This is a genomic window from Citrobacter portucalensis (assembly GCF_002042885.1).
In the GTDB taxonomy this organism is placed as follows: Bacteria; Pseudomonadota; Gammaproteobacteria; order Enterobacterales; family Enterobacteriaceae; genus Citrobacter; species Citrobacter portucalensis.
Window position 1 is genome coordinate 52,718 of record NZ_MVFY01000007.1, and the last position, 57,671, is coordinate 110,388.

At 51.4% G+C, this 57,671-nt stretch carries 57 protein-coding genes and 1 pseudogene (2 of these 58 running past the window's edge); 42 read left to right on the top strand and 16 right to left on the bottom strand.

Going from position 1 to position 57,671, the window contains the following annotated elements; genetic code table 11:
- The 5 genes in view from BZK40_RS12155 to BZK40_RS12175 are tightly spaced (at most 9 nt apart) and all read left to right on the top strand, a layout consistent with a single transcriptional unit that may run on beyond the window.
- Positions 1–460, top strand: partial view of a hypothetical protein gene (locus BZK40_RS12155; RefSeq protein ID WP_048217931.1) — the 3' portion only. It extends 125 nt beyond the left edge of the window; the window shows 460 of its 585 coding nt (coding positions 126–585); its start codon lies off the left edge, out of view; its stop codon occupies positions 458–460.
- 6 nt (positions 461–466) lie between these two features.
- Positions 467–865, top strand: coding sequence for a DUF6950 family protein (locus tag BZK40_RS12160; RefSeq protein WP_079934717.1), 399 nt, complete (start codon positions 467–469; stop codon positions 863–865).
- Entirely contained in the window at positions 865–3,579 is a 2,715-nt protein-coding gene (locus BZK40_RS12165; protein WP_079934718.1) for a phage tail tip protein J-related protein, read from the top strand. Before BZK40_RS12160 ends, BZK40_RS12165 begins: the two co-directional genes overlap by 1 nt.
- On the top strand, positions 3,579–4,523 hold the full coding sequence (locus BZK40_RS12170) for a DUF6453 family protein (RefSeq protein ID WP_079934719.1): 945 nt from the start codon (positions 3,579–3,581) through the stop codon (positions 4,521–4,523). The genes BZK40_RS12165 and BZK40_RS12170 overlap by 1 nt, the downstream gene beginning before the upstream one ends.
- A 9-nt stretch (positions 4,524–4,532) precedes the next feature.
- Positions 4,533–5,936 carry a phage tail fiber protein gene (locus tag BZK40_RS12175; protein WP_079934720.1) on the top strand — a complete coding sequence of 468 codons (1,404 nt, stop codon included), beginning with the start codon at positions 4,533–4,535 and terminating at the stop codon, positions 5,934–5,936.
- 138 nt (positions 5,937–6,074) lie between these two features.
- On the opposite strand, the gene BZK40_RS12180 is transcribed toward BZK40_RS12175, so the two are convergent.
- Together BZK40_RS12180 and BZK40_RS24800 are read right to left on the bottom strand one after the other, a co-directional pair.
- Positions 6,075–6,317 carry a DinI family protein gene (locus tag BZK40_RS12180; RefSeq protein ID WP_079934721.1) on the bottom strand — a complete coding sequence of 81 codons (243 nt, stop codon included), beginning with the start codon at positions 6,315–6,317 and terminating at the stop codon, positions 6,075–6,077.
- Between the two features lie 93 nt (positions 6,318–6,410).
- Positions 6,411–6,530, bottom strand: a pseudogene (locus BZK40_RS24800) (hypothetical protein); the annotation flags it as partial.
- Positions 6,531–6,637: 107 nt separating this feature from the next.
- Between BZK40_RS24800 and BZK40_RS12190 the strand changes: the two are divergent.
- The 9 genes from BZK40_RS12190 to BZK40_RS12230 all read left to right on the top strand — a co-directional run bounded on the left by BZK40_RS12190 (position 6,638) and on the right by BZK40_RS12230 (position 13,017).
- The gene (locus BZK40_RS12190) at positions 6,638–7,027 is read left to right on the top strand and encodes a HumD family translesion DNA polymerase (protein WP_047357985.1); all 390 of its coding nucleotides are present in this window, start codon (positions 6,638–6,640) and stop codon (positions 7,025–7,027) included.
- A gap of 348 nt (positions 7,028–7,375) precedes the next feature.
- Positions 7,376–8,023 carry a hypothetical protein gene (locus BZK40_RS12195; RefSeq protein ID WP_079934722.1) on the top strand — a complete coding sequence of 216 codons (648 nt, stop codon included), beginning with the start codon at positions 7,376–7,378 and terminating at the stop codon, positions 8,021–8,023.
- Positions 8,024–8,537: 514 nt separating this feature from the next.
- Positions 8,538–8,723: a hypothetical protein gene (locus BZK40_RS25025; protein WP_172111163.1), complete on the top strand. Its 186-nt coding sequence runs from the start codon at positions 8,538–8,540 to the stop codon at positions 8,721–8,723.
- 282 nt (positions 8,724–9,005) lie between these two features.
- Positions 9,006–9,695, top strand: a complete 690-nt coding sequence (locus BZK40_RS12205; protein ID WP_079934724.1) for a LolA family protein — start codon at positions 9,006–9,008, stop codon at positions 9,693–9,695.
- A 13-nt stretch (positions 9,696–9,708) separates the two neighbouring features.
- A complete protein-coding gene (locus BZK40_RS12210; RefSeq protein WP_003833916.1) occupies positions 9,709–10,179 on the top strand; it encodes an SRPBCC family protein in 471 nt (156 codons plus the stop codon).
- A 208-nt stretch (positions 10,180–10,387) separates the two neighbouring features.
- Positions 10,388–11,530 carry a transglutaminase-like domain-containing protein gene (locus BZK40_RS12215; RefSeq protein WP_008785086.1) on the top strand — a complete coding sequence of 381 codons (1,143 nt, stop codon included), beginning with the start codon at positions 10,388–10,390 and terminating at the stop codon, positions 11,528–11,530.
- Positions 11,508–11,864: a mercuric transporter MerT family protein gene (locus BZK40_RS12220; protein ID WP_003833912.1), complete on the top strand. Its 357-nt coding sequence runs from the start codon at positions 11,508–11,510 to the stop codon at positions 11,862–11,864. The genes BZK40_RS12215 and BZK40_RS12220 overlap by 23 nt, the downstream gene beginning before the upstream one ends.
- Positions 11,861–12,142, top strand: a complete 282-nt coding sequence (locus BZK40_RS12225) for a heavy-metal-associated domain-containing protein (RefSeq protein ID WP_079934725.1) — start codon at positions 11,861–11,863, stop codon at positions 12,140–12,142. The genes BZK40_RS12220 and BZK40_RS12225 overlap by 4 nt, the downstream gene beginning before the upstream one ends.
- Positions 12,143–12,351: 209 nt before the next feature.
- Entirely contained in the window at positions 12,352–13,017 is a 666-nt protein-coding gene (locus BZK40_RS12230; RefSeq protein WP_003034581.1) for a YecA/YgfB family protein, read from the top strand.
- Positions 13,018–13,043: 26 nt separating this feature from the next.
- Here the strand turns inward: BZK40_RS12230 and tyrP are convergent, their stop codons facing one another.
- The gene (gene tyrP, locus BZK40_RS12235) at positions 13,044–14,255 is read right to left on the bottom strand and encodes a tyrosine transporter TyrP (RefSeq protein WP_079934726.1); all 1,212 of its coding nucleotides are present in this window, start codon (positions 14,253–14,255) and stop codon (positions 13,044–13,046) included.
- Positions 14,256–14,480: 225 nt separating this feature from the next.
- On the opposite strand from tyrP, the gene BZK40_RS12240 reads away from it, so the two are divergent.
- Positions 14,481–14,720, top strand: coding sequence for a YecH family metal-binding protein (locus tag BZK40_RS12240; RefSeq protein WP_003034586.1), 240 nt, complete (start codon positions 14,481–14,483; stop codon positions 14,718–14,720).
- Positions 14,721–14,765: 45 nt separating this feature from the next.
- On the opposite strand, the gene ftnA is transcribed toward BZK40_RS12240, so the two are convergent.
- Together ftnA and yecR are read right to left on the bottom strand one after the other, a co-directional pair.
- Positions 14,766–15,263, bottom strand: a complete 498-nt coding sequence (ftnA, locus tag BZK40_RS12245; RefSeq protein ID WP_003034588.1) for a non-heme ferritin — start codon at positions 15,261–15,263, stop codon at positions 14,766–14,768.
- A 194-nt stretch (positions 15,264–15,457) separates the two neighbouring features.
- Complete coding sequence (gene yecR, locus BZK40_RS12250) at positions 15,458–15,793, bottom strand: YecR family lipoprotein (RefSeq protein WP_008785081.1); 336 nt, start codon at positions 15,791–15,793, stop codon at positions 15,458–15,460.
- A gap of 267 nt (positions 15,794–16,060) precedes the next feature.
- On the opposite strand from yecR, the gene BZK40_RS12255 reads away from it, so the two are divergent.
- Entirely contained in the window at positions 16,061–16,699 is a 639-nt protein-coding gene (locus tag BZK40_RS12255; RefSeq protein WP_003034591.1) for an RpiB/LacA/LacB family sugar-phosphate isomerase, read from the top strand.
- A 33-nt stretch (positions 16,700–16,732) separates the two neighbouring features.
- On the opposite strand, the gene BZK40_RS12260 is transcribed toward BZK40_RS12255, so the two are convergent.
- Complete coding sequence (locus BZK40_RS12260) at positions 16,733–18,154, bottom strand: MFS transporter (protein ID WP_079934727.1); 1,422 nt, start codon at positions 18,152–18,154, stop codon at positions 16,733–16,735.
- A 129-nt stretch (positions 18,155–18,283) separates the two neighbouring features.
- Between BZK40_RS12260 and BZK40_RS12265 the strand changes: the two genes are divergently transcribed.
- Positions 18,284–18,535: a DUF2766 family protein gene (locus BZK40_RS12265; protein ID WP_003034595.1), complete on the top strand. Its 252-nt coding sequence runs from the start codon at positions 18,284–18,286 to the stop codon at positions 18,533–18,535.
- Positions 18,536–18,674: 139 nt separating this feature from the next.
- Here the strand turns inward: BZK40_RS12265 and BZK40_RS12270 are convergent, their stop codons facing one another.
- Positions 18,675–19,178 (bottom strand): non-heme ferritin-like protein, encoded by a 504-nt coding sequence (locus BZK40_RS12270; RefSeq protein WP_003034597.1) that lies wholly within the window; start codon positions 19,176–19,178, stop codon positions 18,675–18,677.
- A 554-nt stretch (positions 19,179–19,732) separates the two neighbouring features.
- Between BZK40_RS12270 and BZK40_RS12275 the strand changes: the two genes are divergently transcribed.
- The 6 genes from BZK40_RS12275 to otsA all read left to right on the top strand — a co-directional run bounded on the left by BZK40_RS12275 (position 19,733) and on the right by otsA (position 26,621).
- The gene (locus BZK40_RS12275; RefSeq protein ID WP_079934728.1) at positions 19,733–20,290 is read left to right on the top strand and encodes a DJ-1/PfpI family protein; all 558 of its coding nucleotides are present in this window, start codon (positions 19,733–19,735) and stop codon (positions 20,288–20,290) included.
- A gap of 318 nt (positions 20,291–20,608) precedes the next feature.
- Positions 20,609–21,598: an arabinose ABC transporter substrate-binding protein gene (locus BZK40_RS12285; protein ID WP_003833897.1), complete on the top strand. Its 990-nt coding sequence runs from the start codon at positions 20,609–20,611 to the stop codon at positions 21,596–21,598.
- A 132-nt stretch (positions 21,599–21,730) separates the two neighbouring features.
- Complete coding sequence (gene araG / locus BZK40_RS12290) at positions 21,731–23,245, top strand: arabinose ABC transporter ATP-binding protein AraG (RefSeq protein WP_003839135.1); 1,515 nt, start codon at positions 21,731–21,733, stop codon at positions 23,243–23,245.
- Between the two features lie 14 nt (positions 23,246–23,259).
- Positions 23,260–24,246 (top strand): L-arabinose ABC transporter permease AraH, encoded by a 987-nt coding sequence (gene araH / locus BZK40_RS12295; protein WP_008785075.1) that lies wholly within the window; start codon positions 23,260–23,262, stop codon positions 24,244–24,246.
- Between the two features lie 127 nt (positions 24,247–24,373).
- Complete coding sequence (otsB, locus tag BZK40_RS12300) at positions 24,374–25,225, top strand: trehalose-phosphatase (protein WP_196239027.1); 852 nt, start codon at positions 24,374–24,376, stop codon at positions 25,223–25,225.
- Entirely contained in the window at positions 25,200–26,621 is a 1,422-nt protein-coding gene (gene otsA, locus BZK40_RS12305; RefSeq protein ID WP_008785073.1) for an alpha,alpha-trehalose-phosphate synthase, read from the top strand. Before otsB ends, otsA begins: the two co-directional genes overlap by 26 nt.
- A gap of 17 nt (positions 26,622–26,638) precedes the next feature.
- Here the strand turns inward: otsA and uspC are convergent, their stop codons facing one another.
- Positions 26,639–27,067 carry a universal stress protein UspC gene (gene uspC, locus BZK40_RS12310; protein ID WP_032943802.1) on the bottom strand — a complete coding sequence of 143 codons (429 nt, stop codon included), beginning with the start codon at positions 27,065–27,067 and terminating at the stop codon, positions 26,639–26,641.
- A gap of 793 nt (positions 27,068–27,860) precedes the next feature.
- Between uspC and flhD the strand changes: the two genes are divergently transcribed.
- The 6 genes from flhD (at position 27,861) to cheW (ending at position 33,286) form a co-directional block, all read left to right on the top strand.
- Positions 27,861–28,202 carry a flagellar transcriptional regulator FlhD gene (gene flhD, locus BZK40_RS12320; protein ID WP_003034622.1) on the top strand — a complete coding sequence of 114 codons (342 nt, stop codon included), beginning with the start codon at positions 27,861–27,863 and terminating at the stop codon, positions 28,200–28,202.
- Positions 28,199–28,783 (top strand): flagellar transcriptional regulator FlhC, encoded by a 585-nt coding sequence (gene flhC, locus BZK40_RS12325; protein WP_008785071.1) that lies wholly within the window; start codon positions 28,199–28,201, stop codon positions 28,781–28,783. Before flhD ends, flhC begins: the two co-directional genes overlap by 4 nt.
- A 124-nt stretch (positions 28,784–28,907) precedes the next feature.
- Positions 28,908–29,795 (top strand): flagellar motor stator protein MotA, encoded by an 888-nt coding sequence (motA, locus tag BZK40_RS12330; RefSeq protein WP_003034628.1) that lies wholly within the window; start codon positions 28,908–28,910, stop codon positions 29,793–29,795.
- Positions 29,792–30,721: a flagellar motor protein MotB gene (gene motB, locus BZK40_RS12335; RefSeq protein ID WP_003034631.1), complete on the top strand. Its 930-nt coding sequence runs from the start codon at positions 29,792–29,794 to the stop codon at positions 30,719–30,721. The genes motA and motB overlap by 4 nt, the downstream gene beginning before the upstream one ends.
- A 4-nt stretch (positions 30,722–30,725) precedes the next feature.
- Complete coding sequence (cheA, locus tag BZK40_RS12340) at positions 30,726–32,762, top strand: chemotaxis protein CheA (protein ID WP_057068897.1); 2,037 nt, start codon at positions 30,726–30,728, stop codon at positions 32,760–32,762.
- Between the two features lie 20 nt (positions 32,763–32,782).
- Complete coding sequence (gene cheW, locus BZK40_RS12345) at positions 32,783–33,286, top strand: chemotaxis protein CheW (protein WP_003034638.1); 504 nt, start codon at positions 32,783–32,785, stop codon at positions 33,284–33,286.
- Positions 33,287–33,362: 76 nt separating this feature from the next.
- Here the strand turns inward: cheW and BZK40_RS12350 are convergent, their stop codons facing one another.
- Positions 33,363–34,622, bottom strand: a complete 1,260-nt coding sequence (locus BZK40_RS12350; RefSeq protein ID WP_003833882.1) for a dicarboxylate/amino acid:cation symporter — start codon at positions 34,620–34,622, stop codon at positions 33,363–33,365.
- Positions 34,623–35,028: 406 nt separating this feature from the next.
- Here BZK40_RS12350 and tar point away from each other — a divergent pair, with 406 nt between their 5' ends.
- From tar to bglB, 10 genes are all read left to right on the top strand, one after another.
- Positions 35,029–36,684: a methyl-accepting chemotaxis protein II gene (gene tar, locus BZK40_RS12355; RefSeq protein ID WP_079934729.1), complete on the top strand. Its 1,656-nt coding sequence runs from the start codon at positions 35,029–35,031 to the stop codon at positions 36,682–36,684.
- 43 nt (positions 36,685–36,727) lie between these two features.
- Positions 36,728–38,329, top strand: coding sequence for a methyl-accepting chemotaxis protein IV (gene tap, locus BZK40_RS12360; RefSeq protein ID WP_079934730.1), 1,602 nt, complete (start codon positions 36,728–36,730; stop codon positions 38,327–38,329).
- A gap of 19 nt (positions 38,330–38,348) precedes the next feature.
- Positions 38,349–39,221 carry a protein-glutamate O-methyltransferase CheR gene (gene cheR / locus BZK40_RS12365; RefSeq protein ID WP_032943796.1) on the top strand — a complete coding sequence of 291 codons (873 nt, stop codon included), beginning with the start codon at positions 38,349–38,351 and terminating at the stop codon, positions 39,219–39,221.
- Positions 39,218–40,267, top strand: a complete 1,050-nt coding sequence (locus tag BZK40_RS12370) for a protein-glutamate methylesterase/protein-glutamine glutaminase (RefSeq protein ID WP_003833872.1) — start codon at positions 39,218–39,220, stop codon at positions 40,265–40,267. The genes cheR and BZK40_RS12370 overlap by 4 nt, the downstream gene beginning before the upstream one ends.
- Positions 40,268–40,284: 17 nt before the next feature.
- Positions 40,285–40,674 (top strand): chemotaxis response regulator CheY, encoded by a 390-nt coding sequence (gene cheY, locus BZK40_RS12375; RefSeq protein ID WP_003034656.1) that lies wholly within the window; start codon positions 40,285–40,287, stop codon positions 40,672–40,674.
- 10 nt (positions 40,675–40,684) lie between these two features.
- Positions 40,685–41,329: a protein phosphatase CheZ gene (cheZ, locus tag BZK40_RS12380; protein WP_003034659.1), complete on the top strand. Its 645-nt coding sequence runs from the start codon at positions 40,685–40,687 to the stop codon at positions 41,327–41,329.
- 158 nt (positions 41,330–41,487) lie between these two features.
- A complete protein-coding gene (flhB, locus tag BZK40_RS12385) occupies positions 41,488–42,639 on the top strand; it encodes a flagellar biosynthesis protein FlhB (protein WP_003833866.1) in 1,152 nt (383 codons plus the stop codon).
- Positions 42,632–44,710 carry a flagellar biosynthesis protein FlhA gene (gene flhA, locus BZK40_RS12390; protein WP_003833865.1) on the top strand — a complete coding sequence of 693 codons (2,079 nt, stop codon included), beginning with the start codon at positions 42,632–42,634 and terminating at the stop codon, positions 44,708–44,710. The genes flhB and flhA overlap by 8 nt, the downstream gene beginning before the upstream one ends.
- Positions 44,710–45,102 carry a flagellar protein FlhE gene (gene flhE / locus BZK40_RS12395; protein WP_003833862.1) on the top strand — a complete coding sequence of 131 codons (393 nt, stop codon included), beginning with the start codon at positions 44,710–44,712 and terminating at the stop codon, positions 45,100–45,102. Before flhA ends, flhE begins: the two co-directional genes overlap by 1 nt.
- Before the next feature lie 308 nt (positions 45,103–45,410).
- On the top strand, positions 45,411–46,550 hold the full coding sequence (gene bglB / locus BZK40_RS12400) for a beta-galactosidase BglB (RefSeq protein ID WP_008785063.1): 1,140 nt from the start codon (positions 45,411–45,413) through the stop codon (positions 46,548–46,550).
- Here the strand turns inward: bglB and mrdA are convergent.
- Entirely contained in the window at positions 46,522–48,459 is a 1,938-nt protein-coding gene (mrdA, locus tag BZK40_RS12405) for a penicillin-binding protein 2 (RefSeq protein ID WP_048216124.1), read from the bottom strand. The genes bglB and mrdA overlap by 29 nt on opposite strands.
- Positions 48,460–48,688: 229 nt before the next feature.
- Positions 48,689–50,422, bottom strand: coding sequence for an arginine--tRNA ligase (argS, locus tag BZK40_RS12410; protein WP_003833857.1), 1,734 nt, complete (start codon positions 50,420–50,422; stop codon positions 48,689–48,691).
- Positions 50,423–50,660: 238 nt separating this feature from the next.
- Here argS and BZK40_RS12415 point away from each other — a divergent pair, with 238 nt between their 5' ends.
- Complete coding sequence (locus tag BZK40_RS12415) at positions 50,661–51,227, top strand: VOC family protein (RefSeq protein ID WP_003833855.1); 567 nt, start codon at positions 50,661–50,663, stop codon at positions 51,225–51,227.
- 2 nt (positions 51,228–51,229) lie between these two features.
- On the top strand, positions 51,230–51,976 hold the full coding sequence (gene cutC, locus BZK40_RS12420; RefSeq protein ID WP_079934731.1) for a copper homeostasis protein CutC: 747 nt from the start codon (positions 51,230–51,232) through the stop codon (positions 51,974–51,976).
- Between the two features lie 234 nt (positions 51,977–52,210).
- On the opposite strand, the gene cmoB is transcribed toward cutC, so the two are convergent.
- The 5 genes from cmoB to BZK40_RS12445 all read right to left on the bottom strand — a co-directional run bounded on the left by cmoB (position 52,211) and on the right by BZK40_RS12445 (position 55,911).
- Positions 52,211–53,179 (bottom strand): tRNA 5-methoxyuridine(34)/uridine 5-oxyacetic acid(34) synthase CmoB, encoded by a 969-nt coding sequence (gene cmoB, locus BZK40_RS12425; protein ID WP_079934732.1) that lies wholly within the window; start codon positions 53,177–53,179, stop codon positions 52,211–52,213.
- Positions 53,176–53,919 (bottom strand): carboxy-S-adenosyl-L-methionine synthase CmoA, encoded by a 744-nt coding sequence (gene cmoA / locus BZK40_RS12430; protein ID WP_008785057.1) that lies wholly within the window; start codon positions 53,917–53,919, stop codon positions 53,176–53,178. The genes cmoB and cmoA overlap by 4 nt, the downstream gene beginning before the upstream one ends.
- Positions 53,920–53,959: 40 nt before the next feature.
- Positions 53,960–54,355: an MAPEG family protein gene (locus tag BZK40_RS12435; protein WP_003833847.1), complete on the bottom strand. Its 396-nt coding sequence runs from the start codon at positions 54,353–54,355 to the stop codon at positions 53,960–53,962.
- A 174-nt stretch (positions 54,356–54,529) separates the two neighbouring features.
- Positions 54,530–55,348, bottom strand: coding sequence for a DUF72 domain-containing protein (locus tag BZK40_RS12440; RefSeq protein ID WP_079934733.1), 819 nt, complete (start codon positions 55,346–55,348; stop codon positions 54,530–54,532).
- A complete protein-coding gene (locus BZK40_RS12445) occupies positions 55,345–55,911 on the bottom strand; it encodes a hydrolase (RefSeq protein ID WP_079934734.1) in 567 nt (188 codons plus the stop codon). Before BZK40_RS12445 ends, BZK40_RS12440 begins: the two co-directional genes overlap by 4 nt.
- 287 nt (positions 55,912–56,198) lie before the next feature.
- On the opposite strand from BZK40_RS12445, the gene aspS reads away from it, so the two are divergent.
- Positions 56,199–57,671: the 5' portion of an aspartate--tRNA ligase gene (aspS, locus tag BZK40_RS12450; protein ID WP_048224199.1), read on the top strand. It continues 300 nt past the right edge of the window; the window shows 1,473 of its 1,773 coding nt (coding positions 1–1,473); the start codon lies at positions 56,199–56,201; its stop codon lies beyond the right edge, outside the window.

The window sequence follows — 57,671 nt, forward strand, 5'->3', positions numbered from 1 at the left end:
ACTGGTTCTCGGCGGCTATGTCTATTACGGTATGGGGCGCATGGGCTCCGTTGATGATGCCAGTGAAACCAGCACGACAAGCCCCACGCAGGTCAAAATGACCCTTTCTGGTCTGGATATGGCCCTCTTTGCCACCACGCTGAATGAACGCTGTGTGGGCAGAAATGCCGAAATCTATCTGGTTGCCATGGATGATAACGGTGTTGTCCAGGTTGCCGATCTCCTGTTTAAAGGGCGTGTATCCAGTACAGGGGCTACCGCTGGCGGGACGAACGCCCTGCAGTACACCATCAGTAATATTTTTGAAGACTGGCAGCGTCCTTTCCCCGATCGTTATACCGATGAATCGCAGCAGGCTGCTTATCCCGGCGATCGCATATTCCGGTATGTGGCGCAGATGTCTGAACGTTCGATTTACTGGGGCAGTAAAAAAGATGCACCAGGATTTACCTATAAGTGAGGAAGCATGAAGCATCCGGACTGGCATAACAGATTAATCACCGTAATAAGGGCCGCTGAAAAGCGGCCTTTTTTATGGGGCAGTCATGACTGCTGCCTGTTCGCGGCGGACTGTGCTCAGGCCATGTGCGGCGAGGATTTTGCGGCAGGCTGGCGCGGAACCTACGACAGTGAGAATGGGGCGAAAAAAGCGATATTGCGCGGCGGCGGTTCGCTTGAAAAGGTGCTGGCCCGTTATCTCGACGAGGTGCCGGTGAAGCTGGCGCAGCGTGGGGATATTGCCGTTGTTGAAAATGCCGGAGCGCGATGTGCCGGGGTGGTGTATTCCGGCGTTGTGTGGGTTCCTGGCGAAACTGGTCTTGTCAGTCTGCGGGTTAAACCGCTGAGTGTCTGGAGGGTGCGTTAATGCCTGCTGCTGTTCCTATTGTTGCCACCATTGCCGCAGGTGTGGCAGCGGCAAATGAAATGTATGCCATTGCAATGGTTATTACAGTTGCCGCACAGATTGCCACTCAGGCGCTGACCAAGACCCCATCGCTAAATTCCTACCGTGATACGTCTGAACGCAAACAGGTTCTGCGCGCAGCGGCCAGTGCCAAAACCGTTGTTTATGGTCGCTCCACATCAGCAGGAACGCTGTTCTTTTCCGAAGAGCAGGCTGGCGAACAGGATGATGGCGAAATGCTGCATCTGGCCATAGCCCTTGCAGGGCATCCATTATCCGGTGTGCAGACTGTCTGGCTTGGTGATGAGCCGATCAGTAGCTATCCTGAGCATGCCTTTTTCGAGCTGCACACCAATCGCCAGACGGCGGACCCTTACATGCTGGAAAACTGCCCGTCATGGAAAGAAGACATGATCGGGAAAGGGATCACCTGGCTACGCGTATCCCTGAAGTTCAACGCTGAAAAATTCCCGGCAGGTATCCCTAACATCAAGGTCGAAAAACAGGGGCGTGCCGTTTATGACCCGCGCACCGGGTTGACGGGTTACAGCAACAATGCGGCGCTGGTTATCCTGGACTATTACCGCAATTACCTGAAAGTACCCGATACCGATATTCTCTGGGACCAGTTTAAGGAAGCGGCGAATATCTGTGATGAGGATATGATTACTGGCGGTAATACCGTTGAGAAGCGCTATACCATCAACGGTGAGTTCGATCTCAGTGAAAACAAGGTCAGTATTCTGGAGGGGATGCTGGCGGCATGCGCCGGGGATGTAACGTACACCGCGGGTAAACATGGCCTTCTGGTCGGGGCTTATTATGGTCCTGCGACAGAGGTGATCACTGAGAGCCAGCTGGCCGGTGATATCGAAATCATGCCGGAAGTATCTCAGGCGGAACGTGTTAACACCATCAAGGGGACGTTTGTCGATCCGCAACAGGGGTACACCGAAGCAGATTTCCCCCCTGTGTCAGTCAGTGAATGGGTGACGGAAGACGGCGTGGAAATATCGCAGGATATGAAGCTGCGATTTGTGACCTCTGAATTTCAGGCCCAGCGTCTGGCAGACGTGAAGTTAAAGCGCACTCGCATCGCCAGGACGATGAACGTAACGTTAAACCTGAGCGGGTACCGTTACCGCCCGGGAATGTATGTGAAGGTGAATTTCCCGTCTATCGGTATCGTTAATGTTGAAATGCGGGTAACTGACTGGAAGTTCGGCGTTCAAAATGGCGTACAGCTGACACTGAAGCAGGAAACCGCAGATGTCTGGGGCGATGCCGTTGGTAAACCGATCGAGAGACCGCCGTTCACTCAGTTGCCATCAGGCGGTGTGGCGCAGCCGCAGAACCTGAAATACACCGTGGAGGAAATTGGTCAGGTCGTACAGGGCATTTTGTCCTGGCAGAATATCGGGCAGGTGGTCTACAACAAAGTGATCATTCGTCGCAATGGTCAAATGGTGATGTCCGTCCAGGTTCCGGGAACGTTCACGCGTCTTACCGGGTTACCAAAAAATACCTACACAGCCCATGTTATTGCCGTAAACCAGATGGGGGCAGAGTCGCCGGAAGGGTATCTGGAATTCAGTATCGAAGCCCCGCCAGCACCTTCCCATGTTGATATTGAGCAGGGGTTCTTTGCCGTCACGCTGATCCCGCGTCTGGCGGCGATCGCTAATGTTTCAACGCAGTTCGATTTCTGGACGTCAGGTGAAACGAAACTACCTGATACCTCAACAGCGACCGTGGAAGGGAATGCCAGCCGCGAAGGCATGGGAACCACATGGACAAGCAATCAGCTACAGGTTGGACATACCTATTACTGGTACATCAGAACGGTTAACGCCTTTGGTGCATCGGGTTTTATCGAAGTTCCGGCGTTGTGTTCTATGGACACGGGTGGGCTGATTGACATCATAGATGATCAGATTCAGAACTCTGATGCGTTCCAGAACGTTAAAGCCGGTGTCGATACGAACCTGGAAGGCATTATGGAAAATGCGCTGGCAAATCATGGCACTGTTGAACACCAGTGGGTTCAGTATGGCGAAGTTCGCGCTGACATTCTGGTCGTAAAAACTACGGTGGCCACCGCCGAGCAGGGGCTTGCTGACTTATCAACTTATGTTCAGGCTCAAATAGGACCTGATGGCAGTCTGACCTCTGCGGTAAACCAGAAAATGACTGCGGTGGTGAACAGCGACGGAACAGCCAAAGCCTCCTACACGCTTAACATGGGCATCGTGAGAAACGGTGTTAAATACAACACTGGTTTCGGTATGTCTATCGAGCCTGATGGAAACAGCTATAAATCCACGGTTGTCTTTGCCGCAGATCAGTTCGGCATTTATTCCGGTAATAACCCCGGTAACTGGCAGGCTGCATTCTTTGTCTATAACGGGCAGGTATTTATTCGCAGTGTGCTCATCCAGGAAGCATCCATTGATTTCGGTAAAATTACGGACTCGCTTCAATCCTCAAATTTCATACCCGGCGTAAGGGGGTGGAATTTACCCAAGAATGCCAGCCCGGAATTCCATGGAAAGTTATATGCCGACAGCGGCGAATTTGCATTCAACGGTGTTAATAACGTTGTCAAAATTGATGGTAATGGTGTGACCGTCAACTTGTCTGGTGGTGGACGGGTTGTCGTCGGGAGGTGGTCATAATGCCGGAAGGGATATTAATCGACTACAACGATGGCCGTCCGGCAATGGAAATTACTGCGGGGCTGCGTGCCCCCAGTTTTTGTACATCCTTCTCGGGCTGGTCATCTCAGTTCATGCAGTACCCTGTCAATACGCCACTCGTTCCTGGTTCACAGGCTATCGTTGTGCCAACGAACCCCATTTACATCTATGCCTTTGCTGAATTTGATGTGGCCATTATGACCAGCGTCACCCGAAACGGTGATTCCGGGGTAATTATCGGGGCTGAGACCATAGGCGGAAAAAGTCTTGTCCCCGACTGGTCTGGTTACGTCATGGAGCTGCTGCCTGCGGCGACGTATAACGAAGGGCTGTTTGTTTCAAACTCGACTGACTTCACCGCCATATCCAATCAGGCCGCGCTGATGACCTGCGCCTGGTCCGGACGCATTACGGTTAACGGCAGTGCTGCGCTTCCGGTGAGCGGTATTCCTTTCGGTAAATGGGATAACCCGAATGTGTCGGTAGGGTTTGATGGCGGCAATATCATCGTTCGCGATATTTCCTACACAGGACGGGACGATGTGGCCGGAACGGCGACGATTGACCTGGTGATATTCAATCAGACCGCACCTGTCGGCGGCGACGGTATCACGATGACCAACGCCGCAGGCCAGGTCACGTTCTCCACGCTGAAACGCCCCTTTGTGTATGACAGACAAATCCAGATTACCGATGCCTTTCAGGACATTGGCGGCGGGTTCTGCCAGATAGTCTATACCGGCGTTCAGGTACGCATGCTCAGCGGATGGGGAAATATCAGAACCAAAGGCGTGGTCATGACAGGCGGTAGCGTCAGGTCGGCCTACAACAAAGTGTTTGCCGACCGTAATTCCGGTTCATGGGATATGACCCGTAACAGAAATATCGCCATGCCCATTATTATTCTTCCGAACATGTATTAAGGAACCACCATGTCTGCAGGTGTTATTCAGTTAACTCATAACTCGGCAACAGTTCTTGGCTATCAGGCCTCTTTTAGTACGACGCTTCAGCCTGGCGACTTTGTCGTTTCTGTGGTGGGCGGCATCGCCTACACCCTTCCGGTAAAATCCATTGAGAGCAATGATTCGCTGACACTGGTCAGTGCCTTTACTGGCCCGACAGCAAATAACCTGGCCTGGGATGCCGTATCCCGTGTGACACTGAATATGGTCACTGCCGCAATGGTGGTGCAGAACACGGAGGCGCTGCGGGGGCTGAATTACGACAAACAGAACTGGCAACTGATATTCAGCAGCAGTGGAGATGTCACGGTAAAATTGCCGGATGGCAGTTCATTCACCGGACCCGCATGGGGTGGTATTGCAGCCACTCTGAACAGTATTAATCAGGCGTTGACCGGGGTGGGCCAGGAGTTAAGTAAAAAGTTGTCCAAAAGCGCGAATCTGTCCGATTTAACAGATGCATCTGCGGCCAGAAACGCATTAGGCCTTGGAACCGCTGCCACACGCAACACGACGGCTGCGCCAGCAGGAACTGCAGTAATGTCGAAGTATCCGGAAGATATGCGAGGGATCGTTTCATATGCTGTACCTAATGCTTATCCTATGGGTATTACCGCGGGTGTTCATACCGGGCAAATATTAGGGTTAGCAGCGGACAGAGCAATTGGCCTGATAAACATTCGTCCATGGCCAGATGATTCCGCAGCTGAAATGAATTTTCAGCTGTTTTCTTATTCAAACGGTGGCGTACCTGTCTGTGGTGTCGTGGTTCCGAAATACGCCCCCGTGGGGAATATGTGGTATTACGAAGCTCCTGCTTATTTCTGGCATACCCGAAACACGATAACTGACGGAAATGGATTCATAAAAAAGGCCTCTCCGGTGCTTAAACTGTTTAGTGACGGAACATCTGAATGCACAACAGAAGCCGAAGGCTGTGTATCTGAGCGAATTGATACGGGGCAATACCTTATCACCGGCTGCATTGGCCTGAATGCTGATGCTGCATGGGGTGGGATCGATGGCGGTTTTGAAATCCCTGTCGACAGAAACAAGCAACCCCGCATCTGGCTGGACTACAAAGTCAATGCTGATGGCTCTGTACTGGTCAGAACGTATCACCGGGTTCATTCCTCAGCGCCACCGTTTGCTCAGAACCGAATAGGGAACACTGATATTGACGGCGTGTTTACTGAGACAGTGGCTGACGGTGAGCCTGTCGATATTCCGGCAGATTCTTTTGTGTCTGTGCGTGTGGAAATGCCGGAAGACAGCATCTGGCAACAGAGACAAAGAGAGGCGAAAGAGGCTCAGGAGGCGATGGTAAAAGCTGAACTGGAACGCCAGCAAAATCAGCAGGAGGATCAATAGGACAAATTGGCAGGTGCCGCAGCCACGCCGTATGCAAGAGCATGTCTGCGACCGACTGGCGAACGTTCGATAGTGCGAGTATTGAATGATGGCCAGTCACAGCGGATTGTACTTAAGCAATATGACGGTTCAAGGCGTTTAATCTGAAACCAGCCACATATCAGCCTCTTCAAACATTTCCTGAACAGTACGGCTTATCTGTTCTTTCTCATGCTTGCTGGCGTCAGTGTTGATTGCCGGCAGTGTCATCATCGGTTTTACCCGAATTTCAGCATCGGGGAAGACCCGGTGAACCCTCTTAGTTAACTCGCCCAGAATGATATCTTTTGCACCGGGCAGGCCATCAAAATTCCTTTTGTCATAAACGAGTTCCACGAACATTGCTTATTGCCTCTTTACTGGATGGATATACAGTATTTATACTGTGTTTTTATCCGGTATTCAAGAGAGGGCGTGATGATGCCACGACGCAGCGATATTGAAATAGCCTGGTATGCTTCGATACAGCAGGAACCGAATGGCCGGAAGACCGTCACCACACAGCGGTTTGTCCAGGAGTTGAGCAAGGTTAACTGGAACTGGACGATGAAGCAGGCCAACGAATGGATCGAGTGGTATGTGACAACATTCCGCGATGTATCAACGCAGGAAGGCGAGAACCGTACCTTCCAGCTGTTCAATCCAAACGGAGGACTCTAGCCATGGGCTTTCCTTCACCTGCGGCAGATTACGTTGAAACAAGGATCTCCCTCGACCAGCAGCTAATCAGCCAGCCCGCAGCGACTTATTTCATGCGGGCATCGCGTTCACATTTCAGGGAAGGGATAATTCAGGGGGCGCTACTGGTTGTTGATGCGTCACTTTCTCCCTGTGATGGCTCGCTGCTGATATGCGCGATAGACGGAGAATTCAGGATCAAGCGATATCGGACTCATCCTCAGCCCCACCTGGTTAATCTGGAGAACGGAAGAAGGGAGGCGCTGCCAGCAGATGATGACGGTTACAGTTCTGCGCCCGCTATATTCGGAGTGATCACGTACATCATTAATGATGCCAGGAACGCGGAGTTTGATGACTGCCCGGTGATGTGAATCGCTGAAATTTTACGGCGAAATTGATGCCTTGTGTCGGGGATTTTTCCCCGATTAATCCCCACTGCTTCCCCGTTCAGAAAACAGGCATAAAAAAACCAGCCGTAAAAGGCTGGCTCTTAGAGATTTTTGTCGGCACGAGAAGATTTGAACCCCCGACCCCCATGATGGGTTCTACCAAGAGGGTACCGATTAGTGCGATCAGTGGGTAACTATAGGGAGCATGCTAACTGAAAATGTAGTCTCTGGCACTCACTTCATCACAGTTAATTTATGTTGAAACAACACATTAATTCTACTTTGCTTAGGTTAAAATCGAACAATTCTAAATTTATAATGGGTGCTTGTATGTTCGAACTTAGCCCTGGTATGCAGGGATTCATCGGTGGGGCTGCCGCTGTGGGGTTTCCTCTTTTATTTAATTTGACCAAGGAGATCGTCTTTGATAGGCGAAAGATAAAGGCAGAACGCACTTACATAAGTGTTCAGCTTGTTTTTCTTCTAGATAAATTTGTTAGTGAATGTGCCGAAGTTTCATGGGATAGAGGATTTGATGAAACCTATCAGGAACCTGAACATCCTGAGTATCTACAGATACAAGTCGAACCCCCAGTTTTCGATATGAGCAGTGTAAAAGGTGAGTACAAGCATCTTGAACCAAAGCTTATTTACAGGTTGCAATCCATCGATATTGAATTACTGAAAATAAAGCAAGAATTGCGAGAGATGACCAATAATCCCAATTTTGGTCCAGAATTTATGGATCGATACATCCTGTTAAGACGAGAGCTTTATGCAGATATGGGGTTGAAGGTCGCAGAATTATCTGAGGATATCCGTGAAAAGTTGAAAATAGATGCTGATCACGGATGGTCACCAAAAGATAACTTACTGAGAAGTAAAGCACATATTGCGCGAATCAAATCAAGGACGGAAATCAACAAAATGTTGAAGAGAGCAGCACGAGTTATGAGAGCAAAACAGCATCCATTTTGATTTTAATCCAGAATTTATAAGGTTATACATTATATGCAAAAAGTAAGGTGCGTTCTGCCAACTTCACATTACGAGGTAAACGTGAAGAAAAGTTAGCATGATGATCCTTCGCCATTAATGTTTAATCTTAGTGGTAACCTTTTGAATGTTCAGGAGGCAATTTACTGAACTATTGGCGAAAAAGTGACGCAACCTATTGATAATTATGAATAACACGCATGATTTAAAATCCCTCGGCGTTCGCGCTGTGTGGGTTCAAGTCCCACTCCGGGTACCATGGGAAAGAACAGAATAATCAAAGCAATAAGCAGTGTCGTGAAACCACCTACGGGTGGTTTTTTTGTGCCTGTTTTTTACAAGTATAGATACCTTGCGTCAAGCAACCTGCCAGAAACGTAAACTGCCCTCTATATACTCACTATTGCTAATCAATCTATCGCCGAATCGGCGCATTAAACATAAAACCCCCTCGGGCAGGGTTGTTGATAAACCCATCGCGGGCGGGATTATAGTTGTGATCCTGGAAACCATTCATCAGGATGGGATCGCCAAAGCCATCCTGTATCGCCAGCTGTCTGTGGATTCGGTTTCGTGCCCTGAACGTGAAAGCGAAATCATTCGTCCCGCCAATGACGATCACGCCATTACCAGCTCGAAGTGCCTCGCTCAACTCTTGCTCTCTAACAACCTGGTTTTGTAACGCGCTGGCTGTGGCAGACGATGACGCCAGCAGCAGTAATATGAGAACGGCGCATGAAAATACCGATGGCAGTTTCATGATTAATACCTATAAAAAGCATGGCTATTAAAGTATAGCTTTATGTTGTCATCTTAACTGAAAAGAAAACCAATAATTTAAACCTGCTATCTATACTGTGTTTAAAAGTCCGGAAGAGTAGTGCCGCGCAGTTAAGAACTATAATAAAAACAGCCAACAGATGATTACTTCTGTTGGCAGACAGTGCTGGTTCAGGGGGCTGCTATGAACATTTCATCTTTTCCGATAGTTATGTTCGCAGCATTGCTTACCTTTAGTGGTGCAGCATATTCGGTGGAAGAAGGGGATATCTTTTCGCAGAATGCCAGGGCTACGGATCCCATCGCGTTTTCTCAACAGTCATTTAATAACCTGACATCTTATCAGGTTATGATGCGCTCCTCGTCGCCATCCGATGAAAGCAAAATTATTCGCTATAGCTTTCAAAAGACTGGGTATGTGCGGATGGATTTTACCCAACCGCATTCAGGTGCGGTGCTTATTTTTAATCCTGTCAGCGGTAAAGTGACGTTATGGCCATTTGGTGTGGGTTCGTTGCCCATTTTGCACCTGTCGCCTACTAATTCATTGATCCAGGATGAGCGCGGTCATCGGGTGGATCGTTCTGATATCGGCGTGTTGTTGGGCAATATTCGTCATCTGCAACGCGAAGGGACAACAACCACAGTTGGTAATGAAAACCTTGCAGGACGGGCGACGACGCGCGTATCTGTGGTTGGGCCAGGAACAATGGCGGTTGATGGTGTTCACCGCTATGACGTCTGGCTGGATAATTATCACGGACTCCCTGCCAAAGTGATCAGCTATGCGCCAGATGGGCAGCGATTAGAAACCGTGCTTCTGGATGCTATGGTCATTAACATCCGTTTTCCCGCCAATTTCTTCTCGCCTTGAGGGAGTCTGTATTATGGCTAACTATCGGTTTTCCACCGTCTGGCGGGTTGAGGCTTCAATTCAGGAGGTATGGGATGTTTTTTCTCATCCCGATCAGTGGCCAGAATGGTGGGAAAGTCTGGAACGCATTGTTGAGATTAAAAAAGGTGATATACAGGGCATTGGGGCGCTGCATCGTTATACCTGGAAAGGAGCGCTTCCTTATCGCTTAACCTTTGATATCAACGTGTTGAATATTCTGCCCTGCTCGCTGCTTGAGGGGCAAGCCAGCGGGGCGGTTGAAGGGCGAGGCGTGTGGTCTTTTTCTGCCAGTGGCGCAGAAACCATCGTCAGATATGACTGGAATGTGCGTACCACGATCCGCTGGATGAATTACCTGGCCCCGCTGGCAGCACCTGTATTTCGCTGGAATCACGATATGGTTATGCGCGAGGGGGCAAGAGGGTTAGCCCGCAAACTGGCAACGAATGTCTATATTTTCTGAACTCGCCCTCACTGCTGTACTTTTTGCCTGCCTATGGCTTACTATCTGTCGCGCAGTTTCTCATTTCATTCACAGTTAACAGGTCTGTTATTGATGAATAACCTCCATCGGCTTACCTTTTTATGTCAGCGTCTGTCTGCTGTGATGATCGCATACGGTTTTTACCTTCTTAGCCGTAGCTCAACTCTTACAACATGGACAGACAGCAATGCAACGTCGACAATTTCTCAAAAATAGCGTTCTCCTTTCCGCCGCCGGTTTAGTCGGTCCTGCGGTTATTAGCCAGACGGTTCACGCCGCTGAGCCATCCGTTGCACCAGTCGCGCGTCGGCGCTTTGTGTTATCCCAGACGTATAAACTTAACCCTCCTAAGGGATCGAGCGGCGTGGTAAAACTGTGGATCCCGCTTCCGGTAGATACCGCGTTTCAACAAATGACGGCGCTTGCGTTTAGCGGAAACTATAAGCAGGCGTACGTTACCACTAATAATACTTATGGCGCGAAAACGCTGTTCGCCACCTGGCCTGACTCGCAGGGCGAATTGTTGATTAACGTTGATATCGACATTGAAACCGCCGACTGGGAGCCGCTGAAGCAGGACGCGCTGAAAACCTGGCAAGCGCCGGAGCAGATTATTTATCCGCTTGATGTAAAACCGTACCTGCTACCGACGACACATACCCCAGTTGATGGGCTTGTTCTGGAAACTGCGCGTAAAATCACCGGTAATGAGCAGGATCCGCTGAAAAAAGCGCGCCTGATTTACGAATGGGTGAGTAGCCATATGGAGCGCGATAACGACGTTATTGGCTGCGGCACGGGGGATGTGGCGGAGATCTTAAAAAGCGGTAAGCTCAAAGGAAAATGCACCGACATGAGCTCCGTTTTTGTGGCTCTGGCGCGGGCCAGCGGCATTCCGGCGCGCGAACTGTTTGGCATCCGTCTGGGCAAAGCCAATAAACTCGAACGTTACTCGAAAAGCGCTTTTGGCAAAGCAGACAGTGCAGGCGTCGCCGATGTGAGCGGCGGGCAACATTGCCGAGCCGAATTCTATCTGGCCGGTTACGGCTGGTTACCGTGCGATCCTGCTGATGTGACCAAAATGCGTCTGGCAGAGAAAAAGTCGCATCAGGACGCCGATGTCCAGGCGGTAAACACTTACCTGTTTGGTAACTGGGAAATGAACTGGGTTGGATTTAACTACGGGCGTGATTTCGAGCTGTATCCAGCAACGGAGCAGGGAGCCATGAACAACTTTGGCTATCCTTACGCTGAAGTCGATGGTGACCCGATCAATTTCTATGATCCTAAAGCGTTCTCCTACAGCTATGTCGCCACAGAACAACGCTAAAGGGGCGGGACTCACCCTGTTGACGGCCGCTGCGGCTGCTGTCACCGCGGGCTTATGCTGCGTTGGACCGCTGCTCTATCTGTTGTTTGGTATTTCGGCGGCGAGCTTTGCTGTTTTCACCCAGTTTGAGTTTTTGCGAATTCCCCTGATGCTGGTGTCATTGGGCTTATTACTGCGCGTCTTCTGGCGGCTCTATTTTTCCAGGCGGCTGTGGTGCTCCGGATGGTTAACGTTGAAGCAAGCGCGCGTTCTCTACTGGTGCGCGCTGGCGTTGATTTTGCCGGTGCTATTTTATCCAACGCTCGTTGCCTGGTTTTATGAGGTATTTGAATGAAAATCTTCACATTAGTTGCATGCTTGTTGCTGCCGCAGTGGGCTCAGGCGGCCAATCAAAAAGTGGTGCTGGATATACAAAATATGACCTGCTCGCTGTGCGTTATTTCGGTCAATCAGGCGCTACGTGAAACCGATGGTGTGATTAAAGCAAAATCCTCCCTAAAAACCCGACAAGCAGAAGCGATTGTGCCAGAAGGTTTCCCAACCGATACGTTACTTAACGCGGTAGCGAAAACGGGCTATACCGCAACGCTCAACCGTATTGAACAACAGTAAACCACCTACGGGTGGTTTTATTGTGTTTTCCCGGTATGATGCCCGGCGGCTTAGTGTTCTCTTTTGTGCGTTAACTTCCGGAATTCCCCTCGTTTCCTGTTAACCTGAACAGGCGGCAGCTATATGCCGCATATGCCCATTTTTATCTGTTATCCCTCCAGCCATGTAGGATGATCACAGGCAAGATTTTTTGACTAAGGAAAAGCGTTATGAAAACGGGACCATTAAACGAGAGCGAACTGGAATGGCTGGATGATGTACTGACTAAGTACAATACAGACAAGGCTATTCTGGATGTGTCAGAACTGGATGGTTTGCTGACGGCGGTGTTGAGTTCACCGTATGAAATTGAACCAGAGCAGTGGCTGGTCGCAATTTGGGGCGGCGCGCAGTATGTCCCTCGCTGGTCCTCCGAAAAAGAAATGACGCGTTTCATGAACCTGGCGTTTCAACATATGGCGGATACGGCCGATCGTCTGGATGAATATCCTGAGCAGTTTGAGCCGCTGTTTGGTTTGCGTGAAATTGACGAGCATGAACTGACCATCGTTGAAGAGTGGTGCTTTGGTTATATGCGCGGTGTCGCACTGTCAGACTGGTCCGCGTTACCGGACACGTTAAAACCAGCACTTGAAGCTATTGCGCTGCACGGTACGGAAGAGAACTTTGCGGTGGTTGAGAAACTAACGCCGGAAGCGTTTGAAGAGAGCGTGGATGCAATCCGCCTGGCTGCGCTGGACCTGCATGCTTACTGGATGGCGCATCCTCAGGAAACGCCGGTCAAAGTACCGGTGAAAGTGGATGCCAAAGTAGGGCGCAATGACCCTTGTCCGTGTGGCAGCGGCAAGAAATATAAGCAGTGCTGTTTGCATTAACAGAAAGGGGCGAAAGCCCCTTTGTTTTAACCCACTTCTGGTAGTAATCCTGCTGCAATAGAAAACTGTACTGCTATCACCACAATGCCGCACAAAAATACCAGCGCCAGCGCCGGAGCACCGCCTGCTACGCGGTAGTTGGCCTGCGGATTATGTTTTCTGCTCTGCCAGGCCAGCATCGAGGGAATGAGCAGCGCCAGCACCGCCAGGGCAACGCCCGCATATCCTAATGCCATGACAAAACCACGCGGATAGAACAGCGCGAATGCCAGCGGTGGCAGGAAGGTCAACGCGCCGGTTTGCATTCTTCCCGCTACGGTATTGCGGCGCTGGAAGAGGTCGGCCAGGTAGTCAAATAATCCCAATGCAACGCCGAGGAAAGAGGTTGCCAGCGCGAGGTCAGCAAACAGATGCACCGCCAGTTCGACGTGCGGCGAAGCCACGACTTCACGCAATGCCTGCAATAAGCCGTTTAAGCCTGCGTGATTGGCTAAAAGCCCCATGAATGTTGTCGAGTTAATGCTACCAAGCGTCGCCAGTTGCCAGAAGATATAGGCGACCAGAGGAATAGCGCTACCCGTAATAAACACCCAACGCAGTTTACGGATGTTACCGTTCATATAGCTGACGATACTGGGAACACTGCCGTGAAAACCGAACGAGGTGAAGATGACCGGGATTGCGGAGAGCGCCAGCCCCTGTTGCAGCGGCAGCGTAAGCAGGTTCACTTTATGAATATGCGGCATTAACAGAGCCAGCATCGCCACCAGGAAGATTATCTTGGCACTGAATAGCAGACGGTTGAACAGATCGACCAGCGAGGTCCCAACACAAACCACGCCACCGGCAACAAAGGTGAACAGCAGTACGCCTGTTGTCGGGGAAATATTTGTTCCGGTCCAGTCGCTGATGCTGGAGGCCAGCAGTTCACCTGCACCACTGATGTACGCCGCCGTCAGAGCATACATTAAAAACATCATGCTAAAGCCCGTTACCCATTGTCCGTAACGACCAAGATAACGTTTTGCCAGCGTACCCAGCCCGGTGTCTGCCGGGACATGTTGATACACTTCAAGCAGCAACAGCGCGGTGTAGCACATCAACGCCCAAAGACTGACTAACAATACCAGCGTGACGCTAAACCCCACGCCTGCCGCAGCCAGCGGCATTGCCAACATACCGGCACCAATCGTGGTTCCCGCCACGATAAAAATACTACCCAGGGTTCTGTTTTTCACGCTTTCCTCTGTCCCAGAGATAATCAATGGTTATATCTGCGGCGCAGAATAAGGCAAAACGCTATTTTCGTCAAATCAACGTTACAATGACTGTACATTAATGTTTACGATGTTTTGGCCGTTAAGATGTATAACAAATGACATTTATCTGCTGATAAACCTGCGTTAGCGCAAAGCGACGATGTGCGGTTCACATTAGGCTACGGACTTTATTAAGGAGGTAATATGGAATCTATTCACGGTCACGAAGTGCTTAACATGATGATTGAATCTGGTGAGCAGTATTCAAATGCCAGCCTTGAAGCGGCGATTACGGCACGTTTCGGCGAGCAGGCGCGTTTTCACACTTGTTCTGCGGCGGATATGACGGCAGGCGAGTTGGTGGCGTTTTTAGCGGCGAAGGGAAAGTTTATTGCAAAAGAAGACGGCTTCTCTACGCACGAAAGCAAGATCTGCCGTCACTGATTTCAAGGGGTAATGATGGCGGGTTGCCTTCATTACCCTAAAATATTAATTCTGTGTATCAAGCGTAGCCAGTTCTTTGTCGATGAAATAAAGACCTTCGCCGCTTTTTCCTGCCAGCGACAGCTTATCAATAACAGATTTAAATAATTTCTCTTCTTCATGCTGCTCGGCAACATACCATTGCAGGAAATTAAAGGTTGGATAATCCTGGTGGGTCATTGCCGCGTGTGCCAGCTCATTAATTTTCTGGGTGATTAGCTGCTCGTGTTCGTAAGTAACACGGAACAGTTCATCCAGAGAAGCATATTCAGCAAAGGGTGAAGAAACGGTATTAATACGCGGCAAGCTGCCGGTATCGGTCAGGTAGTCGAACAGACGCTGCATGTGCGTCATCTCTTCCTGGGCGTGACGGCGCAAAAACGCGGCAGCACCTTCGAAGCTGTGATAGCTGCACCACGCGCTCATCTGTTGGTAGAGCAGAGATGAATATAATTCAAGATTCATTTGCTCATTCAGTTGGTCGATCATTTCTGTTTTCAGCATGGTTCTGCTCCACAAACGTTATTATATATTGACGTGGCGCCACTATAATTTGTTATTTAATTATTTGCAAAAGGTAAAATAATAAATTTATTTATTAAAAATGCGAATGGGAATAAAACGCATTAACGATATTAAACGGAGGATATAAATAATAAAGTGGTAAAAGACCAGCAAAAATGAGCTGGTCGGAAATATTAATAATTGAAAGAAGGCGATTGGGGCACCGCGACACCATGACACTGCCAGGCGAGTGTAATTTTGGTATTTAAGCACAGAGAGCCTGCATACACGCTACAGGTTGACACCGGCTGACCAAACGCTTCTGCGCTGGCATAGCCCAGGCGCTGACACTCTTTGGTGGCTGTCCCTTGGGTAACGTAGTCATCGGTACGTGCTGTTTGTAACATGGCCTGATTATAAGTCAGGCGAACCACACCAGTGATGGCGCTGGCTTCGCTGACCTGTGCCTGTTTTGTAATTGTGCATCCTGTCAGCATGAGCGGCAAAAGCGCTAGGATAAAGGTCTTCATGAGATCGCTCTGAAAGTTCGAAGATACACTATCATGGCATACAGAGACCCTCATCAATGGCTTGAATAGCCCGAAGATCACCTGCGATTAATCACAACGAGGTCATTTGTTTGAGGTAATTCTGAACTGTTCAGACAGGAATGTGAGCGCAACTTTGTTTTTTAAAACTAAATTTCATTAAATTTGAAAGTGCGATTGCAAAATAGTAATGTGGCTGAATGTTATGACTTTCAGCGGGCTACCGCAGCGCATTCAGGAGAGTACAGAATGAAAATTGCATTGATGATGGAAAACAGCCAGGCAAGCAAAAACGCCATCATCCATAACGAGCTTAAGGCCGTTGCGGATGAGAAAGGTTTTCCGGTCTATAACGTTGGGATGAGCGACGAAAATGATCATCATCTGACCTACATCCATTTAGGCATTATGGCCAGCATTCTGCTTAATTCCAAAGCTGTAGACTTTGTTGTTACAGGTTGCGGTACGGGCCAGGGGGCAATGATGTCACTGAATATCCATCCGGGTGTGGTGTGTGGTTATTGCCTTGATCCTGCAGATGCGTTCTTGTTCTCTCAGATCAACAACGGCAACGCGCTTTCTCTGGCATTCGCCAAAGGTTTTGGCTGGGGTGCTGAGCTGAATGTGCGCTATATGTTTGAAAAAGCGTTCACCGGGCGTAACGGTGAAGGCTACCCACCGGAGCGTAAAGAGCCGCAGGTGCGTAACGCCGGTATTCTGAATCAGGTGAAAGCGGCTGTGGTAAAAGAAAATTATCTGGACACGCTGCGCGCGATCGATCCTGAACTGGTGAAAACCGCTGTATCAGGCCCGCGCTTCCAGCAGTGCTTCTTTGAAAACTGCCAGGACAAAGCAATCGAAGCGTTTGTACGCGAGGTGATTGGCTAAATCCTGTTGGCCCGGCGGCGTTCACCCTCCGGGCTACCTGTTCCTGTTCGATACTGCGCTTCCTGCATCACGGGTGAGCCGCAGCGTATCCACCATACCTACCAGACAAATAATGGCAATAGCGACAAAGGCCAGCCGGAAACTGATCCCCGGAATATTGCCCAATGCCAGCTTTTCACTGACCACATCGCCAATGCGGATGCCAATAGCGGCTAAAGAAATGCCCAACCCCACCGCTAATTGTGTCGCCGTACTGAACAGCGTATTAGCGTAGCTCATTTGTGCCGCGGGGACGTCCGCGAAGGCAAGCGTGCTGACGCCGGTAAACTGAATTGAGCGGAACACACCGCCCAGATACAACACCAGCAAAATAACCCACACGGGGGTCTGCGGCGTAATTAATGCACAGGCCAGCAACGCCAAAACGTTAAGTGCACCGTTAATCAACAGCAGTTTCTTAAAGCCCAGCCAGCGTATCAACGGTGTGGTGGCAGGTTTAATCGTCAGGTTGCCGACAAATACCGCCAGTACCAGCGAGCCCGCGTGAAAAGCGTTCATGCCAAAACCTACCTGAAACATTAACGGCAGCAGAAACGGCACGGCGCTGATAGAGGCACGAAACAGCGATCCGCCATACATGGTGACGCGAAAAGTAGGCACGTTCATGGCATCAAGGCGAATCATTGGCCAGGCGGTGCGATGAAAATGATGCAGGGCAAACAGAAAGGTCACTGTTCCTAGCGCCAAAAGTCCGGCGGTCAGCCAGCCCTGAGGCTGTTGGGTTCCCAGTAACTCCATGGCATACACCAGGCTCACCATCGCAACAGAGGTTGCGATAAATCCCGTTATATCAAATGGGCGGCGCTCGTCGTCATGAATATCCGGGATAAAACGTAGCGCCAGCGCAATCGCCAGTATTCCGAGCGGTACATTAATGAAGAAGATCCAGCGCCAGTTGGCATAGCTGGTAATGAATCCGCCAAGGGGAGGGCCAATGATGGGTGCGACTAACGCGGGCCAGGTCAGGGTCGCAATAGCGGTGATCAACTGATGTTTAGGCGTGGTTCGCAATACCGCGAGTCGGCCAACCGGAACCATTAGCGCGCCACCTACACCCTGTAAGATTCGCATGGCGACAAAGCTCTCAAGGCTTTCGGACAAACCGCATAAAACCGAGGCGAGAGTAAATATCGCCAGTGCAAGGGTAAACACCTTTCGGGCGCCGAAGCGATCCGCAATCCACCCGCTGGCGGGGATCAGTACCGCGAGGGTGATCAGATAGGCACTGATACCTATGTTCAGATCAACTGCCTGCACGCCAAAACTTTTCGCCATGTCGGGCAGTGCGGTGGCAATCACCGTGCCGTCAATAAACTCCATAAAGAAAGCCCCGGCAACAAGTAATGCAGCCGGGGATAGACCGCGTTTGTTCTCAACCGCTAAATGTTCACTCATGTTGTGCTTGCCATCTCAAAAGAAACTGACTGGAACTATTTTTATTTTCAGCGCATTCGGAAGGCATGCGCGGCTATCGTTTCGTTCGTTGAATGGGTACTATGACGACCTTTCTATAAGGAGCTCACTATGTCCCAAACACTGAATGCCGATCAGGAACTGCTCTCGGACGTTGTTGCCTGTCAGCTGGTTATCAAGCAGATTCTGGATGTTCTTGATGTTATTGCCCCAGTAGAAGTTCGGGAGAAAATGTCCAGCCAGCTGAAAAGCATCGACTTTTCCAGCCATCCTGCAGGTGCCGATCCGGTCACTATGCGCGCAATACAAAAAGCGGTTGCCTTGATCGAGTTGAAATTCACGCCGCAGAATGAATCTCACTAAAATAAACCGTTGTTTCAGGTTTTAGAAAGGTTTTTTTGCGCCTCGCAGAATGAGAGGCGTGGGCGTAGAGAAAATTAAGCACCAGCCGGATAAGGTGCGTCGCATCGTTATCCGGCATTAACACGATGAAAATTGAAGATTAGTGATGTTGATAGTTCACGACGTTCAGCAGGTGCTTATCGGTTTGCGCCATGCACAGTCCCGCACGTTTAGCGCTGCGGACTTCATCAAGAATCGTCTGTAACAGCACGCCATCCTGCTGCTGCTCTTTTTCCAGATCGTGAAGAAAATCAATGGTTGTTGCATCATTCAAGGCTTCTGCTTCATTGGTTAAGCGTGATAGCTTGCTGTAACGCTGTTGGTATTCATCCAGCGTTTTCTGAAACAGTTCTTCAAGGGAAGTTAGTTCATCACCTGGAACATCGATAGCCTTGACGATAGGGTTAGCCCCGGCACTTTTCATAAAATTAAACATACGCATCATTTGAGTCACGTTACCTTGCGCCTGGGTGCGTAGAAAGGTTGCGGTGCCAGTCAGGCTGTGTTCGTAGCACCATTCACTGAGATGCAGGTAAAGATTCGATGCGTAGAACTCGAGGTTCATTTGCGTGTTAAGTTTATGAACAATTCCAACTGCAGCCATATCAATATCCTTATTTCCAGAAAGGGGGATGTACGTTACTAACGTCAGTGCAACGGGCTGCCGCTACACGTCACCTCTACGTACAATTAAAACTGTTAGCAGAATAAATCCGTTCCGCCGGTCCTTTAGTGATCACGAATTATATTCGCTCCCGATCAAGATTCAGCATAACTCCAGTCCCGGCATAAGAAAATCCTTAAATCTGCGTATTTATGATTTTTTACATATTGTCATAGCAATATTAGTGATTTTTCCGCTTGTGCATATAAATGCTGTGAATATAACAGATTGATATTTATAGCATTAAAGTGAAGTATTGATAATGAAATGATGTTTCATATCACGAAATGGAATTTCACAATCAGGTATTGTCTGTCGCCAGATGATTATCTGGTCTTCGGATGAAGAAATTTCACCATGGACCCGCGTCTGTGAACGCTATCTGCTGGCTAATTTTTTTGCGCCAGATCAGTTTTGTGGAAATTAATAAAGTTAAGCGCCTGAATGATTCGACATTTATTGTTTGGTGTATTTGGAAAAATCGAGGAGTGTGTATGAAAAAGGTTGCCGTGCTACTGGCACCTGGTTTTGAAGAGGCGGAAGCCATTGTGACCATTGATATTCTGCGCCGCCTGCAGATCGAAGTTGAAACACTGGCCTGCGCCGAGTCCCGTGCGGTGGTGAGCTACCATGACGTGCCGATGGTGACGGACAGCACGCTGGCTGCGCGTCAGACGGATCTTTATGATGCCGTTGTGTTACCCGGCGGGCCGCAGGGCAGCGTTAACCTTGCCGCCAGTGAGTCTGTCATCCAGTTTATCGCTCGCCATGACGAGGCAGGAAAACTCATTTGCCCGGTGTGTTCTGCGGCGGCGCGCGTGCTGGGCGGCAACGGCCTGCTGAAGGGGCGTCGCTATGTGTGTTCGGGAGATCTGTGGCAAAACGTCGCGGATGGGGAATATATTGATGCGCCGGTTGTTGAAGATGGCAACCTTATTAGCGGCAAAGGATTAGGGCATATTTTCGATTTTGCTTTCACGCTTTCAGCGCGTCTGCTGGAAGATGACATTCCGGTTCGCGATCACGCTGACCACATTTATTACAGATGGTAATCATTGTGCTCCCGAATGCTTCGGTATTCGGGAACAAGGATTCGTTGGCTGATGTTATGGACTAATCTGCTACCCCTCTTTTTTCCCGTCGACAAAACCGCGTTTTTTTATGTCATTTCCCGCTGAATTTATGTACGCAATTACTGTAATTCTGTGGTGTGATGCCGCTCTCTTATGGAGAATCAATTTCCCGCTAAAAATACTCTCAGCACTGGCATTGATCTTATCAATAAAAGGTAATGCCTTGTTTTACGTCCGAATTACAAAAAATCGTCTGATTTTACCCTACATAAAAGAACGTTAAAGCTGGAGTTAACCATGCACAAATTCACTAAAGCGCTGGCTGCCATCGGTCTGGCGGCCATTATGTCACAATCCGCTATCGCTGAATCCATGAAGCTCGGTTTCCTGGTCAAACAGCCGGAAGAACCGTGGTTCCAGACTGAATGGAAATTTGCCGATAAAGCCGGTAAAGACCTTGGTTTTGAGGTGATTAAAATTGCCGTTCCGGATGGTGAGAAAACCCTTAACGCCATCGACAGCCTGGCTGCAAGTGGAGCAAAAGGGTTTGTGATTTGTACGCCAGACCCAAAACTGGGGCCAGCCATTATGGCTAAGGCGCGCGGCTACGATATGAAAGTCATTGCCGTCGACGACCAGTTTGCCAACGCCAAAGGTAAGCCGATGGATACCGTGCCACTGGTGATGATGGCGGCAACCAAAATTGGTGAGCGCCAGGGCCAGGAGCTGTACAAGGAGATGCAAAAACGCGGTTGGGATGTGAAATCCACCGCCGTAATGGCCATTACCGCCAACGAACTGGATACCGCACGTCGTCGTACTTCTGGTTCAATGGAAGCGCTTAAAGCCGCAGGCTTCCCGGAAAAACAGATTTACCAGGTCCCAACAAAATCGAATGACATCCCCGGCGCATTCGACGCCGCCAACTCCATGCTGGTTCAGCATCCTGAAGTCAAAAACTGGCTGATTGTCGGCATGAACGACAACACCGTGCTGGGTGGCGTACGTGCGACCGAAGGGCAGGGCTTCAAAGCACCAAACGTGATTGGTATCGGGATCAACGGCGTTGACGCGGTGAGCGAACTGTCAAAAGGCGAAGCGACCGGGTTTTACGGTTCACTGCTGCCAAGCCCGGACGTGCACGGCTACAAATCCAGTGAAATGCTCTACAACTGGGTAACGAAAGGTGCAGAGCCACCGGCATTCACTGAAGTGACAGATGTGGTGCTGATTACCCGCGATAACTTCAAAGAAGAGCTGGCGAAGAAAGGCTTAGGCGGTAAGTAACAGAAGTGCTGCGATGTTGTAGGCCGGATAAGGCGAAGCCGCCATCCGGCGCAATGCCCGGTGGCACTGTGCTTACCGGGCCTACGTCCGGCGGTTTTCCTGGCCGGTAAAATCCTGACTCACGGAGACGTTATGCAACAGTCTACCCCGTATCTCTCATTTCGCGGCATTGGCAAAACGTTCCCGGGCGTTAAGGCGCTGACGGATATCAGTTTCGACTGCTATGCCGGACAGGTGCATGCGCTGATGGGCGAAAATGGCGCCGGGAAATCAACACTCTTAAAAATTCTCAGCGGTAACTATGCGCCAACAACGGGATCTCTGACGATCCGCGGACAGGAAGTTTCGTTCGCGGATACCACTGCCGCACTCAACGCCGGTGTCGCCATTATTTATCAGGAACTGCATCTCGTCCCGGAAATGACCGTTGCCGAGAATATTTACTTAGGGCAGTTACCGCACAAAGGCGGGATTGTGAACCGCTCGCTGCTGAACTATGAAGCAGGAATCCAGTTGAAGCATCTGGGGATGGATATCGATCCCGATACCCCACTGAAATACCTCTCCATTGGCCAGTGGCAGATGGTGGAGATTGCAAAAGCGCTGGCGCGAAACGCCAAAATTATCGCCTTTGATGAACCAACCAGCTCCCTGTCGGCTCGCGAGATTGAGAATCTGTTTCGCGTCATCCGTGAGCTGCGCAACGAAGGACGCATCATTCTGTACGTTTCACACCGTATGGAGGAGATTTTTGCTCTCAGCGATGCCATCACCGTGTTTAAAGATGGTCATTACGTCAAAACGTTCACGGACATGCAGCAGGTCGATCACGATGCGCTGGTGCAGGCGATGGTCGGGCGCGACCTCGGGGATATCTATGGCTGGAAATCCAGACCGTATGGCACAGAGCGTCTGCGGCTGCATGAAGTCAAAGCTCCAGGCGTGCGTACGCCAATCAGCTTATCCGTGCGAAGCGGTGAAATTGTCGGGCTGTTTGGCCTGGTGGGGGCCGGACGTAGCGAATTAATGAAAGGGCTGTTCGGCGGTACGCGTATCACGGCGGGCCAGGTATTTATTGATGAACAGCCTATCGATATCCGTAAACCAAGCCATGCCATTGAAGCGGGGATGATGCTGTGCCCGGAGGATCGCAAAGCTGAAGGGATCATTCCGGTCCATTCAGTGCGCAACAACATCAACATTAGTGCACGGCGTAAGCATGTTCTGGGGGGATGCGTGATCAACAACGGCTGGGAAGAGACCAATGCCGATCACCATATTCGTTCACTCAACATCAAAACGCCGGGAGCAGAGCAACTGATCATGAACCTCTCCGGCGGTAATCAACAGAAGGCTATTCTCGGTCGTTGGTTATCGGAAGAGATGAAAGTGATTTTGTTGGATGAGCCTACACGCGGCATTGATGTGGGCGCCAAGCATGAAATTTACAACGTGATTTATGCCCTCGCAGCGCGCGGTGTGGCCGTGTTGTTTGCTTCCAGTGACCTGCCAGAAGTGCTCGGTGTCGCCGACCGTATTGTGGTGATGAGAGAAGGCGAAATTGCCGGTGAGTTACTTCATGAACAGGCGGATGAGCGCCAGGCGTTGAGCCTTGCTATGCCTAAAGTCAGCCAGGCTGTAGCCTGAATAAGGAGAGTATGATGTCTTCCGTTTCTACATCGGGTTCTGGCGCAACGAAGTCGGCGCTAAATCTGGGCCGCATTTGGGACCAATACGGCATGCTGGTGGTGTTCGCCGTGCTGTTCCTGGTTTGTTCCCTCTTTGTGCCAAACTTTGCGACTTTCATCAACATGAAGGGGTTAGGGCTGGCGGTATCAATGTCGGGTATGGTTGCCTGCGGGATGCTGTTTTGTCTGGCATCCGGTGATTTCGACCTGTCTGTCGCGTCTGTAATTGCCTGTGCTGGTGTTACCACTGCCGTAGTCATTAACATGACCGAAAGTCTGTGGATTGGCGTGGCTGCCGGGCTGCTGCTCGGTATTCTGTGTGGTCTGGTGAATGGGTTCGTGATTGCGCGGTTAAAAATTAACGCCCTGATCACTACTCTTGCGACAATGCAGATTGTACGTGGTCTGGCCTATATTATCTCCGACGGTAAGGCAGTCGGGATTGAAGACGAGCGTTTCTTCACACTCGGCTATGCTAACTGGTTTGGTCTGCCGGCACCTATCTGGATCACGGTCGTTTGTTTCATTGTCTTTGGCTTACTGCTGAACAAAACCACGTTTGGGCGTAATACGCTGGCCATTGGGGGCAATGAAGAGGCGGCGCGCCTGGCTGGGGTTCCGGTTGTTCGTACCAAGATTATTATCTTTATTCTTTCCGGTCTGGTATCCGCCATTGCCGGAATTATCCTCGCATCGCGTATGACCAGCGGCCAGCCAATGACCTCAATCGGTTATGAGTTGATCGTTATTTCGGCCTGCGTGTTAGGGGGCGTTTCGCTTAAAGGCGGCATCGGAAAAATCTCATATGTGGTGGCCGGGGTGTTGATCCTGGGGACGGTTGAGAATGCGATGAACCTGCTGAATATCTCTCCGTTCGCGCAGTATGTGGTACGTGGCCTCATCCTGCTGGCGGCGGTGATCTTCGACCGTTACAAGCAAAAAGCGAAGCGTACCGTTTGATGATTTAAACCCCAACTTTTTAGTCTAGCTTCTGCCCGTCGCCAGCCGCTACCCGGCTGGCGATTGTTTTTTCAAATGGCGAGCATGGTCACACTGTCTATACTTATATCCGTCATACATCATCTATATGCCGCGATCCGCGTGGCGTTCTGACCATGATGAGGAGGATAACCGGGTGACAGCATCACTGACTTTACCCCCTGAACAATCTGCAAACTGTGCTTACTTTTTTGATCTCGATGGGACACTTGCTGAGATTAAACCTTTTCCCGACCAGGTCGTTGTCCCGAAGACAATCCTGCAATGTCTACATCGGTTAGCGACGCAGAATGCGGATGCGCTGGCATTGATTTCAGGGCGCTCAATGGTTGAGCTTGACGCACTCACTACTCCGTTTCGTTTTCCGCTTGCCGGAGTGCATGGGGCAGAACGCCGTGACATCAATGGTCAAACGCACATAGTAAACCTGCCTGAAGGTATCGAACGTGAAGCCGGGGCGTTATTACACGCAGCGTTGGTGACGTTACCGGGGACAACACTTGAAACCAAAGGCATGGCCTTCGCGTTGCATTATCGCCAGGCACCCGAACACGAAGCGGCGCTGGTTACGCTGGCTGAACGCATCACGCGCAGATGGCCGCAGCTTGCTCTGCAGCACGGAAAATGTGTCGTGGAAATAAAGCCTAAGGGCAGTAATAAAGGCGACGCGATAGCTGCATTTATGCAGGAAGCGCCTTTTGCTGGCCGGATCCCTGTGTTTTTCGGTGATGATCTGACAGATGAAACAGGGTTTGCTGTAGTTAACCGCGCTGGCGGTATTTCTGTAAAGGTAGGGAGTGGGCCGACGCAGGCAACATGGCGTCTGGATGGTGTCAGGGATGTCTGGCACTGGCTGGAGAAAAATAACTCTTCGCAGCAAGAACCGAAAGCAACGAATAACAGAAGAGGTGGCTATGAGTCGTTTAGTCGTAGTATCTAATCGTATCGCCTCACCAGATGACAAAGGGAGCGCGGGTGGGCTCGCGGTCGGTGTACTGGGCGCGTTAAAAGCTGCTGGTGGTTTATGGTTTGGCTGGAGTGGTGATACAGGTAATGAGGATAAACCGTTAAAAAAGGTCACCCGTGGCAATATCACCTGGGCCTCGTTTAATTTGAGTGAGCAAGATTACGAAGAGTATTACTGCCAGTTTTCAAATGCGGTTTTATGGCCCGCGTTTCACTATCGACTGGATTTAGTTCAGTTTCAGCGCTCTGCCTGGGAAGGTTACCAACGGGTTAATGCCTTACTGGTAGATAAACTTCTGCCGTTGCTTGGCGATGACGACATTATTTGGGTTCATGATTACCATCTGTTGCCGTTTGCCTGCGAGCTACGTAAGCGCGGCGTGCGCAATCGCATCGGTTTTTTCCTGCATATTCCTTTTCCGACGCCGGAAATTTTTAATGCGCTCCCGCCACATCTGGCGCTGCTTGAGCAAATGTGTGATTTTGATTTGCTTGGTTTCCAGACCGAAAACGATCGTCAGGCTTTTCTGGACTGTCTCGCAGCCCAGACTCGGGTGTCCACACATAAAGATAAGCAGCACCTGGCATGGGGAAAAGCGTTTCGCACTCAGGTTTATCCCATCGGTATTGAACCGGATGAGATTGCTCGACAGGCGTCCGGTCCGCTGCCACCAAAATTGGCACAGCTAAAAGCGGAGCTTAAAAATGTGCAGAATATTTTCTCCGTGGAGCGTCTGGATTACTCCAAAGGCTTGCCGGAGCGCTTTCAGGCCTATGAGGCCTTACTGGAACATTATCCGCAGCACCACGGTAAAATTCGCTATACGCAGATAGCACCGACCTCGCGTGAAGAGGTGCAGGCCTATCAGGATATTCGCCACCAACTGGAAACAGAGGCTGGGCGAATCAACGGCAAATATGGGCAACTGGGCTGGACGCCGCTTTACTATCTGAACCAGTATTTTGATCGTAAATTGCTGATGAAGATCTTCCGCTACTCTGATGTAGGGTTGGTGACCCCGTTGCGCGATGGTATGAACCTGGTGGCGAAAGAGTTTGTGGCCGCACAGGATCCTGCTAACCCTGGCGTGCTGGTTTTATCGCAATTTGCCGGGGCGGCGAACGAGCTAACCTCCGCGCTTATTGTTAATCCTTATGACCGGGATGAAGTGGCAGGCGCATTAAACCAGGCGCTGACGATGCCACTTACCGAACGTATCTCGCGCCACGCTGAAATGCTTGAGACTATCGTTAAAAACGATATCGACAACTGGCAGGCGACGTTCATTTGCGATCTTAAAACGGTCACGCCGCGTCGGAGTCAATGCCAACTGCCAGACAATATCTCTTCCTGTTCTAAACTCGCATGAAGTCGTGGCACTGTGGATTAATCTCCAGCTAGCGGAACCAGAAGAACGTCCACCTGGCTGGTATGAATCACGCTTTTCGCTGAACAGGAAGCGCGCGAAAAAAAACTGTGGTTATGGTTGCCGTAAATGACCAGATCAATGGCGTGTTTGCGGCACACATCCAGGATATGTTCATTCAGAGCCCCATAGGTAATAAAGGTATGCTCAATGGGGTATTCTGCTTCTTTGCTAAGTTTGTCGATAAAATCCTGAGTCTCTTCCTGCATCACTTCACGCAGGTCTTCCAGCATGGGGGCAGCAAACTGGTTATACAGTTCGGGGTCTGAGACCAGCGTAATCAGGCTAATTCGGGCGTTGACAGGGCGAGCGATAGAAACCGCCTTGTCTAACAACTGCTGACTTTCAGGGGTGGCGGCAACAGCAACAAGAATGTGCGAATAGCTCATAACTCGCTCCTTTTTTTCAAGAATTATGAGAGGGCTTTTCAGCTTTACTCAGCTTACCCCATACTGCAACGTTTCCCGCCTCGATAGTGTGAATGTCATCATGATTATTCATTAATTATTCTTATAAATAGAATAATCTATTCATATTAGTTGCAGATATGTTCAGGTTACTTAAGTGAAACCCACTGCTAATGAAAACAATGTGTTAATAAAAATTAAACATATATTAACATTCGCAAGGTCGTCACATCGCGGTATTAATTAATCACTCTAAATATTTAACTTATTGTTTCTAAAGAATTTAATTAAAAAAGTTTTTTGAGTTAAATATGTGATCCAGCTCGCTATTTCACGGCGTGATATTAACGGATGTGAACAAAATACTATTCGGTTTTATTGCAAGAATATTCGTACATCAGGAATTGAAATAGATGATTGCGGATTAAAAAATAAGCAAAGTAAAAGCTGCGCTGATGGATTTATGTTAAGTGTTTGGCTGGTTTATGTGATCTTGATCACATATTCTTTAAATTCGCAGCATACCTCCGTTGTATGTGTAACTGACGGCGGGTAGAGTTGCGTCGAATTAGGAAAAATCTTAGACATTTGTAAGAATTGATGTGAGCTTGTAAGGGACGCTGCCTTCTTAAAAGGGAATGTTTAGACAACGCGTAAGTGTCGTCACGCTGCTATGTATTTGACCTTTTGCTTTTTTTTACCGGGCCTTCCCGGCGACATCACGGGGTGCGGTTTTACCGCATGAAAACAATGTTGGTTATTATGGATGCAAATAATGCATACATCCGAGTTGCTGAAACACATCTATGACATCAATTTGTCATATTTATTGCTTGCACAGCGTTTGATCGTTCAGGACAAAGCATCTGCGATGTTTCGCCTTGGTATCAGCGAGGAAATGGCGGACACGTTGGCAACATTAACACTTCCTCAAATGGTCAAACTGGCCGAAACAAACCAACTGGTATGTCATTTCCGTTTCGACGATCACCAGACTGTTACTCGCCTGACGCAAGACTCCCGCGTTGACGATCTTCAGCAAATTCATACTGGTATCATGCTTTCAACACGCCTGTTAAGCGACATCGATGATGCAGCACGTAAGAAAAGGGCTTGATGATGAGCGAAAAAAGCATTGTTCAGGAAGCGCGTGATATCCAGTTAGCAATGGAATTAATCACATTGGGCGCCCGTTTGCAAATGCTGGAAAGCGAAACGCAATTAAGCCGTGGTCGATTAATCAAGCTGTACAAAGAATTACGCGGTAGTCCTCCGCCAAAAGGGATGCTCCCGTTTTCCACCGACTGGTTTATGACGTGGGAACAAAATATTCATGCGTCGATGTTTTGCAATGCATGGCAATTCCTGCTCAAAACGGGTCTCTGTAGCGGCGTGGATGCCGTGATCAAGGCGTATCGGTTATATCTTGAGCAGTGTCCGCAGCCTGAAGAAGGGCCATTGTTGGCGTTAACCCGCGCGTGGACGCTGGTGCGATTTGTCGACAGCGGATTGCTGGAGTTGTCCCAATGCAATTGCTGCGGTGGGAATTTTATCACCCACGCACACCAACCCGCAGGCAGCTTTGCCTGTAGTTTATGCCAACCGCCATCACGGGCCGTAAAAAGACGTAAACTTTCCCAGAATGCTGCCGATATTATTCCACAACTGCTGGATGAACAGATCGAACAGGCTGTTTAACTGATACGGTGTGGATGAACACTCCAGCAGCGGTAAGCGATTACCGCTGCTTTTTTTTGTCCTGACCTTACGTTAATTGCCCGACTGCGCATCCTGTCATAGTCAATTGCGAAAGGATGATGTCGTGCTTATCTTATTAGGTTACCTGGTTGTTATTGGTACAGTTTTCGGCGGTTACATGATGACCGGCGGACACCTTGGGGCACTCTATCAACCGGCTGAGCTGGTGATTATCGGTGGTGCGGGTATTGGGGCATTCATCGTCGGCAATAACGGGAAAGCCATCAAAGGGACGATGAAAGCGATCCCGTTGCTTTTCCGTCGTTCGAAATACACCAAAGCGATGTATATGGATCTGCTGGCGCTCTTGTATCGCCTGATGGCCAAGTCACGTCAACAGGGCATGTTCTCGCTTGAACGCGACATCGAAAACCCAAAAGAAAGTGAAATCTTCGCCAGCTATCCGCGCATTCTTGCGGATGCCGTGATGCTTGATTTTATTGTCGATTATCTGCGACTGATCATCAGCGGCAACATGAATACGTTTGAGATTGAAGCGCTGATGGACGAAGAAATTGAGACTCATGAGAGCGAAGCCGAAGTTCCGGCGAATAGCCTGGCGATGGTTGGCGACTCGCTACCGGCATTCGGGATCGTCGCGGCCGTTATGGGTGTTGTGCATGCGCTGGCTTCTGCCGACCGCCCGGCAGCAGAGCTGGGTGCGTTGATTGCGCATGCGATGGTGGGAACATTCCTCGGTATTTTGCTGGCCTATGGATTTATTTCTCCGCTTGCCAGCGTTCTGCGCCAGAAAAGCGCTGAAACAACCAAAATGATGCAGTGCGTGAAGATAACGCTGCTCTCCAATCTGAATGGTTACGCGCCGCCGATTGCCGTTGAATTTGGTCGTAAGACATTGTACTCCAGCGAACGTCCTTCGTTTATCGAACTGGAAGAACATGTTCGTGCGGTGAGAAATCCAACTGCGCAACAGACGACCGAGGACGCATGAAAAATCAGGCCCATCCCATTATCGTTGTAAAGCGACGCAAACATAAGAATCACGGTGGTGGGGCGCATGGCTCGTGGAAAATCGCCTACGCCGATTTTATGACCGCGATGATGGCCTTCTTTCTGGTGATGTGGCTCATTTCTATTTCCAGCCCTAAAGAATTGATCCAGATTGCCGAATATTTCCGTACACCGCTGGCCACCGCAGTGACCGGGGGAAATCGTATTTCGAATAGCCAAAGCCCGATTCCAGGCGGCGGGGATGATTACACCCAGCAGCAGGGCGAGGTGAACAAGCAGCCGAATATTGATGACCTGAGAAAACGTATGGAACAGAGCCGCTTGAGCAAACTTCGCGGCGATCTCGATCAACTGATTGAATCCGATCCCAAACTGCGAGCGCTGCGTCCGCATTTAAAGATTGATTTAGTTCAGGAAGGGCTGCGGATACAGATTATCGACAGTCAGAATCGACCGATGTTTAAGACCGGTAGCGCTGAAGTTGAGCCCTACATGCGCGATATCCTGCGCGCGATTGCTCCAGTGCTCAACGGGATCCCTAACCGGATCAGTCTTTCCGGTCACACGGATGATTACCCTTACGCGAATGGTGAGAAAGGGTACAGCAACTGGGAATTGTCTGCCGATCGCGCAAATGCATCGCGTCGCGAGCTGGTTAGCGGCGGTCTGGATGATGGAAAAGTATTACGTGTGGTAGGTATGGCCGCCACGATGCGTCTGAGCGATCGCGGTCCTGAAGACGCTATCAACCGCCGTATTAGCCTGCTGGTTCTCAATAAGCAGGCAGAAGAGGCCATTTTGCATGAAAACGCTGAAAGCCAGAATGAGCCGGTAAGTGTCTTACAACGGCCAGCGGAACTCCCGCCGGTAAGCGTTCCCACATCGCCACCAGCCAATCCGAGGTGATAGCGTGAGCATGGATATTAGCGATTTTTATCAGACATTTTTTGATGAAGCTGACGAACTGTTGGCTGATATGGAGCAACACCTGCTTGATTTGGTTCCTGAAGCCCCGGATTCCGAACAGCTGAATGCCATTTTTCGTGCAGCGCACTCGATTAAAGGCGGGGCGGGCACCTTCGGCTTTACCATTTTGCAGGAAACGACCCATCTGATGGAAAACCTGCTGGATGAAGCGCGGCGTGGCGAGATGCAGCTCAATGCCGACATTATCAACCTGTTTTTGGAAACGAAAGATATTATGCAGGAACAGCTCGACGCCTATAAAAGCTCAGTGGAGCCTGATGCCGACAGTTTTGAGTACATCTGCCAGGCGTTACGGCAGTTAGCGCTCGAAGCGAAAGGTGAAACCGCACCGGCAGTTGTCAATTCAGCAAAACTTAGCGTTGTTGACAGCGCCGCGATGCAGGAAGAGGCGGTTGCAAAGCCTGAACCCGCCAGTGAAGAGAGCAAAAAACGCATTACTCTCTCGCGCCTGAAAGCCAGCGAAGTGGATTTACTGGAAGAGGAACTGGGGAATCTGGCGACCTTAACCGATGTGGTAAAAGGAAGCGACACGTTATCAGCAACGCTTGATGGCAACCTGGCAGAAGATGACATCATCGCGGTGCTTTGCTTTGTCATTGAAGCTGACCAAATTGAATTCGAAACCGTCAGCGCAGCGCCTGTGGCAGTTGAAGCTGAAGAGGTGGCAGTTGTCACTGAACCGCAGCCGGTTGCTGTGGCACCTGCGGTGAAAGCTACCGCCAGTGAAGCACCACATAGCCGCGCGGAACGTGAAAAACCCGCCCGCGCCAGCGAGTCGACCAGTATCCGCGTAGCGGTTGAAAAGGTTGATCAGCTTATTAACCTGGTTGGCGAGTTGGTGATCACCCAGTCGATGCTGGCCCAGCGCTCTAACGAACTGGATCCTGTCAATCATGGCGATCTCATCACCAGTATGGGTCAGTTACAACGTAACGCCCGCGATTTGCAAGAGTCGGTGATGTCGATTCGTATGATGCCAATGGAGTACGTGTTCAGCCGTTTCCCTCGTCTGGTGCGCGATCTGGCCGGTAAGCTGGGTAAACAGGTCGAGCTGACGCAGGTAGGTAGCTCAACCGAACTCGATAAGAGCCTGATTGAACGCATCATCGATCCGTTGACGCACCTGGTGCGTAACAGCCTCGACCATGGTATCGAACTGCCGGAAAAACGCCTTGAATCCGGCAAAAGCCCAATCGGCAATCTGACGCTTTCCGCAGAGCATCAGGGCGGGAATATTTGTATTGAAGTGACCGATGATGGCGCTGGCCTGAACCGCGAACGTATCCTGGCTAAAGCTGTCTCTCAGGGCATGCCGATCCACGAAAACATGAGTGATGACGAAGTGGGTATGTTGATCTTCGCTCCAGGCTTTTCGACCGCCGAACAGGTGACGGATGTTTCCGGACGCGGCGTGGGTATGGATGTGGTGAAGCGAAATATCCAGGAGATGGGCGGCCATGTTGAGATCCAGTCTAAACAGGGACAGGGGACCACTATTCGCATTCTGCTGCCGCTGACGCTGGCGATCCTCGACGGGATGTCCGTGCGTGTGGCCGATGAGGTCTTCATTCTGCCACTGAATGCCGTTATGGAATCGCTGCAACCGCGCGAAGAAGATCTCCATCCGCTGGCCGGAGGAGAGCGCGTTCTGGAAGTGCGTGGCGAATATTTACCACTGGTTGAGTTGTGGAAAGTCTTTGAGGTTGAAGGCGCTAAAACTGAAGCGACTCAGGGCATAGTGGTCATTTTACAAAGTGCAGGGCGTCGCTATGCGCTGCTGGTCGATCAGTTAATTGGCCAACACCAGGTAGTGGTCAAAAACCTGGAAAGCAACTACCGCAAAGTGCCTGGTATTTCTGCTGCAACGATCCTCGGCGACGGCAGCGTCGCGCTGATTGTCGATGTCTCTGCATTGCAGGGGTTAAACCGCGAACAACGTGTGGCGATCACAGCCGCCTGATTGAGTGAGAAGGGAATTATATGACCGGTATGAGTAATGTAACTAAACTGGCCGGCGAACCGTCAGGTCAGGAATTCCTCGTGTTTACGCTGGGGGATGAAGAGTACGGTATCGATATCCTGAAAGTGCAGGAAATCCGTGGTTATGATCAGGTGACGCGCATCGCTAACACGCCTGCGTTTATCAAAGGCGTCACAAACCTGCGTGGTGTGATTGTGCCTATCGTCGACCTGCGCGTGAAATTTAGCCAGAGCGATGTGGATTACAATGAAAACACCGTGGTGATTGTGCTTAATCTGGGTCAGCGGGTGGTTGGAATTGTGGTAGATGGCGTCTCGGATGTGCTGTCGCTGACAACGGATCAAATCCGTCCGGCACCGGAGTTTGCGGTCACGCTGTCAACGGAATATTTGACGGGATTGGGTGCGCTGGGTGACCGGATGCTGATTCTGGTCAACATTGAGAAACTGCTGAACAGCGAAGAAATGGCGCTGCTGGATATTGCCGCTTCCCACGTCGCATAATCGCCATAACTCATCCGGCCTACAATGATTGCTGTTGCAGGCCGGATTAGCGTAGCGCATCCGGCAGATTTCCCTCTTACGCTTCCCGCTCAACCAGCTCCGGTTCTTCTTCCAGTAAACCTTCATCCTGGGCCAGCATCGCCGTTGCAATCCCGTTACCTAATACGTTGATTGCTGAACGTCCCATATCCAGGAAGTGGTCAATTCCCATCAGTAACAGGATCCCGGCGACCGGAATGTTAAAGCTCGGGATGGTTGCAGCCAGCACTACCAGTGCTGAACGCGGCACACCGGCAATCCCTTTGGACGCCAGCATCAGCGTCAGCATCAGGACGGTGATTTCTGCGAAGGAGAGGTGGATGTTATAGGCCTGCGCGATAAACATGGAGGCAAATGAACAATAGACCATAGAACCGACCAGGTTAAACGAATAACCGATAGGCAGCACGAATGACACGATGTTGGGTGAGCAGCCAAATTTAGTTAATTGCTCCAGCGTTTTCGGATAAGCGGCCTCAGAGCTGCTGGTGGTGAAGGCGACCAAAACCGGGTCTTTTAGCATGCTCACCAGGCGAAATACCTCTTTTTTCAGCATGACATAACCCACAGCCAGCAGAACCAGGCAGGTCAGCAAAATCGCCACATAGTAGCCGCCGATAAACGACGCATAGTTAAGCAGGATCCCCAGCCCCTGGGTGGAGATGACGGAAGAGATGGCGGCAAAAATAGCCAGCGGTGCAACGTACATCACGTAGCCGGTCACTTTCAGCATAATGTGGGAAACCACATCCAGCGCGGCAACCAGTGGAGCGTTAAATTTCTCACCAAGGGATGCGCCACCAATACCGAAGAACATTGAGAACACCACAATTTGCAGGATCTCATTGTTAGCCATCGCTTCGGCGATGCTGGTTGGAATGGTATGCGTCAGAAAACCTTTCAGGCTCATGCCGCCCACGGCCAGGCCGGTGTCGGTGGCTTCCAGCGGGATCGCCAGGTTCAACCCGCTGCCGGGTTGCTCAAGAGAAACCACAAACAGACCGACCAGGATAGACAATATAGAAGAGCTGATAAACCAGATCATCGCTTTGCCGCCCACGCGACCGATGGTGGACGTTTCTCCCAGGCGCATAATACCAACGGTCAGGGTGCTGAATACTAAAGGCGCGATCACCATTTTAATCAGGCGTAAAAAGATGTCGGTAAGAAGCGTAATGTTATCGGCCCAGGCGGTCACGACACCGGGGGAGGCATAAGAGTGGATCACCGCACCCGACAGGATCCCCGCCAGCATGAAGATCACGATAAACAACGTGAGTTTGTTTGCATTTGCCACTAAAAAGCCCTCAGTAAGGATTTAACATTTATTGATCGGTTACTCATTTTTTATACTTATTAAGTGGTAGCGAGGTATTCATCATATAAATTGGATTAAAGCGTAAACGGATACAACTTTTTTTAATTTTTTATCCATTTTGTTGTGGTATTTACGATGCGTATGTGTGATCTCAATCACATAAAAATGCGTATTTCGGCCATTCTGACCGTGCTCACCGATGAAAATAAATGTTATTTACATGATAATTATGGTGTTTTTATGTGAATGATTTGTGGTTGCTGCACACCCGTTTTATCTTCCCCTCGCCAGGCTTCACATCCCTTCAGGATTTCCTTTTCGCAAACGTAAAGTTATCTCAGCGAGTGCCGATAACGTTGATAACTCGTTTTCAGGAAGGTGCCTTATGTTTAACCGTATCCGCGTTGTCACAATGCTGATGATGGTGCTGGGGGTTTTCGCACTGCTACAGCTTGTTTCCGGTGGTCTGTTGTTTTCTTCATTGCAGCAGAATCAGCAAAGTTTTGTTATTTCTAACGATCTTCGACAGCAGCAAAGTGAACTCACCTCAACATGGGATCTGATGCTGCAGACACGAATCAATTTAAGCCGTTCTTCTGCGCGCATGATGATGGATGCGTCTAACCAGCAAAGCAGCGCAAAAAACGATCTGCTGAAGAATGCGAAAGCATCGCTGGCGCAGGCTGAAACGCATTACGCAAAATTTAAAAACATCACACCGTTGCCGGAAATGGCAGAAGCCAGCGGCAACGTTGAGGAAAAATATCAGCAGTACCATGCGGCCCTGGCAGAACTGGTTCAGTTTCTGGAAAGCGGCAATATGGACGCCTACTTCGCGCAGCCTACGCAGGGAATGCAAAACGCGCTCGGCGAGGCGCTGGGCAAGTACGCCAGCGTTAGCGAAAAGCTTTACGTCCAGGCATTTGATCAAAGCGCGCGGGATTACCATTTCGCCCAATGGCAGCTTGGCGTGCTGGCCGTGGTGCTAGTGCTGATTCTGGTGGTGGTCTGGTATGGCATCCGTCATACCTTGCTTAATCCTCTGTCCCGTGTCATTGCCCATATCCGGGAAATCGCCAGCGGTAACCTGACCGCAACTCTCGCCGTTAGTGGCCGTAACGAAATCGGCGAGCTGGCCAGTACGGTTGATCATATGCAGCGCTCGCTGACGGAAACTGTCACTCTGGTGCGTGAAGGCTCTGATGCGATTTATTCCGGTACCAGCGAAATTGCCAGCGGAAACACTGACCTTTCATCTCGTACGGAACAGCAGGCGTCTGCACTGGAAGAGACCGCAGCCAGCATGGAACAGCTGACCGCAACTGTGAAGCAAAACGCGGACAACGCGCGTCAGGCCTCGCAACTGGCAAAAAGCGCGTCCGATACCGCGCAGCATGGCGGCAAAGTGGTTGATAGCGTGGTGAACACCATGCACGAAATCGCCGATAGCTCGAAGAAAATCGCTGACATCATCAGCGTCATCGATGGTATTGCCTTTCAGACCAACATTCTCGCACTGAACGCGGCGGTTGAAGCAGCGCGTGCCGGTGAGCAAGGCCGCGGCTTTGCCGTGGTGGCGGGTGAAGTGCGTAATCTGGCAAGTCGCAGTGCGCAGGCGGCGAAAGAGATCAAAGCATTGATTGAAGATTCCGTTTCCCGGGTTGATACCGGTTCCGTACTGGTAGAAAGCGCCGGCGAAACAATGAACGATATCGTCAATGCCGTGACGCGGGTGACCGACATTATGGGCGAGATTGCCTCGGCATCTGACGAGCAAAGCCGGGGGATTGATCAGGTTGCGCTCGCGGTCTCTGAAATGGATCGCGTTACGCAGCAGAACGCCTCTTTGGTACAGGAGTCAGCTGCCGCAGCGGCCGCTCTTGAAGAACAGGCCAGTCGCTTAACGCAGTCGGTATCGACTTTCCGTCTTGCGTCACGTCCGGCCTCGACAAAACCACGCGATACACGATTACCAACAGCCCCGAGCGCATCCTATCCGCGCCAGAGCATTGAACAAGATACGAATTGGGAAACATTTTGACTGATAGTTAAACCGCGGCCAGTGCCGCCCAATGGGAGCGTTGATGTTTAATCGTATTCGAATTTCGACCACGCTGTTTTTGATTTTAATCCTCTGCGGTGTTTTGCAGATTGGCAGTAATGGCTTGTCCTTCTGGGCATTTCGGGACGGTTTTCAGAACCTGAATCAGGTCGAACGGAGTAATCAGCAACGCGCTGCGCTGGCCCAAACCCGCGCTGTGTTATTACAGGCCAGTACGGCCCTTAATAAGGCAGGGACGCTGACCGCCCTGAGCTATCCGCCAGAGGACATCAAAACGCTGATGACCCTCGCGCGCGATAGCCTGGCGCAGTCTGAATTGATGTTTAAACGCTTTATGGCGACGTCGGATTCGACGGAACAAGGCAAGGCGCTGTTAGGCGCAACTGAGAAAAATTTCAACCAGTGGCATAGCGCTCTCGCGCATCAAGCCACTTGGCTTGAAAACAATCAGTTGTCAGATTTTCTGACCGCGCCGGTGCAGGCGGCTCAAGATGCTTTTGATGCGAATGTGAATGCGTGGCAGAGCAACATCGACAGCGTGTTGCAAACGGCGGGGGAGCAGAGTCAGCGTAATTACCATATGTCGGGGGTGATTTTCGCCACCATGGTGGTACTGGCGGCACTGCTCACCAGCGGTGCGCTGTTCTGGTCGCGCAAGATGATCGTTCAGCCGCTGGCGATTATTGGCAGCCATTTCGACAGTATTGCCGCGGGGAACCTGGCACGACCGGTAGTGGTTTATGGGCGCAATGAGATCTCGGCCATTTTTGCCAGCCTGCAGAAGATGCAAAAGGCGTTACGCGAAACGGTCAGTGACGTTCGTCAGGGCAGCTCAGCCATGCATAGCGGTATTTCAGAAATTGCGATGGGCAATAACGATTTATCTTCGCGAACCGAACAGCAAGCGGCCGCTCTGGCGCAAACGGCGGCCAGCATGGAGCAACTGACCGCCACCGTCGGCCAGAACGCTGATAATGCGCGCCAGGCGTCAGGAATCGCCAAAAGTGCGGCAGACACAGCGCATAAAGGTGGCGAGCAGACGTCCCGGGTCGCCAGCACCATGCATGAGATTTCTGCCAGCTCGCAGAAAATCGGCGACATCATCGGCGTGATTGACAGCATTGCCTTCCAGACCAATATCCTGGCGTTGAATGCCGCGGTAGAGGCTGCCAGGGCGGGGGAGCAAGGGCGTGGTTTTGCCGTCGTCGCTGGTGAGGTGCGCAATCTGGCAAGCCGTAGCGCACAGGCGGCGAAAGAAATTAAGGGACTGATTGAGGAATCTGTCACCCGGGTGCATCAGGGCTCGCAGCTGGTGGATATGGCGTCGCGCACTATGACGGAAATAGTCAGTTCGGTGACCCGGGTTAACGACATCATGGGCGAGATTGCCTCGGCATCCGATGAACAGCGCAGAGGCATTGAGCAGGTGGCGCAGGCCGTCAGCCAGATGGACTCCGTGACGCAGCAAAACGCCGGTCTGGTGGAAGAAGCCGCATCCGCCGCCGGACAACTTGCCACGCAGGCCGATCATCTTTCTGCTTGTGTCGCATTTTTTAAACTTGAAGAGCAAACCGTAGCAAAACAAGAGTTGGCGCAGCCTCAGGTTGCGCCCGTTGTATCCTGAATGTGATTGAGAAGGCGCTATGACATCATCTCTGCCCTCCGGGCAAACGTCATTATTGTTACAGATGACACAGCGCCTCGCGCTGTCTGACGCGCATTTTCGTCGGATATGTCAATTAATCTACCAGCGTGCGGGGATCGTACTGGCCGACCATAAGCGGGACATGGTTTATAACCGCCTGGTTCGTCGTCTGCGTACCCTGGGGCTGGATGACTTTGGTCGCTATCTCAGCATGCTGGAAGCTAACCAGAACAGTGCTGAGTGGCAGGCTTTTATTAACTCCCTGACTACCAACCTGACCGCGTTTTTTCGCGAAGGGCATCATTTTCCGGTGCTGTCAGATCACGCTCGTCGGCGCAGCGGTGAATACCGCGTCTGGAGCGCGGCGGCGTCAACCGGAGAAGAACCCTACAGCATTGCGATTACGCTTGCCGATACCTTAGGTATGGCACCGGGCCGCTGGCGCGTTTTTGCCAGCGACATTGATACCGAAGTGCTGGAAAAGGCCAGAAACGGCATTTACCGCCTCGATGAGCTAAAGACGCTGTCACCCCAGCAGTTGCAGCGTTATTTCATGCGCGGCACCGGGCCGCATGAAGGACTGGTACGCGTTAGGCAGGAACTGGCAGGTCATGTTGAATTTTCCAGCGTGAACTTACTGGATAAGCAGTACAACGTGCCTGGCCCTTTTGATGCCATATTTTGTCGTAATGTGATGATCTATTTCGATAAAACGACACAACAGGACATTTTGCACCGTTTTGTTCCACTTCTTAAACCTGACGGGCTGCTGTTTGCAGGTCATTCAGAAAACTTTAGCAACCTTGTGCGCGAGTTTAGCCTGCGTGGACAGACCGTGTATGCGCATGCGCCAGGTAAGGATAAAGCATGAGTAAAATCAGGGTGTTGTCGGTAGATGATTCTGCATTGATGCGTCAAATCATGACCGAAATTATTAACAGTCACAGTGATATGGAAATGGTGGCGACGGCGCCGGATCCGTTGGTCGCCCGGGATTTAATCAAAAAATACAATCCCGACGTCCTGACGCTGGACGTGGAAATGCCGCGTATGGACGGCCTCGACTTCCTGGAGAAGTTGATGCGCCTGCGTCCAATGCCTGTGGTGATGGTTTCTTCACTGACCGGTAAAGGTTCAGAGGTCACGCTGCGGGCCTTGGAACTGGGGGCGATTGATTTTGTCACCAAACCGCAACTGGGGATCCGCGAAGGGATGCTGGCATATAGCGAGATGATTGCTGAAAAGATCCGCACCGCATCGCGCGCAAAACTGGCGGCCCATAAGCCCATGGCGGCACCGACGACCTTGAAAGCAGGGCCGTTACTCAGTTCGGAAAAGCTGCTGGTGATTGGGGCGTCAACCGGAGGAACAGAGGCAATTCGCCATGTACTCCAGCCATTGCCGCTTTCAAGTCCCGGTATTCTTATTACCCAGCATATGCCGCCAGGGTTTACCCGTTCGTTCGCCGAACGTCTGAACAAACTGTGCCAGATAACCGTGAAAGAGGCAGAAGACGGAGAGCGCGTACTCCCGGGGCATGCGTATATCGCGCCGGGCGACAAGCATATGGAACTGGCGCGCAGTGGCGCGAACTATCAAATCAAAATTCATGACGGTCCGCCGGTTAATCGGCATCGGCCCTCAGTGGATGTGCTGTTCCATTCGGTGGCGAAACATGCAGGGCGCAATGCCGTCGGGGTGATCCTGACCGGTATGGGCAACGATGGCGCAGCCGGAATGTTAGCGATGAATCAGGCGGGAGCCTGGACCATTGCGCAAAACGAAGCAAGTTGTGTGGTGTTCGGCATGCCGCGCGAGGCCATCAATATGGGTGGCGTAAGCGAAGTGGTCGATCTTAGCCAGGTGAGCCAGCAAATGCTGGTGAAAATTAGTGCCGGACAGGCAATACGTATTTGAATCAGGAGTTTATTTTTATGGCGGATAAAGAGCTTAAGTTTTTGGTTGTGGATGACTTTTCCACCATGCGTCGCATCGTGCGTAACCTGCTTAAAGAGCTGGGATTCAACAATGTTGAAGAAGCTGAAGACGGCGTGGATGCGCTGAACAAGCTGCAGGCTGGGGGATTCGGTTTTGTTATTTCTGACTGGAACATGCCGAACATGGATGGACTGGAACTGCTGAAAACCATCCGTGCCGATGGCGGGATGGCTTCTCTGCCGGTGCTGATGGTCACGGCAGAAGCGAAAAAAGAGAACATCATTGCGGCAGCACAGGCAGGTGCCAGTGGCTATGTCGTGAAACCGTTCACGGCGGCGACGCTGGAAGAAAAACTGAATAAAATCTTTGAGAAACTGGGCATGTGAGGGTGTGATGATGATGCAACCACAAATTAAACCTGCTGACGAACACTCTGCAGGGGACATCATCGCGCGCATCGGCAGTTTGACCCGAATGCTGCGCGACAGCCTGCGTGAACTGGGGCTGGATCAGGCCATTGCCGAAGCGGCAGAAGCGATTCCTGATGCCCGCGATCGTCTCGATTATGTTGTACAGATGACCGCGCAGGCGGCAGAGCGCGCGCTAAACAGCGTAGAAGCTTCGCAGCCGCATCAGGACGCGATGGAAAAAGGGGCCAAAGACCTGACTAAACGCTGGGATGAATGGTTCGAAAATCCGATCGAACTGTCCGATGCTCGTGAACTGGTCACCGATACCCGTCAGTTCCTTGGTGATGTACCTGGACATACCAGCTTTACCAATGCCCAGTTGCTGGACATCATGATGGCGCAGGATTTCCAGGATCTCACCGGTCAGGTCATCAAGCGCATGATGGATGTTATCCAGGAGATTGAACGTCAGCTGCTGATGGTTCTGTTGGAAAACATTCCGGAACAGGGCGCTCGTCCAAAACGTGAAAACGAAAGCTTGCTTAACGGCCCGCAGGTTGACGCCTCGAAAGCCGGCGTAGTAGCAAGTCAGGATCAGGTTGACGACCTGCTGGATAGCCTCGGGTTCTGATGCGTATTTGCCGGATGTGAGGCGTGGGCCTCTCATCCGGCTTACGCGCAATTCTGCTTAAAGCCATAAATCCCGTCTTTTTTACCGCTTACTCTTCCCATTGCTGGATAGCTGTTCTGGCATCATTCTCGCCTATATCTCTATCCAGGGTCTGATGCGTGGCAGAAGAAAGCGACGACGACAAAACAGAAGCCCCCACACCCCACCGACTTGAAAAAGCGCGGGAAGAAGGGCAGATCCCCCGATCCAAAGAGCTAACCTCACTGCTTATTTTGCTGGTGGGTGTGTGCATTATCTGGATTGGTGGGGAGTCGCTTGCCCGTAGGCTGGCTGGCATGCTGTCGGCCGGATTACGTTTTGACCATAGCATGGTCAACGACCCGAATCTGATCCTCAGCCAAATCATCCTGCTGATTAAAGACGCGATGATTGCGCTGTTGCCGTTGATTACCGGCGTCGTTCTGGTGGCTTTAATTTCCCCGGTGATGCTTGGCGGCTTGATTTTCAGCGGTAAATCCCTGCAACCCAAATTCTCTAAGCTGAATCCGCTGCCGGGCATTAAGCGCATGTTTTCCGCGCAAACCGGCGCAGAACTGCTCAAAGCAATACTGAAGTCCACGTTGGTGGGAAGCGTGGCCGGATTTTATCTCTGGCATAACTGGCCGGCGATGATGCGTCTGATGGCGGAGTCACCGATTACGGCGATGGGCAATGCCCTGGATTTAGTCGGTATGTGTGCACTACTGGTGGTGCTTGGCGTTATTCCGATGGTGGGGTTCGACGTCTTTTTCCAGATCTATAGCCATGTGAAAAAACTGCGTATGTCGCGTCAGGATATCCGCGATGAATTTAAGCAAAGCGAAGGTGACCCGCACGTTAAAGGCAAAATTCGTCAAATGCAGCGCGCGGCCGCTCAGCGTCGCATGATGGCGGATGTGCCGAAAGCAGACGTTATTGTCACTAACCCTACGCACTACTCAGTGGCGTTGAAGTATGACGAGAACAAAATGAGCGCGCCGAAAGTTGTTGCGAAAGGGGCCGGGCTGGTTGCGCTGCGCATTCGTGAAATTGGCGCAGAGCACCGTGTCCCGACATTAGAAGCGCCGCCACTGGCGCGTGCGCTCTATCGCCATGCTGAGATTGGTCAGCAAATACCGGGGCAATTATACGCCGCCGTTGCCGAAGTACTGGCATGGGTATGGCAGCTAAAACGCTGGCGTCTGGCTGGCGGCAAACGTCCACCACAACCTGAAAACCTTCCGGTGCCAGAAGCACTGGATTTCATGAACGAGAAGAATACTGATGGCTAATCTGGTCGCGATGCTGCGTCTGCCCAGCAACCTGAAATCCACGCAATGGCAAATCCTTGCCGGACCGATCCTCATCCTGCTGATTTTGTCGATGATGGTGCTGCCGCTGCCGGCTTTCGTCCTCGATTTGCTGTTCACATTTAACATTGCGCTGTCGATCATGGTGCTGCTGGTGGCGATGTTCACCCAGCGTACACTGGAGTTTGCCGCATTCCCGACGATTTTGCTGTTTACCACATTATTACGTCTGGCCCTGAACGTCGCGTCTACCCGTATCATTTTAATGGAAGGACACACTGGCGCGGCGGCGGCGGGGAAGGTGGTTGAAGCCTTCGGCCACTTCCTGGTGGGCGGTAACTTCGCGATCGGCATCGTGGTCTTCGTGATTCTCGTCATCATTAACTTTATGGTAATCACCAAAGGTGCAGGGCGTATCGCCGAGGTTGGCGCGCGCTTCGTTCTGGATGGCATGCCCGGCAAGCAGATGGCGATTGATGCAGATTTAAATGCCGGTCTGATTGGCGAAGATGAAGCTAAAAAACGACGCTCGGAAGTGACCCAGGAAGCGGATTTTTACGGCTCAATGGACGGTGCGAGTAAATTCGTCCGTGGAGATGCCATCGCTGGTATTTTGATCATGGTGATCAACGTGGTCGGCGGTCTGTTAGTTGGGGTGTTGCAGCATGGTATGAGCATGGGCAGCGCTGCGGAAAGTTATACCCTGCTGACCATCGGTGACGGGCTGGTGGCACAAATTCCTGCGCTGGTTATCTCTACTGCGGCGGGTGTTATCGTGACCCGCGTGAGTACCGACCAGGACGTAGGCGAACAGATGGTGACCCAACTGTTCAGCAACCCCAGCGTCATGTTGCTCAGTGCGGCGGTACTTGGACTTTTGGGTCTGGTTCCGGGCATGCCGAACCTGGTGTTTCTGATGTTTACTGCCGCATTGTTGGCTCTGGCATGGTGGATGCGCGGTCGTGAGCAAAAAGCGCCAGATGAACCGCAGCCGGTGAAAATGCCGGAAAACAACTCCGTGGTGGAAGCCACATGGAACGACGTGCAGTTGGAAGATTCGCTGGGCATGGAGGTAGGTTACCGCCTGATCCCAATGGTGGACTTTCAACAGGATGGCGAGTTGCTGGGGCGAATTCGCAGTATTCGTAAGAAATTTGCCCAGGATATGGGCTTCCTGCCGCCGGTGGTACACATTCGAGACAATATGGATCTGCAGCCAGCCCGCTATCGAATTTTGATGAAAGGGGTAGAAATTGGCAGCGGTGACGCCTATCCGGGACGCTGGCTGGCCATTAACCCGGGTACTGCCGCCGGGTCGCTGCCGGGTGAGAAAACGGTCGATCCGGCGTTCGGATTGGACGCTATCTGGATTGAAAGCGCATTGAAGGAACAGGCGCAGATTCAGGGCTTTACGGTGGTTGAAGCCAGTACTGTTGTCGCTACGCATCTAAACCACCTGATTGGGCAGTTCGCCGCTGAGCTGTTTGGCCGTCAGGAAGCGCAGCAGTTACTGGATCGAGTGTCGCAGGAGATGCCAAAGCTGACGGAAGATCTGGTGCCGGGCGTTGTGACGCTCACCACGCTGCATAAAGTGCTGCAGAACTTGCTGGACGAGAAAGTACCGATTCGCGATATGCGCACCATTCTTGAAACGCTGGCGGAACATGCGCCGCTGCAAAACGATCCGCATGAGCTTACCGCGGTCGTCCGTGTTGCGTTAGGACGCGCCATCACTCAGCAGTGGTTCCCGGGTAATGAAGAGGTTCAGGTTATCGGTCTTGATACTCCGCTCGAGCGTTTGCTGCTGCAAGCGCTGCAGGGGGGCGGCGGTCTGGAGCCTGGGCTTGCAGACCGACTGCTGGCCCAGACTCAGGAAGCGCTGTCCCGGCAGGAAATGTTGGGCGCGCCGCCGGTCTTGCTGGTGAATCACGCGTTACGTCCGTTACTGGCGCGGTTTTTACGCCGCAGCATCCCGCAGTTGGTGGTGTTATCGAATATGGAGCTTTCCGATAACCGCCATATCCGCATGACGGCGACCATTGGAGGTAAATAATGCGTAAGTTACTGTGGTTGTTGTTTTTTCCTCTGGTGGCGCAGGCCGCCGGAGAAGGGGCCTGGCAGGCAAGTGGCATGGGGATCACCTTAAATCACCGTGGCCAGTCAGCCTCGTCTGATCCTTTGGTTCCCAGCCAGCCGGTCTCAGGCTTGATGACGCTGGTGGCCTGGCGCTATGAGCTGAATGGCCCCACGCCCGCAGGTTTGCGGGTGCGTTTATGTTCTCAGTCCCGTTGTGTCGAGCTGGACGGGCAAAGTGGGACCACCAACGGGTTCAATAACGTTCCGGCCATTGAACCGATGCATTTTGTCTGGGAGGTCCCCGGCGGTGGTCGCCTGATCCCCGCGTTACGCATTCAGAGCAATCAGGTGATTGTGAACTACCGTTAACCCCCTCCGTCATTCAGACCAGCAGTTGAAACTGCTGGTTGTTTCAACATTACAGCTTCTCATTCAATTAAATAGAAACGTCGTTTTATAAAATAAGTGACGTACGTTGCCGGACTCTTTGTATTCTTGCCATTTCACGAATCCTTCTGGCAGAAATAGAAAGGTTTCACTTTCTGTTAGCTTTTACTGTGACCCTATAAGGATGCCCATTGTCAAAGCGAGGATTGCGGGGCCTCCCAAATAAAGCTGCTGCGCCGTAACAGGGGCAGGTCACAGCATTGAATCCGACATTGACAGAGGTTTAGTAAATGATTGTTTACCCGGTTAAACATAGCCCGTTATTGCGCCAGCCAGAACATTTTATTGCCAGGGATGAATTAAAAACGCTGATCAAAAAGGTGACGCATAACCTGGTCAATATTCATGACGAAACCGGTGAGTTCTTACTGCGTCTGGACGATGGACGCGTAATTGATACTAAAGGCTGGGCGGGATGGGAGTGGACACACGGCGTCGGCCTGTACGGGATGTATCAGTACTATCTGCAAACCGGCGATGAAACGATGCGCGATATCATCGATAGCTGGTTTGCCGATCGCTTTGCTGAAGGTGCAACCACTAAAAACGTGAACACCATGGCGCCATTTTTAACGTTGGCGTATCGCTATGAAGAGACGCGTAATCCAGCGTATCTGCCGTGGCTCGACAGCTGGGCTGAGTGGGCAATGCATGAGATGCCGCGTACCGAATTTGGTGGTATGCAACACATCACGCTGGCGGAAGAAAACCATCAACAGATGTGGGATGACACGCTGATGATGACGGTTTTACCGCTGGCGAAGATTGGCAAGCTACTCAATCGCCCGGACTACATCGAAGAGGCAACGTATCAGTTCCTGCTGCACGTGCAAAACCTGATGGATAAAGAAACGGGGCTGTGGTTCCACGGCTGGAGCTATGAAGGAAATCATAACTTTGCTAATGCCCGCTGGGCGCGTGGCAACAGTTGGTTAACTATCGTGATCCCGGACTTCCTCGAATTACTTGATTTACCGGAAAACAATGCTGTTCACCGCTATCTTGTACAGGTCCTGAACGCGCAAATCGCGGCGCTGGCGAAATGCCAGGATGAAAGTGGGTTGTGGCATACCTTGCTGGACGACCCGCAGTCGTATCTGGAAGCATCGGCAACTGCCGGATTTGCCTATGGGATCCTCAAAGCAGTACGTAAACGCTACGTTGGGCAAGAGTATGCGCCGGTAGCCGAAAAAGCCATTCGCGGCATTGTGCAGCATATTTCACCGGAAGGTGAACTGCTGCACACCTCGTTTGGTACCGGGATGGGACACAATCTTGATTTCTACCGCAACATCCCTCGGACCTCCATGCCTTACGGACAGGCGATGGCGATGCTGTGCCTTACCGAATACTTGCGAAAGTATTTTTGATATCGGTATTCGATGGCGATACCGCTATCGGACCTGATTGTTCAGTCGTCACTGTTTGTACCGTGTTGTCCTGCGGGGCAAACAGATGATCCATGATCTGACGCATAACCGGCGCGGCGGTGACACCATCGCTGCCGCCGTTTTCCAGAATTAACGCCACCGCGACCTTCGGGTTCTTATAGGGTGCAAATGCGGTATAGAACACGTGGTCGCGCAAGCGGACAGGGATCATCTTCGCATTGTAGGTCTGATTTTCTTTCAGGCTAAAGACCTGCGAGGTGCCGCTTTTTGCCGCAATGCCGTATGGCGCGGTGTGAAAGAACTTATAACCTGTACCATTTGGTTCATTCGCCATGCCGAACATCGCCTGACGCACCAGTCCCCAGTAGGGCGATGAGGCCGAGGCGATTTGTGATGGTGCTTCTGGAGCCTGATACGGCGTGATGGTTTTGCCGCTCTCTTCATCGAGCAGCAGGTGAGGGACGATAACCTTGCCGTTGTTAATCAGTGCGACCATGGCTTTTACCATCTGGATAGGTGTGGCAATCCAGTAGCCCTGACCGATGCCAACTGAAATAGTGTCCCCCTGATACCAGGCTTTTTTGTGCACTTTTTGCTTCCATTCGCGGCTCGGAAGCAGGCCGTTATACTCCTCATCAAGATCGATGCCGGTCGGTTTACCATAACCAAACTGGCTGAGCATGCTGTTAATCCGGTCGATCCCCATCATATACGCCACCTGATAGAAGAACGTATCGGCAGACTCTTCTATCGCTTTGGTGACATCCAGCATACCGTGGCCCGTTTTTTTCCAGTCACGGTAATGTCGCTCGGTGCCGGGTAGCGTCCAGGTAGGGGCGCCGAAGAAACTGGTCTGCGGCGTGATCACACCGTTCAGTAATGCCGACATCGCCATATACGGTTTGACCGTTGAAGCGGGAGGGTACAATCCTTGCGTGACGCGGTTGATTAATGGCAGGTCTTTATCCTGGAGTAGCTTGTTATAGTCCTGATAGCTGATGCCTTTGACAAACGGATTAGGGTCATAGCTGGGGTTTGAGACCATCGCCAGTACGGAACCGTCGTGTGGATCTTCAACCAAAACGGCGGCACGCTGGCCAGCCAATAGGCTCTCAATGTATTGCTGTAAATGTAAATCCAGCGTCAGATGGATATCTTTTCCGGCAACGGGCGGCACATCTTTGATCAGGCGTACGATGCGTCCGTGGTTATCTACTTCCACCTCCTGATAACCGGTTTTTCCATGCAGTTCGTTTTCGTAATAGCGCTCAATACCTTGCTTACCGATGTTGTGATCGGCGGCGTAGTTCTCCGCCAGACCCTTTTGATCCAGTGCTTTCAGGTCGTTGTCATTGATTTTTGAAACATAACCCAGGACATGCGCCAGCGCCGCGCCATAGGGATACTGGCGGTCTTCGTAACTATTGATGTTGACGCCGCTAAAATGAAACTGGTTTACCGAAAAACGGGCGATTTCGACATCGGTTAGCGCATTTTTTAGCACCACAGGACGATAGCGGCTGCTGGCTTTCAGCTCATGGCGAAACTGGTCTATGTCATCAGGTGTGAGGTCAACGATCGGCGTGAGCTGCTGGAGTAACGCATTCATATCGCTGATTTTATACGGCGTAACGGAAATATCGTACCAGGTAACGTTGCGCACCAGCGGGATGCCGTTGCGATCGTAAATCATGCCACGCGTTGGGGCGACGGGCAGCATTTTGATGTCGTTTGCATTCGACCGGGTGGTGTAATACTGGTGCTGACAGATTTGTAAGTTATACAGATTGTAAATCAGGATGCCAAAACAGATGACTACCAGGCCAAAGGCCACCAATACACGCCGCTGGAAGAGCTTTTCTTCCGCCTCAAAATCTCTGAATGTCATTGACCCGTACCCGATTAATTCGCCGCCTAATGATACGGAGGCTTAGACGGGATGACAGGCAAAAGATGTTCCATATCTCTAGGGAAATGTGTCATTCCTTGTGGGTTGTTACAAATTACAGTGAACGTAGCGCCTGATGGTGCTTTGCTGATCAGGCCTACGAGGGCGGTCATTCGGGGAAATAAAAAAGCCCGCGACATAGCGCGGGCTTTCACATTATTTGAAGTGATTACATACGTTCTACGGTTTCGATACCCAGTGTATCCAGACCCAGCTTCAGGGTTTTCGCCGTCAGCTGCGCCAGCTTCAGGCGGCTGTTACGAATCTCTTCGTTTTCAGCGCTGAGAATAGGGCAGTGCTCGTAGAAGCCGGAGAACAGACCAGCAACGTCGTACAGGTAAGCACACATCACGTGTGGCGTACCTTCACGCGCAACGACGGTCAGCGTTTCTTCAAACTGCAGCAGACGCGCCGCCAGTTGAGCCTCGCGATCTTCGCTGATAACGACCTGCGCATTTGCCAGCGCGCTTTCGTCGATATCTGCTTTACGGAACACGGACAGTACGCGGGTATAAGCGTACTGCATATATGGCGCGGTGTTACCTTCGAACGCCAGCATGTTGTCCCAGTCGAAGATGTAGTCGGTGGTACGGTTTTTGGACAGATCCGCGTATTTCACTGCGCCGATACCGACCGCATTTGCCAGTTTTTCCAGTTCGTCGGCAGGCATGTCCGGGTTCTTCTCCGCGACCAGACGACGTGCGCGCTCCAGCGCTTCATCCAGCAGATCGGCCAGTTTAACCGTGCCGCCCGCACGGGTTTTGAACGGTTTACCGTCTTTGCCCAGCATCATACCGAACATGTGGTGTTCCAGCGGCACTGAATCCGGCACATAACCGGCTTTACGTACGATGGTCCAGGCCTGCATTAAGTGCTGATGCTGGCGAGAGTCGATGTAATAAAGTACGCGATCGGCATGCAGGGTTTCGTAACGATACTTGGCGCAGGCGATGTCGGTTGTAGTGTAGAGATAGCCGCCATCTTTCTTCTGAATGATAACGCCCATCGGTTCACCTTCCTTGTTCTTATACTCATCAAGGAATACGACGGTAGCGCCTTCGCTTTCAACAGCCAGGCCTTTCGCCTTCAGATCGGCGACGATGCCAGGTAGCATCGGGTTGTACAGGCTTTCGCCCATGACGTCGTCACGGGTCAGGGTAACGTTGAGGCGATCGTAGGTTAACTGGTTCTGCGACATGGTAATGTCGACCAGTTTGCGCCACATCTCACGAAAGTATTCGTCACCGCCTTGCAGTTTCACGACATAACTACGGGCGCGTTCCGCGAAGGCTTCATCTTCGTCGTAATGTTTTTTCGCATCACGGTAGAAACCTTCCAGGTCAGCCAGCGCCATCTCTCCGGCATTTTCCTGCTGCTGTTTTTCCAGCCATGCGATGAGCATACCGAACTGAGTACCCCAGTCGCCGACGTGGTTAGCGCGAATAACGTTGTGACCGAGGAACTCCAGCGTACGCACCGCCGCGTCACCGATGATGGTGGAACGCAGGTGACCAACGTGCATCTCTTTCGCTACGTTAGGCGCGGAGTAGTCAACCACGACGGTTTGTTTAGCCGGTTGAGTGACGCCCAGACGATCGGAAGCCAGCGCCTGCTGAACGTGCTGCGCCAGAAATGCCGGATCGAGAAAAATATTGATAAAGCCCGGGCCTGCAATTTCAACTTTGCTGGCAATCCCGTTGAGATCCAGATGAGTCAGCACCTGCTCAGCCAGTTGTCGCGGCGCCATACCCAGTTTTTTAGCGACAGCCATCATGCCGTTAGCTTGATAGTCGCCGAACTGTACTTTTGCTGACTGACGAACCTGCGGTTCGCAATCTGCAGGCGCGCCTGCAGCAATCATGGCCTGACTGACTTTTTCTGAGAGAAGAGCCTGAATATTCACCGGAATACCTTACATTTATGAAGCGGCCTAAAATTCACCGCACCAGTTTAAGAATTAAGGGCGGGAGTATACTGCAAATGCCCGTTGCCGTCAGCATTGTGTGTACCGCCAGTAGCCTGAAATATAAACAATGCAATGGCGTAAATTTATTCATGATGTGTTCGGAGAAAACAGCGGTTGGATGGCGCAGCGCAACAGAGTAAATTAGCGACTTTGAACATGGATATGAGCTTTTAATATGGCGAACTGGCAAACCGTTGCAGAACTACAGGATATTTCTGCAGATTTACCGCATTTCACGCAGGCATTAACGGAACTTTCTACCCGCCTTGGGCTGGATATCACAGGCCTGGAAGCCGATCACATTTCCTTGCGTTGCCATCAAAATACCACCGCAGAGCGCTGGCGTCGTGGGTTTGAACAGTGCGGTGAATTGTTGTCAGAAAACATTATCAACGGCAGACCTATTTGTCTTTTTAAACTGCATGAGCCGGTTTGTGTGCAACATTGGCAATTTTCCATCGTCGAACTGCCGTGGCCGGGCGAAAAACGCTACCCACATGAAGGCTGGGAACATATTGAAATTGTTCTGCCGGGAGAGGCGGAAACGCTGAATGCGCGAGCGCTGGCGCTGCTTTCCGATCACGGTCTGAGTCAACCGGGCATTTTTGTGAAAACCAGCTCGCCAAAAGGAGAGCGTGAGCGTTTACCGAATCCGACGCTGGCGGTTAGCGATGGTAGCGTGACGATAAAATTCCATCCGTGGTCGATTGAAACCATTGTGGCAAGCGAACGTCAGGAGTGAGCATGGCTATACTGGAAATCTGCTGTTACAGCATGGAGTGCGCGCGCACGGCGCAGCAAAACGGCGCGGATCGTATTGAACTATGCTCGGCACCCAAAGAAGGGGGCTTAACGCCGTCACTGGGCGTCTTGCGTTCCGTTCGCCAGCACATTTCGATTCCCGTCAATCCCATTATTCGCCCACGTGGAGGCGACTTTTGCTACACCGAAGGTGAATTTGCTGCAATGCTGGATGATATTGCGATGGTCAGGGAACTGGGATTCTCAGGGCTGGTGACCGGCATTTTAGATGTGGATGGCAATGTCGATATGCCGCGCATGGAGAAAATAATGATTGCCGCCGGTTCGCTGCAAGTCACTTTTCATCGGGCCTTTGATATGTGTGCTAACCCACTCAATGCGCTTAAAAAATTAGCTGATTTGGGCATTACCAGAGTACTCACTTCAGGGCAAAAATCAGATGCGGCGCAAGGTTTAACAAAAATAATGGAACTTATTGCGCAGCCCGGTGCTCCAATCATTATGGCCGGAGCGGGGGTTCGCGCCTCGAATTTGCCCCTGTTCCTTGATGCTGGAGTGCAGGAAGTCCACAGTTCTGCCGGAGTATGGCTGGCTTCACCAATGCGTTATCGCAATTCGGGGTTGTCGATGTCTTCGGATGCACAGGCGGATGAGTATTCGCGCTATGCGGTAGAGGGGACGGCGGTTGCTGAAATGAAAGCAATCATTGCACACCATCAGGCCAGCTGATTTTACCGTTGCATCATGTCGCCCAATATGATGCTTGCTCGTACCAGGCCCCTGCAATTTCAACAGGGGCCTTTTTTTCTCCTTCATATTTCAAGCCGCAGCAGCGTTGGCCGCCTCGCGCACCCCGGTCACGTAGTTATCTACGCTCCCGGGGATTTGCTGCGTTGCCGCCTTGCTGCAACTTGAACTATTTTGGAGAAACGGTGCTATACGTAACGGTCATTCGGCAATCTATTACGGCTTACGCGCAATCAATACTGCACGTAATGGGGCGGGGTAGCCTTCCACCGTTTTGCTGTGGTCGTTCGGATCGAGGAAGTCGGCCAGCGACTCGGTTACCATCCACTCGGTGCGGCGTTGCTCTTCGGTGGTGGTGACGCAGACATCGGCGATGCGCACATCAACAAAACCGCATTTTTCCAGCCAGTTTTTTAAAGCCAACGCAGATGGAATAAAGTAGACGTTACGCATTTGCGCGTAGCGATCGCCCGGCACCAGAACGGTATTTTCATCACCTTCGACGACCAGCGTTTCCAGCACCAGCTCGCCATCTTTAACCAACTGATCCTTCAACTGCCACAGATGTTCCAGCGGCGATCGGCGGTGATAAAGCACGCCCATGGAGAACACGGTGTCAAAGGCGTTTAGCGCTGGAAGTTGCTCAATACCCAGCGGCAGCAGGTGAGCACGCTGGTCATTGCCCAGCAGTTTACGTACCGCCTCAAACTGGCACAGAAACAGTTGCGTAGGATCGATCCCAACCGCCAGATGCGCTCCAACGCCAATCATGCGCCACATGTGATAACCACTGCCACAGCCAACATCAAGAATGGTACGGCCGGTGAGATCAGACAAGTGCGGCAGAACGCGATCCCACTTCCAGTCGGAACGCCATTCGGTATCGATGTTGACGCCGTACAGCGAGTACGGTCCTTTACGCCATGGCATCAGGTTACGCATCAGGGTGTCGATACGTTTAAGCTGGCCTTCGCTGAGCGGTTCTTTACTTTCTGCGGTAACGCTGTGTAGTAAATCCAGACGATGCGGCGTCAGCTCGGGCAGAAACTCGACGGCGTTTGACCATTGTTTAAATAAACCATGCTGATCGCGCTGCCAGGCAGCGATTTGCGCCGGAAGCGTTTCCAGCCAATGGGACAGATGATTTTTGGCAATCAACTGATAAAAGTTACCAAAATCGATCATGCGCCAACCTCAGCTTTCAACGCCACCAGAGAGCCAAAATTGAAGCACTGGAACCACAATTCGCTGTGCTCAAAGCCGGCCTGATGCAGTCGCGCTTTGTGCGTTTCTACCGAGTCGGTCAGCATCACGTTTTCCAGCATGCTGCGTTTCTGACTAATTTCCAGTTCGCTGTAGCCATTGGCCCGTTTGAAGTCGTGGTGCATGTTGAACAGCAGCTCGCCAACGTTAGCGTCTTCGAAACTGAATTTTTCAGACAGCACCAGCGCGCCGCCGGGATTCAACCCTTGATAAATCTTATCCAACAATGCCTGGCGCTCAGGTGGCTCAAGGAATTGCAGGGTAAAATTCAGCACCACCATCGAGGCGTTTTCGATAGTAATGTTGCGAATATCGCCTTCGACAACCTCAACCGGGGTCGGTGCCTTATAGGCGTCAATATGACGACGGCAGCGCTCAACCATCGCCGGGGAGTTATCGACGGCAATAATTTTGCAATTCTCGTGATGAATATTGCGACGCACCGAGAGCGTCGCCGCGCCCAGAGAACAGCCCAGATCGTAGACCTGCGTGTTGGGTTGTACGAAACGTTCGGCCAGCATGCCAATCATAGATATGATATTGGAATAGCCAGGAACGGAACGCTGGATCATATCCGGGAAGACTTCAGCTACCCGTTCATCAAAGGTCCAGTCACCCAGACTGGCGATAGGCGCAGAAAAAAGCGTGTCGCGGTGAGACATAACGTAAAAATCCGGGAAAAATAAAGTGGCGTATTGTGCGCTAATGCAGGGAGAAAACCAACTCCCAGGGCATATACCAAAGATTCGCCAGCACCATTAGCAACAGCGAACACCAGGTTGCGCTCATGCCTGAACGGCGCCAGCGGAAGAGCCGGTGGTGGAATCCGTAATAATGCATCAGCCGTCCGGCAATCAACATCAGCCCGCAAATATGCACCATCCACGTCTCTGCGCCGTTCATTTCCATAAATAACAGCAGCACTAACGCGACGGGAATATATTCCACCGCATTACCGTGAATACGGATAGCGCTTTGCAGTTCACTAAAACCTCCATCGCCATAGGCAACGCGATATTGCATGCGCAGGCGAACGACGTCAAAGGAGAACTTTATTAACAATAACGCACCCAATACGGCATAAAGCGCGCTTACCATACAAACTCCCTTTACTCGTCATACTTCAAGTTGCATGCGCGGTGGCTGTACTCGCTCCCCTCAGTCACTTACTAATGTAAGCTCCTGAGGATTCTCTCCCTTGCCATCTTCCTGCAACTCGAATTATTTAGAGTACTGTTGGGTTGATGGCACTGACTATGATAGGTGGCATTTTCAGAAAAGAGAAGATTGCTGTGGAATAGAGGGTGCTGATCCGATCTCTGGCAGGGCGCTGCGTAAATCTGCCCATAGCGTATCAACAAGCTCCGGGGCCTGCGCGATGTCCGGCGTATGCAAAAACAGATACGGCGTCGTGGTGCGTTGCCATAGCGATAGCTTGGTCAGCCAGACGGCAAAAAGCTCGCTGTTTTGTGCCATATTATCGCTACCGATAAAGCGTACCATCGGATGGTTTGCCGTCACCACCGCATGCACCGGAACCTTCGGTTTCTTGCGCTGGGCGTCACGTATTGCTTCAGTATGCGGGATTGCGGCATGCACCGGGCGGCTGTCCAGAATCACCCGGTTTACTCCACGCTCGTGTAAACCGCGATTAAATAGCTGCTCGGCTTCGCCTTTGGCAAAGAAGTCTGGATGGCGAACTTCCACACCGTAGGTAAAGGAATTCGGGAGCACATCGAGAAACTGCCATAGGGCAGGCAGATCGCGTGGGCTAAAAGTCGCAGGTAATTGCAGCCAGTATTGTCCAATGCGCGATTCCAGCGGCGACATGCGCGTAAAAAATTCCTGTACCAGGTCATCACAATTACGCAGCGCAGCCTGATGCGAAATGGTCGCCGGAAATTTAAAACAAAATCGAAACGCATCGGTGGTCTGTGCCTGCCAGCGGGCAACAATATCGGATTTAGGCAGCGCATACAGCGTGGTATTGCCCTCCACGCAGTTAAAGTGGCGGGCATACTCTTCAAGGCTGGTGATCCCCAGACGCACCCATTTAGGATGCGACCACTGGGGTAAACCGATATAAATCATAGCGCTTGCAGAATCTTCTCCACGCTGCGAACGCGCGCAATGCGCGGGAAAATGTGGGTCATGCTGGCCTGGTGTTGCTCAGCACTGGCGGCGCTACAGGCATCCTCTGCAATGATAAGACTGAAACCCAGCTCCCACGCATTTCGCGCCGTCGACTCAACGCCAATGTTCGTCGAGATGCCGCACAGGACGATGGTATCAACACCCCGGCGACGCAGCTGCAATTCCAGATCGGTGCCATAGAAGGCTCCCCACTGGCGTTTAGTCACTTCGATATCGCTGGCGCATTTCCCCAAAGCAGCCGGGTAATGCCACCAGTTTTCAGGTAACGCTTTTGCCGGAGACTGAGCATCTACGGGTTGTTTCAGCGCTTCGGCGTAATCGTCAGACCAGCCGACGCGCACCATTACCACCGGGGAACCGTGGGCACGGAATTTTTCCGCCAACTGCGCGGCGCGGGTAACCACATCATGTGCCGTATGAGGGCCGCCAGCGAAAGGCAGGATCCCTTCCTGTAAATCAATTACGACAAGGGCGGTTGTTTTAGCGTTCAATTCCAGCATGGTCACTCCAGTAATAAAAGAATTCCGTTACACCTTAATCGCGAATCAGTGTGAAAGGGGCGACAATTTTTGTTATTTTTTGTGAGATTACGCAATGCCCGTCCAGGAAACAGGCGTACAGTCAGTACCGGACTGAGAGTCTATCCCAGTAGGCTCTTATCGTGCGGCAGAATTTCCAGTATAATAGCCGCCTTTTTTCATTCAGTTGTGACATTCAGCTAAAGCTGCGACTTCGTCATCTGCGAGACAGGTGACAATCCGCCTGCGGCAAAGTTAAGGGATATCTCATGCGTACAGAATATTGCGGACAGCTACGTCTGTCCCACGAGGGGCAGCAGGTGACTCTGTGTGGTTGGGTCAACCGTCGTCGTGATCTTGGTAGCCTGATCTTTATCGATATGCGCGACCGCGAAGGTATCGTGCAGGTATTTTTCGATCCGGACCGTGCGGACGCGTTAAAGCTGGCCTCCGAACTGCGTAATGAGTTCTGCATCCAGGTTACGGGCACCGTGCGTGCGCGTGACGCGAAAAACGTCAACGCCGATATGGCGACGGGCGAAATTGAAGTGCTGGCCTCCGATCTGACCATCATCAACCGTTCAGACTCGCTGCCGTTGGACTCTAACCACGTCAACACCGAAGAAGCGCGACTGAAGTATCGCTATTTAGATCTGCGTCGCCCTGAAATGGCGCAGCGCCTGAAAACGCGTGCCAAAATCACCAGTCTGGTGCGTCGTTTTATGGACGACCACGGCTTCCTCGACATCGAAACACCGATGCTGACCAAAGCGACGCCGGAAGGCGCGCGCGATTACCTGGTACCTTCTCGCGTACATAAAGGTAAATTCTACGCGCTGCCGCAATCACCTCAGTTGTTTAAACAGCTGCTGATGATGTCTGGCTTTGACCGCTACTATCAGATCGTTAAATGCTTCCGTGATGAAGACTTACGTGCTGACCGTCAGCCTGAATTTACCCAGATCGACGTTGAGACTTCCTTCATGACCGCACCGCAGGTGCGTGAAGTGATGGAAGCGCTGGTGCGTAATCTGTGGCTGGAAGTGAAAGGTGTGGATCTGGGTGATTTCCCGATCATGACCTTTGCCGAAGCTGAGCGTCGTTACGGTTCCGATAAACCAGACCTGCGTAACCCGATGGAGCTGGTTGACGTCGCCGATCTGGTGAAAGACGTTGAGTTCGCAGTGTTCTCTGGTCCGGCAAACGATGCGAAAGGCCGCGTAGCTGCTCTGCGTGTACCGGGCGGTGCTGCACTGAGCCGTAAGCAGATCGACGATTACGGTAACTTTATCAAGATTTACGGCGCGAAAGGCCTGGCTTACATCAAAGTTACCGAACGTGCGAAAGGTCTGGAAGGTATTACCAGCCCAGTTGCTAAGTTCCTGAACGCAGAAATTGTGGAAGCGATTCTGGCACGTACCGGTGCACAAGACGGCGACATGATTTTCTTCGGTGCCGACAACAAGAAAGTGGTTGCCGACGCGATGGGCGCGCTGCGTCTGAAACTGGGTAAAGATCTGAGCATTACCGACGAAGCCAAATGGGCGCCGCTGTGGGTTATCGACTTCCCAATGTTTGAAGACGATGGTGAAGGCGGGCTGACCGCAATGCACCACCCGTTCACCGCGCCGAAAGATATGACGGCCGCTGAGCTGAAAGCTGCGCCGGAAGACGCGGTTGCCAACGCGTACGATATGGTCATCAACGGCTACGAAGTAGGCGGCGGTTCCGTGCGTATTCAC

Bases quoted from the DNA above. Each gene is read 5' to 3' on its own strand.
- BZK40_RS12435 (WP_003833847.1), bottom strand. From the start codon at position 54,355: ATGGTAAGCGCGCTTTATGCCGTATTGGGTGCGTTATTGTTAATAAAG.
- BZK40_RS12445 (WP_079934734.1), bottom strand. From the start codon at position 55,911: ATGCTGGAATTGAACGCTAAAACAACCGCCCTTGTCGTAATTGATTTA.
- BZK40_RS12220 (WP_003833912.1), top strand. From the start codon at position 11,508: ATGTCGCCACAGAACAACGCTAAAGGGGCGGGACTCACCCTGTTGACG.
- tar (WP_079934729.1), top strand. From the start codon at position 35,029: ATGTTTAACCGTATCCGCGTTGTCACAATGCTGATGATGGTGCTGGGG.
- yecR (WP_008785081.1), bottom strand. From the start codon at position 15,793: ATGAAGACCTTTATCCTAGCGCTTTTGCCGCTCATGCTGACAGGATGC.
- cheR (WP_032943796.1), top strand. From the start codon at position 38,349: ATGACATCATCTCTGCCCTCCGGGCAAACGTCATTATTGTTACAGATG.
- BZK40_RS12205 (WP_079934724.1), top strand. From the start codon at position 9,006: ATGAACATTTCATCTTTTCCGATAGTTATGTTCGCAGCATTGCTTACC.
- BZK40_RS12165 (WP_079934718.1), top strand. From the start codon at position 865: ATGCCTGCTGCTGTTCCTATTGTTGCCACCATTGCCGCAGGTGTGGCA.
- BZK40_RS12170 (WP_079934719.1), top strand. From the start codon at position 3,579: ATGCCGGAAGGGATATTAATCGACTACAACGATGGCCGTCCGGCAATG.
- BZK40_RS12240 (WP_003034586.1), top strand. From the start codon at position 14,481: ATGGAATCTATTCACGGTCACGAAGTGCTTAACATGATGATTGAATCT.
- BZK40_RS12215 (WP_008785086.1), top strand. From the start codon at position 10,388: ATGCAACGTCGACAATTTCTCAAAAATAGCGTTCTCCTTTCCGCCGCC.
- tap (WP_079934730.1), top strand. From the start codon at position 36,728: ATGTTTAATCGTATTCGAATTTCGACCACGCTGTTTTTGATTTTAATC.
- cutC (WP_079934731.1), top strand. From the start codon at position 51,230: ATGGCTATACTGGAAATCTGCTGTTACAGCATGGAGTGCGCGCGCACG.
- BZK40_RS12415 (WP_003833855.1), top strand. From the start codon at position 50,661: ATGGCGAACTGGCAAACCGTTGCAGAACTACAGGATATTTCTGCAGAT.
- BZK40_RS12160 (WP_079934717.1), top strand. From the start codon at position 467: ATGAAGCATCCGGACTGGCATAACAGATTAATCACCGTAATAAGGGCC.
- BZK40_RS12210 (WP_003833916.1), top strand. From the start codon at position 9,709: ATGGCTAACTATCGGTTTTCCACCGTCTGGCGGGTTGAGGCTTCAATT.
- BZK40_RS12285 (WP_003833897.1), top strand. From the start codon at position 20,609: ATGCACAAATTCACTAAAGCGCTGGCTGCCATCGGTCTGGCGGCCATT.
- BZK40_RS12175 (WP_079934720.1), top strand. From the start codon at position 4,533: ATGTCTGCAGGTGTTATTCAGTTAACTCATAACTCGGCAACAGTTCTT.
- flhE (WP_003833862.1), top strand. From the start codon at position 44,710: ATGCGTAAGTTACTGTGGTTGTTGTTTTTTCCTCTGGTGGCGCAGGCC.
- flhD (WP_003034622.1), top strand. From the start codon at position 27,861: ATGCATACATCCGAGTTGCTGAAACACATCTATGACATCAATTTGTCA.
- ftnA (WP_003034588.1), bottom strand. From the start codon at position 15,263: ATGCTGAAAACAGAAATGATCGACCAACTGAATGAGCAAATGAATCTT.
- cheZ (WP_003034659.1), top strand. From the start codon at position 40,685: ATGATGCAACCACAAATTAAACCTGCTGACGAACACTCTGCAGGGGAC.
- otsA (WP_008785073.1), top strand. From the start codon at position 25,200: ATGAGTCGTTTAGTCGTAGTATCTAATCGTATCGCCTCACCAGATGAC.
- BZK40_RS12370 (WP_003833872.1), top strand. From the start codon at position 39,218: ATGAGTAAAATCAGGGTGTTGTCGGTAGATGATTCTGCATTGATGCGT.
- BZK40_RS12260 (WP_079934727.1), bottom strand. From the start codon at position 18,154: ATGAGTGAACATTTAGCGGTTGAGAACAAACGCGGTCTATCCCCGGCT.
- cmoA (WP_008785057.1), bottom strand. From the start codon at position 53,919: ATGTCTCACCGCGACACGCTTTTTTCTGCGCCTATCGCCAGTCTGGGT.
- BZK40_RS12190 (WP_047357985.1), top strand. From the start codon at position 6,638: ATGGGCTTTCCTTCACCTGCGGCAGATTACGTTGAAACAAGGATCTCC.
- cmoB (WP_079934732.1), bottom strand. From the start codon at position 53,179: ATGATCGATTTTGGTAACTTTTATCAGTTGATTGCCAAAAATCATCTG.
- motB (WP_003034631.1), top strand. From the start codon at position 29,792: ATGAAAAATCAGGCCCATCCCATTATCGTTGTAAAGCGACGCAAACAT.
- BZK40_RS12180 (WP_079934721.1), bottom strand. From the start codon at position 6,317: ATGTTCGTGGAACTCGTTTATGACAAAAGGAATTTTGATGGCCTGCCC.
- otsB (WP_196239027.1), top strand. From the start codon at position 24,374: ATGCCGCGATCCGCGTGGCGTTCTGACCATGATGAGGAGGATAACCGG.
- BZK40_RS12255 (WP_003034591.1), top strand. From the start codon at position 16,061: ATGAAAATTGCATTGATGATGGAAAACAGCCAGGCAAGCAAAAACGCC.
- BZK40_RS12265 (WP_003034595.1), top strand. From the start codon at position 18,284: ATGTCCCAAACACTGAATGCCGATCAGGAACTGCTCTCGGACGTTGTT.
- uspC (WP_032943802.1), bottom strand. From the start codon at position 27,067: ATGAGCTATTCGCACATTCTTGTTGCTGTTGCCGCCACCCCTGAAAGT.
- BZK40_RS12230 (WP_003034581.1), top strand. From the start codon at position 12,352: ATGAAAACGGGACCATTAAACGAGAGCGAACTGGAATGGCTGGATGAT.
- BZK40_RS12440 (WP_079934733.1), bottom strand. From the start codon at position 55,348: ATGATTTATATCGGTTTACCCCAGTGGTCGCATCCTAAATGGGTGCGT.
- araG (WP_003839135.1), top strand. From the start codon at position 21,731: ATGCAACAGTCTACCCCGTATCTCTCATTTCGCGGCATTGGCAAAACG.
- bglB (WP_008785063.1), top strand. From the start codon at position 45,411: ATGATTGTTTACCCGGTTAAACATAGCCCGTTATTGCGCCAGCCAGAA.
- araH (WP_008785075.1), top strand. From the start codon at position 23,260: ATGTCTTCCGTTTCTACATCGGGTTCTGGCGCAACGAAGTCGGCGCTA.
- flhA (WP_003833865.1), top strand. From the start codon at position 42,632: ATGGCTAATCTGGTCGCGATGCTGCGTCTGCCCAGCAACCTGAAATCC.
- cheY (WP_003034656.1), top strand. From the start codon at position 40,285: ATGGCGGATAAAGAGCTTAAGTTTTTGGTTGTGGATGACTTTTCCACC.
- cheW (WP_003034638.1), top strand. From the start codon at position 32,783: ATGACCGGTATGAGTAATGTAACTAAACTGGCCGGCGAACCGTCAGGT.
- BZK40_RS12270 (WP_003034597.1), bottom strand. From the start codon at position 19,178: ATGGCTGCAGTTGGAATTGTTCATAAACTTAACACGCAAATGAACCTC.
- BZK40_RS12275 (WP_079934728.1), top strand. From the start codon at position 19,733: ATGAAAAAGGTTGCCGTGCTACTGGCACCTGGTTTTGAAGAGGCGGAA.
- BZK40_RS12225 (WP_079934725.1), top strand. From the start codon at position 11,861: ATGAAAATCTTCACATTAGTTGCATGCTTGTTGCTGCCGCAGTGGGCT.
- mrdA (WP_048216124.1), bottom strand. From the start codon at position 48,459: ATGACATTCAGAGATTTTGAGGCGGAAGAAAAGCTCTTCCAGCGGCGT.
- BZK40_RS12195 (WP_079934722.1), top strand. From the start codon at position 7,376: ATGTTCGAACTTAGCCCTGGTATGCAGGGATTCATCGGTGGGGCTGCC.